Annotated in this window: 58 protein-coding genes (2 of these 58 running past the window's edge); 24 read left to right on the top strand and 34 right to left on the bottom strand. The window is 70.4% G+C overall.

The window, feature by feature from the left end:
* The 4 genes in view from JIG36_RS44320 to JIG36_RS44305 are tightly spaced (at most 7 nt apart) and all read right to left on the bottom strand, a layout consistent with a single transcriptional unit that may run on beyond the window.
* Positions 1-137 carry the 5' portion of a Uma2 family endonuclease gene (locus tag JIG36_RS44320; protein ID WP_203382904.1) on the bottom strand. Its footprint begins 379 nt before the window's first position, so 137 of the gene's 516 nt are visible here — the first part of the coding sequence; its start codon is at positions 135-137; its stop codon lies off the left edge, out of view.
* A gap of 7 nt (positions 138-144) precedes the next feature.
* Positions 145-1,233: an alcohol dehydrogenase catalytic domain-containing protein gene (locus tag JIG36_RS44315; protein WP_203382903.1), complete on the bottom strand. Its 1,089-nt coding sequence runs from the start codon at positions 1,231-1,233 to the stop codon at positions 145-147.
* Entirely contained in the window at positions 1,230-2,621 is a 1,392-nt protein-coding gene (locus tag JIG36_RS44310) for an aldehyde dehydrogenase family protein (protein WP_203382902.1), read from the bottom strand. Before JIG36_RS44310 ends, JIG36_RS44315 begins: the two co-directional genes overlap by 4 nt.
* Entirely contained in the window at positions 2,621-3,247 is a 627-nt protein-coding gene (locus JIG36_RS44305; protein WP_203382901.1) for a TetR/AcrR family transcriptional regulator C-terminal domain-containing protein, read from the bottom strand. The genes JIG36_RS44310 and JIG36_RS44305 overlap by 1 nt, the downstream gene beginning before the upstream one ends.
* 63 nt (positions 3,248-3,310) lie before the next feature.
* On the opposite strand from JIG36_RS44305, the gene JIG36_RS44300 reads away from it, so the two are divergent.
* Both JIG36_RS44300 and JIG36_RS44295 read left to right on the top strand, forming a co-directional pair.
* The gene (locus JIG36_RS44300) at positions 3,311-4,483 is read left to right on the top strand and encodes an acyl-CoA dehydrogenase family protein (protein ID WP_203382900.1); all 1,173 of its coding nucleotides are present in this window, start codon (positions 3,311-3,313) and stop codon (positions 4,481-4,483) included.
* Positions 4,484-4,547: 64 nt separating this feature from the next.
* On the top strand, positions 4,548-6,086 hold the full coding sequence (locus tag JIG36_RS44295; RefSeq protein ID WP_203382899.1) for a long-chain-fatty-acid--CoA ligase: 1,539 nt from the start codon (positions 4,548-4,550) through the stop codon (positions 6,084-6,086).
* Here the strand turns inward: JIG36_RS44295 and JIG36_RS44290 are convergent.
* Positions 6,066-6,488, bottom strand: a complete 423-nt coding sequence (locus tag JIG36_RS44290; RefSeq protein ID WP_203382898.1) for a (deoxy)nucleoside triphosphate pyrophosphohydrolase — start codon at positions 6,486-6,488, stop codon at positions 6,066-6,068. The two genes, JIG36_RS44295 and JIG36_RS44290, sit on opposite strands and share 21 nt — an antisense overlap.
* A 183-nt stretch (positions 6,489-6,671) precedes the next feature.
* Here JIG36_RS44290 and JIG36_RS44285 point away from each other — a divergent pair, with 183 nt between their 5' ends.
* Both JIG36_RS44285 and JIG36_RS44280 read left to right on the top strand, forming a co-directional pair.
* A complete protein-coding gene (locus tag JIG36_RS44285; RefSeq protein ID WP_203382897.1) occupies positions 6,672-6,989 on the top strand; it encodes a 4a-hydroxytetrahydrobiopterin dehydratase in 318 nt (105 codons plus the stop codon).
* A gap of 16 nt (positions 6,990-7,005) precedes the next feature.
* Positions 7,006-7,368, top strand: a complete 363-nt coding sequence (locus tag JIG36_RS44280) for a PH domain-containing protein (protein ID WP_203382896.1) — start codon at positions 7,006-7,008, stop codon at positions 7,366-7,368.
* On the opposite strand, the gene JIG36_RS44275 is transcribed toward JIG36_RS44280, so the two are convergent.
* The 5 genes from JIG36_RS44275 to JIG36_RS44255 all read right to left on the bottom strand — a co-directional run bounded on the left by JIG36_RS44275 (position 7,356) and on the right by JIG36_RS44255 (position 11,350).
* A complete protein-coding gene (locus JIG36_RS44275; RefSeq protein WP_203382895.1) occupies positions 7,356-8,096 on the bottom strand; it encodes a Type 1 glutamine amidotransferase-like domain-containing protein in 741 nt (246 codons plus the stop codon). The genes JIG36_RS44280 and JIG36_RS44275 overlap by 13 nt on opposite strands.
* On the bottom strand, positions 8,093-8,884 hold the full coding sequence (locus tag JIG36_RS44270) for a nucleotidyltransferase domain-containing protein (protein WP_307873157.1): 792 nt from the start codon (positions 8,882-8,884) through the stop codon (positions 8,093-8,095). Before JIG36_RS44270 ends, JIG36_RS44275 begins: the two co-directional genes overlap by 4 nt.
* Before the next feature lie 133 nt (positions 8,885-9,017).
* Positions 9,018-9,746 carry a class I SAM-dependent methyltransferase gene (locus tag JIG36_RS44265; RefSeq protein ID WP_203382894.1) on the bottom strand — a complete coding sequence of 243 codons (729 nt, stop codon included), beginning with the start codon at positions 9,744-9,746 and terminating at the stop codon, positions 9,018-9,020.
* On the bottom strand, positions 9,743-10,651 hold the full coding sequence (locus JIG36_RS44260) for a G5 domain-containing protein (RefSeq protein ID WP_203382893.1): 909 nt from the start codon (positions 10,649-10,651) through the stop codon (positions 9,743-9,745). Before JIG36_RS44260 ends, JIG36_RS44265 begins: the two co-directional genes overlap by 4 nt.
* 135 nt (positions 10,652-10,786) lie before the next feature.
* On the bottom strand, positions 10,787-11,350 hold the full coding sequence (locus tag JIG36_RS44255) for an NADPH-dependent FMN reductase (protein WP_203382892.1): 564 nt from the start codon (positions 11,348-11,350) through the stop codon (positions 10,787-10,789).
* A 100-nt stretch (positions 11,351-11,450) separates the two neighbouring features.
* Here JIG36_RS44255 and JIG36_RS44250 point away from each other — a divergent pair, with 100 nt between their 5' ends.
* Positions 11,451-11,939 (top strand): MarR family winged helix-turn-helix transcriptional regulator, encoded by a 489-nt coding sequence (locus tag JIG36_RS44250; RefSeq protein ID WP_203382891.1) that lies wholly within the window; start codon positions 11,451-11,453, stop codon positions 11,937-11,939.
* Here the strand turns inward: JIG36_RS44250 and JIG36_RS44245 are convergent.
* The gene (locus JIG36_RS44245) at positions 11,932-12,519 is read right to left on the bottom strand and encodes a TetR/AcrR family transcriptional regulator (RefSeq protein WP_203382890.1); all 588 of its coding nucleotides are present in this window, start codon (positions 12,517-12,519) and stop codon (positions 11,932-11,934) included. The two genes, JIG36_RS44250 and JIG36_RS44245, sit on opposite strands and share 8 nt — an antisense overlap.
* A gap of 72 nt (positions 12,520-12,591) precedes the next feature.
* Here JIG36_RS44245 and JIG36_RS44240 point away from each other — a divergent pair, with 72 nt between their 5' ends.
* The 3 genes from JIG36_RS44240 (at position 12,592) to JIG36_RS44230 (ending at position 14,353) form a co-directional block, all read left to right on the top strand.
* The gene (locus tag JIG36_RS44240; protein ID WP_203382889.1) at positions 12,592-13,044 is read left to right on the top strand and encodes a GNAT family N-acetyltransferase; all 453 of its coding nucleotides are present in this window, start codon (positions 12,592-12,594) and stop codon (positions 13,042-13,044) included.
* A 267-nt stretch (positions 13,045-13,311) separates the two neighbouring features.
* Positions 13,312-13,743 (top strand): GNAT family N-acetyltransferase, encoded by a 432-nt coding sequence (locus JIG36_RS44235; protein ID WP_203382888.1) that lies wholly within the window; start codon positions 13,312-13,314, stop codon positions 13,741-13,743.
* A gap of 73 nt (positions 13,744-13,816) precedes the next feature.
* Complete coding sequence (locus JIG36_RS44230; RefSeq protein WP_203382887.1) at positions 13,817-14,353, top strand: DUF6886 family protein; 537 nt, start codon at positions 13,817-13,819, stop codon at positions 14,351-14,353.
* Positions 14,354-14,453: 100 nt separating this feature from the next.
* On the opposite strand, the gene JIG36_RS44225 is transcribed toward JIG36_RS44230, so the two are convergent.
* From JIG36_RS44225 to JIG36_RS44160, 14 genes are all read right to left on the bottom strand, one after another.
* On the bottom strand, positions 14,454-15,053 hold the full coding sequence (locus tag JIG36_RS44225) for a TetR/AcrR family transcriptional regulator (protein WP_203382886.1): 600 nt from the start codon (positions 15,051-15,053) through the stop codon (positions 14,454-14,456).
* Complete coding sequence (locus JIG36_RS44220; protein ID WP_203382885.1) at positions 15,050-16,252, bottom strand: acyl-CoA dehydrogenase family protein; 1,203 nt, start codon at positions 16,250-16,252, stop codon at positions 15,050-15,052. Before JIG36_RS44220 ends, JIG36_RS44225 begins: the two co-directional genes overlap by 4 nt.
* Complete coding sequence (locus JIG36_RS44215; RefSeq protein WP_203382884.1) at positions 16,252-17,244, bottom strand: phosphotransferase family protein; 993 nt, start codon at positions 17,242-17,244, stop codon at positions 16,252-16,254. Before JIG36_RS44215 ends, JIG36_RS44220 begins: the two co-directional genes overlap by 1 nt.
* On the bottom strand, positions 17,241-18,017 hold the full coding sequence (locus JIG36_RS44210) for an SDR family oxidoreductase (protein WP_203382883.1): 777 nt from the start codon (positions 18,015-18,017) through the stop codon (positions 17,241-17,243). The genes JIG36_RS44215 and JIG36_RS44210 overlap by 4 nt, the downstream gene beginning before the upstream one ends.
* Complete coding sequence (locus JIG36_RS44205) at positions 18,014-18,757, bottom strand: SDR family oxidoreductase (RefSeq protein ID WP_203382882.1); 744 nt, start codon at positions 18,755-18,757, stop codon at positions 18,014-18,016. The genes JIG36_RS44210 and JIG36_RS44205 overlap by 4 nt, the downstream gene beginning before the upstream one ends.
* Positions 18,758-18,806: 49 nt before the next feature.
* Positions 18,807-20,069, bottom strand: a complete 1,263-nt coding sequence (locus JIG36_RS44200; protein WP_203382881.1) for an ABC transporter substrate-binding protein — start codon at positions 20,067-20,069, stop codon at positions 18,807-18,809.
* Positions 20,069-20,959 (bottom strand): branched-chain amino acid ABC transporter permease, encoded by an 891-nt coding sequence (locus tag JIG36_RS44195; protein ID WP_438870801.1) that lies wholly within the window; start codon positions 20,957-20,959, stop codon positions 20,069-20,071. Before JIG36_RS44195 ends, JIG36_RS44200 begins: the two co-directional genes overlap by 1 nt.
* 110 nt (positions 20,960-21,069) lie before the next feature.
* Positions 21,070-21,948: a branched-chain amino acid ABC transporter permease gene (locus JIG36_RS44190; protein ID WP_203382879.1), complete on the bottom strand. Its 879-nt coding sequence runs from the start codon at positions 21,946-21,948 to the stop codon at positions 21,070-21,072.
* 1 nt (position 21,949) lies between these two features.
* Entirely contained in the window at positions 21,950-22,654 is a 705-nt protein-coding gene (locus JIG36_RS44185) for an ABC transporter ATP-binding protein (RefSeq protein ID WP_203382878.1), read from the bottom strand.
* Positions 22,651-23,346, bottom strand: coding sequence for an ABC transporter ATP-binding protein (locus JIG36_RS44180; RefSeq protein ID WP_203382877.1), 696 nt, complete (start codon positions 23,344-23,346; stop codon positions 22,651-22,653). The genes JIG36_RS44185 and JIG36_RS44180 overlap by 4 nt, the downstream gene beginning before the upstream one ends.
* Positions 23,347-23,565: 219 nt before the next feature.
* Entirely contained in the window at positions 23,566-24,348 is a 783-nt protein-coding gene (locus JIG36_RS44175; protein ID WP_203382876.1) for a hypothetical protein, read from the bottom strand.
* A gap of 199 nt (positions 24,349-24,547) precedes the next feature.
* Complete coding sequence (locus tag JIG36_RS44170) at positions 24,548-25,186, bottom strand: alpha-ketoglutarate-dependent dioxygenase AlkB (protein WP_203382875.1); 639 nt, start codon at positions 25,184-25,186, stop codon at positions 24,548-24,550.
* A 32-nt stretch (positions 25,187-25,218) separates the two neighbouring features.
* Entirely contained in the window at positions 25,219-25,599 is a 381-nt protein-coding gene (locus JIG36_RS44165) for a hypothetical protein (RefSeq protein ID WP_203382874.1), read from the bottom strand.
* Between the two features lies 1 nt (position 25,600).
* The gene (locus tag JIG36_RS44160) at positions 25,601-27,133 is read right to left on the bottom strand and encodes an MFS transporter (RefSeq protein ID WP_203382873.1); all 1,533 of its coding nucleotides are present in this window, start codon (positions 27,131-27,133) and stop codon (positions 25,601-25,603) included.
* Between the two features lie 102 nt (positions 27,134-27,235).
* Here JIG36_RS44160 and JIG36_RS44155 point away from each other — a divergent pair, with 102 nt between their 5' ends.
* Positions 27,236-28,030, top strand: coding sequence for a TetR/AcrR family transcriptional regulator C-terminal domain-containing protein (locus tag JIG36_RS44155; RefSeq protein ID WP_203382872.1), 795 nt, complete (start codon positions 27,236-27,238; stop codon positions 28,028-28,030).
* Here JIG36_RS44155 and JIG36_RS44150 read toward each other — a convergent pair.
* The 8 genes from JIG36_RS44150 to JIG36_RS44115 form a co-directional block, all read right to left on the bottom strand.
* The gene (locus tag JIG36_RS44150) at positions 28,006-28,992 is read right to left on the bottom strand and encodes a succinate dehydrogenase/fumarate reductase iron-sulfur subunit (RefSeq protein WP_203382871.1); all 987 of its coding nucleotides are present in this window, start codon (positions 28,990-28,992) and stop codon (positions 28,006-28,008) included. The genes JIG36_RS44155 and JIG36_RS44150 overlap by 25 nt on opposite strands.
* On the bottom strand, positions 28,992-30,908 hold the full coding sequence (locus JIG36_RS44145; protein WP_203382870.1) for a fumarate reductase/succinate dehydrogenase flavoprotein subunit: 1,917 nt from the start codon (positions 30,906-30,908) through the stop codon (positions 28,992-28,994). Before JIG36_RS44145 ends, JIG36_RS44150 begins: the two co-directional genes overlap by 1 nt.
* 14 nt (positions 30,909-30,922) lie before the next feature.
* On the bottom strand, positions 30,923-31,747 hold the full coding sequence (gene sdhC, locus JIG36_RS44140; protein WP_203382869.1) for a succinate dehydrogenase subunit SdhC: 825 nt from the start codon (positions 31,745-31,747) through the stop codon (positions 30,923-30,925).
* A 362-nt stretch (positions 31,748-32,109) separates the two neighbouring features.
* Positions 32,110-33,159: a hypothetical protein gene (locus JIG36_RS44135; protein ID WP_203382868.1), complete on the bottom strand. Its 1,050-nt coding sequence runs from the start codon at positions 33,157-33,159 to the stop codon at positions 32,110-32,112.
* A 69-nt stretch (positions 33,160-33,228) separates the two neighbouring features.
* Positions 33,229-34,692 (bottom strand): TldD/PmbA family protein, encoded by a 1,464-nt coding sequence (locus tag JIG36_RS44130; protein WP_203382867.1) that lies wholly within the window; start codon positions 34,690-34,692, stop codon positions 33,229-33,231.
* Positions 34,689-36,125: a TldD/PmbA family protein gene (locus tag JIG36_RS44125; RefSeq protein ID WP_203382866.1), complete on the bottom strand. Its 1,437-nt coding sequence runs from the start codon at positions 36,123-36,125 to the stop codon at positions 34,689-34,691. The genes JIG36_RS44130 and JIG36_RS44125 overlap by 4 nt, the downstream gene beginning before the upstream one ends.
* Before the next feature lie 45 nt (positions 36,126-36,170).
* The gene (locus JIG36_RS44120) at positions 36,171-36,716 is read right to left on the bottom strand and encodes a Uma2 family endonuclease (protein ID WP_236049521.1); all 546 of its coding nucleotides are present in this window, start codon (positions 36,714-36,716) and stop codon (positions 36,171-36,173) included.
* 45 nt (positions 36,717-36,761) lie between these two features.
* Positions 36,762-38,528: a prolyl oligopeptidase family serine peptidase gene (locus JIG36_RS44115; RefSeq protein ID WP_438870800.1), complete on the bottom strand. Its 1,767-nt coding sequence runs from the start codon at positions 38,526-38,528 to the stop codon at positions 36,762-36,764.
* Between the two features lie 155 nt (positions 38,529-38,683).
* On the opposite strand from JIG36_RS44115, the gene mshB reads away from it, so the two are divergent.
* Genes mshB through JIG36_RS44095 form a run of 4 tightly spaced genes read left to right on the top strand, consistent with a single transcriptional unit; the run spans position 38,684 to position 42,482 of the window.
* Positions 38,684-39,586: an N-acetyl-1-D-myo-inositol-2-amino-2-deoxy-alpha-D-glucopyranoside deacetylase gene (mshB, locus tag JIG36_RS44110; RefSeq protein ID WP_438870798.1), complete on the top strand. Its 903-nt coding sequence runs from the start codon at positions 38,684-38,686 to the stop codon at positions 39,584-39,586.
* Between the two features lie 2 nt (positions 39,587-39,588).
* On the top strand, positions 39,589-40,074 hold the full coding sequence (locus JIG36_RS44105; RefSeq protein WP_438870799.1) for a hypothetical protein: 486 nt from the start codon (positions 39,589-39,591) through the stop codon (positions 40,072-40,074).
* A 23-nt stretch (positions 40,075-40,097) separates the two neighbouring features.
* The gene (locus JIG36_RS54485) at positions 40,098-41,987 is read left to right on the top strand and encodes a VanW family protein (RefSeq protein WP_203382861.1); all 1,890 of its coding nucleotides are present in this window, start codon (positions 40,098-40,100) and stop codon (positions 41,985-41,987) included.
* A 24-nt stretch (positions 41,988-42,011) separates the two neighbouring features.
* Positions 42,012-42,482: a hypothetical protein gene (locus JIG36_RS44095; RefSeq protein WP_203382860.1), complete on the top strand. Its 471-nt coding sequence runs from the start codon at positions 42,012-42,014 to the stop codon at positions 42,480-42,482.
* Between the two features lie 7 nt (positions 42,483-42,489).
* Here the strand turns inward: JIG36_RS44095 and JIG36_RS44090 are convergent, their stop codons facing one another.
* Positions 42,490-43,455 (bottom strand): GNAT family N-acetyltransferase, encoded by a 966-nt coding sequence (locus JIG36_RS44090; protein ID WP_203382859.1) that lies wholly within the window; start codon positions 43,453-43,455, stop codon positions 42,490-42,492.
* A gap of 82 nt (positions 43,456-43,537) precedes the next feature.
* Here JIG36_RS44090 and fdxA point away from each other — a divergent pair, with 82 nt between their 5' ends.
* The 11 genes from fdxA to JIG36_RS44035 form a co-directional block, all read left to right on the top strand.
* Positions 43,538-43,858 carry a ferredoxin gene (fdxA, locus tag JIG36_RS44085; protein ID WP_203382858.1) on the top strand — a complete coding sequence of 107 codons (321 nt, stop codon included), beginning with the start codon at positions 43,538-43,540 and terminating at the stop codon, positions 43,856-43,858.
* A gap of 1 nt (position 43,859) precedes the next feature.
* A complete protein-coding gene (gene dapC / locus JIG36_RS44080) occupies positions 43,860-44,957 on the top strand; it encodes a succinyldiaminopimelate transaminase (RefSeq protein WP_203382939.1) in 1,098 nt (365 codons plus the stop codon).
* Positions 44,958-45,051: 94 nt separating this feature from the next.
* Entirely contained in the window at positions 45,052-45,462 is a 411-nt protein-coding gene (locus JIG36_RS44075; RefSeq protein WP_203382857.1) for a hypothetical protein, read from the top strand.
* Entirely contained in the window at positions 45,459-47,150 is a 1,692-nt protein-coding gene (locus tag JIG36_RS44070; protein ID WP_203382856.1) for a hypothetical protein, read from the top strand. Before JIG36_RS44075 ends, JIG36_RS44070 begins: the two co-directional genes overlap by 4 nt.
* Before the next feature lie 350 nt (positions 47,151-47,500).
* The gene (locus JIG36_RS44065) at positions 47,501-48,559 is read left to right on the top strand and encodes a S8 family peptidase (RefSeq protein WP_307873155.1); all 1,059 of its coding nucleotides are present in this window, start codon (positions 47,501-47,503) and stop codon (positions 48,557-48,559) included.
* Between the two features lie 195 nt (positions 48,560-48,754).
* The gene (locus JIG36_RS44060) at positions 48,755-49,135 is read left to right on the top strand and encodes a hypothetical protein (RefSeq protein WP_203382854.1); all 381 of its coding nucleotides are present in this window, start codon (positions 48,755-48,757) and stop codon (positions 49,133-49,135) included.
* 870 nt (positions 49,136-50,005) lie between these two features.
* The gene (locus JIG36_RS44055; protein ID WP_203382853.1) at positions 50,006-50,659 is read left to right on the top strand and encodes an SIMPL domain-containing protein; all 654 of its coding nucleotides are present in this window, start codon (positions 50,006-50,008) and stop codon (positions 50,657-50,659) included.
* Between the two features lie 50 nt (positions 50,660-50,709).
* On the top strand, positions 50,710-52,065 hold the full coding sequence (locus JIG36_RS44050; RefSeq protein ID WP_203382852.1) for a DUF4407 domain-containing protein: 1,356 nt from the start codon (positions 50,710-50,712) through the stop codon (positions 52,063-52,065).
* Positions 52,066-52,238: 173 nt separating this feature from the next.
* Positions 52,239-52,763 carry a PadR family transcriptional regulator gene (locus tag JIG36_RS44045; protein ID WP_203382851.1) on the top strand — a complete coding sequence of 175 codons (525 nt, stop codon included), beginning with the start codon at positions 52,239-52,241 and terminating at the stop codon, positions 52,761-52,763.
* A 29-nt stretch (positions 52,764-52,792) separates the two neighbouring features.
* Complete coding sequence (locus tag JIG36_RS44040; RefSeq protein WP_203382850.1) at positions 52,793-53,470, top strand: ABC transporter ATP-binding protein; 678 nt, start codon at positions 52,793-52,795, stop codon at positions 53,468-53,470.
* A 142-nt stretch (positions 53,471-53,612) separates the two neighbouring features.
* Positions 53,613-55,721: the 5' portion of an ABC transporter permease gene (locus tag JIG36_RS44035; RefSeq protein ID WP_236049464.1), read on the top strand. 159 nt of this gene lie beyond the right edge of the window; 2,109 of the gene's 2,268 nt are visible here — the first part of the coding sequence; the start codon lies at positions 53,613-53,615; the stop codon falls past the right edge of the window.

The following is a 55,721-nucleotide window of genomic DNA, read 5'->3' as shown; positions in this document are numbered from 1 at the left end:
TGCTGGGGGACGGCCCTGAAGACCAGCATCCCGTCGATCAGCTCGATGTGTGGCGGCGCGTCGGGGAGATGGTCGAGGTCGTCGGCATACCAGCCTTCGGCGCGGGGTGGCCGCATCCAGTCGGGGACCGTGGTCATGGCCGGCTCACAGGGCGACCACGGAGCGGGCGCCCTCGCCTCGGGTCATTCGGTCGAACGCGTCGGGCACCTCGGCCAAGCCGATGCGGTCGGTGATGAGGTGGTCCAGCTTCAGGCGGCCGGCCTGGACTTCTTCGGCCAGGCGGGGGATCTCTACGTCGAAGTCGGCCGAGCCGTAGACCGAGGAACGCAGGGTGCGGGCCGACGAGAAGATGTCGAGGGCCGAGAGCGACACCACGTCGTCGTTCGAGCCCATGCCGACGACCGTGACCTTGCCGCCGCGGCGGGTGGCCCGCCACGCCGCGCGGATGGTGGTGGCTCGGCCCACGCATTCGAAGGCGTGGTCGGCGCCGCGGCCCGACGTGCGGGAGCGGATCTCTTTGGAGAGGGCGTCGGACGAGACCACGAAGTCGGTGGCGCCGGCCGACTCGGCCAGGGCCTTCTTCGACTCGGAGACGTCGACCGCGATCACCGCGGCGGCGCCGGCCGCGCGGGCCGCGGCCACCACCGAGAGGCCGACGCCGCCCAGACCGATCACCACGACCGACTCGCCGGGGCGGACCTGGGCGGTGTTGCGGACGGCGCCCGCGCCGGTGAGGACGCCGCAGCTCAGCAGGGCGGCCAGCTCCAGCGGGAGCGACGACGGCACCCGGATCACGGCGTTTTCGGGGGCTACCACCTGCTCGGCGAAGGCACCCAGACCCAGGGCGACATGCACGGGCCCGCCGTCGAGCGTCACGCCGTTCTCCAAGGAGGCGACGCCGGAGGACGTGGAGCACAGCCACGGCTCGCCCTGGTCGCAGAACCAGCAGCTGCGGCACGCGGGCTGCCAGTTGAGCACCACGTGGTCGCCGACCGCGGCCCGGGTCACGTGGTCGCCGATCTCGACCACCTCGCCCGCCGCCTCGTGGCCCAGCACCAGCGGGTACGACGGTTTGATGGTTCCGTTCACCATGGACAGGTCGGAGTGGCAGACACCGGCCGCGCGCACCCGGACCCGCACCTGGCCGGGCCCGACCTCGGGCATGTGCAGCTCGGCGACGTCGGGCCGGGTGCCGCCGGAGCGCAGCACCAGGCCGTTGAAATATGCGGTCATCGCTGGATCGCCTTCACCTGCTGGAACTCGGCGAGACCGTGCACGCCCAGCTCGCGTCCGACACCTGATTGTTTGTATCCGCCGAAGGGCGCCCGCGGATTGAAGGCGCCGCCGTTGATGTCGACCTGACCCGTCCGCATCCGGGCGGCCACCGCCAGCGCGCGCTCTTCGGAACCCCAGACGCCGCCGGCCAGGCCGTATTTCGAGTTGTTGGCGATGGCCACGGCCTCGTCGTCCGACGAGAACGGGATGATCGACAACACCGGGCCGAAGATCTCTTCCTGGGCCAGTTCGCTGTCGGGGTCGACATCGGCGAAGACGGTCGGCGCGACGAAGTATCCCTTTTGCGGCACGGGAGAATCGCCCGCCACCATACGGGCGGAGGCTCGCGCGACGAAACCGAGTACGCGGTCGCGCTGAGCGGCCGATACCAGCGGACCGAGCCGCGTCGACTCGTCGAAGGGATCGCCCACGGTGTAACCACCGGCGGTCTTGGCGGCCAGCGACACGGCCTCGTCGTAGACGCTCTCGTGCACCAGCATCCGGGTCCACGCCGTGCAGGTCTGACCCGAGTTGAGGTAGGCGTTGCCGACCCCCACCTTCACCGCGCGCGTCACATCGGCGTCGGCGAGGATCACGTTGGCCGACTTGCCGCCCAGCTCGAGCGCGACCTTGGCGATCCGGTCGGCGGCGGCGTGGGTGATCGCGCGGCCGGTCGCGGTCGAGCCGGTGAACGACACCATATCGACGTCGGGGTGCCCGGCGATGGCCGCCCCGACGACCGGGCCGGTGCCGGTCACCACGTTGAGCACGCCCGGTGGCACGCCGGCCTCGGAAGCCGCGTCGACCAGCAGGAACGCCACCAGCGGGGTCAGCTCGCTCGGCTTGAGCACGACCGTGCACCCCGCCGCCAGCGCGGCTGCCACCTTGGCGACGACCTGGTGCAGCGGATAGTTCCACGGGGTGATCGCGCCGACCACACCGATGGGCTCGCGTACGACGGTCGAGTTGCCGATGGTCTCCGGCGGCGGAAGGACCAGGTCGGCGTACGACCGGAGGACCGTGAGCGGAAGGCCGGCCTGGACCGCTTTGGCGATCTTGAGAGGGGTGCCCAGTTCGAGGCCGACCACCCGGGCGATCTCGGCCGCGCGCGAGGCCAGGGCCGTGTGCAGCCGGTCGAGCACCTGGGCCCGGTCGGACGCGACGGACCAGGCGGGGAAGGCGGCCCGGGCGGCGGCGACGGCCCGATCGACATCGGCCGCCGTGCCCGCCGGCACGTGGGCCAGCACCTCTTCGGTCGCCGGGTTCTCGACCGCGATGGTCTCGGAGGAGGCCGGCGGGGTCCACTGCCCGTCGATGTAGAGGTGTGGCCGGTCGAGCGTTGTCATCAGCGGATCCCCATCTCGTAGCGGGCCGTCAGGCCGTTGATCAGCAGGTCCAGTCCGAGTTCGAAGGCGCCCTCGTCCACGGCTTCATGATGCTCCGCCAGACGGGGTGCGTGACCCAGGTGTGGATAACGTTCGTAGAGCTGTGGATCGGCGTCGAAGCCGAGCGCGAACGAGCCGAGCGCCGAGCCGGTGACGAGGTAGCGCATGAGCGCGCCGATGTGGGTGGCCCGCGCGTAGGACCACCCGGCGTCGACCAGGGCGCCGTACACGGCCTCGGCCATGGCCAGACCGCCCGGCCGGCGTCCGGGGCCCTGGGCGAGCACCGGCACGATGTTCGGGTGGGCGACGAGCACCGCGTGGTAGGAGCGGGCCCAGCGCCGCAGCGCCTCGTCCCACTCGTACGCCCCGAAGGCCGACACGTCGACCTGGGCGATCACCGCGTCGGCGACCGCGTCGACGATCGAGGCCTTGGTCGGGAAGTGGTTGTAGAGAGACGGCCCCTGCACGCCCAGCTCGGTGGCGAGGCGCCGGGTGGACAGCGCCTCCAGCCCTTCCGCGTCGACCAGCGCCGAGGCGGCGTCGATGATCCGCGAGGCGGTCAGCAGCGCCTGCCGTGGCCGAGCCATGCGCGAACCCCCGCGAAAAAGTGACACTGGACGTGTAAAAACTTACACCGCTAGTTTAACGGCATGGACTTCGAGCTCACCGACGAGGAACGCGCGATCCGCGACACCGCCCGCCAGTTCATCACCCGCGAGGTCATGCCGCTGGAACAGGAGGCGCTGCTGCGCGAGCGCCGCCATGAGCCCGGCCTGGACCGCAGCGAACTGCGCGAGCTGCAACTGAAGGCCAAGAAGTTCGGCTTCTGGGGTCTGTCCACTCCGGAGCAGTACGGCGGCATGGACCTGCCCGCCGTCCTGCAGTCGCTGATCTGGACCGAGGTCGGCCGCACCTTCGTGCAGTTCAAGTTCGGGGGCGAGGCCGACAACATCCTCTACTACGCCAATGCCGAGCAGAAGGCGGAGTTCCTGGTCCCGACGATCGAGGGCGACCGCGTCTCGTGCTTCGCGATCACCGAGCCCGGCGCCGGTTCGGACGCGGCCAACATCAAGCTCAGCGCCCGTCCGGACGGCGACGACTGGGTGCTCAACGGGGAGAAGACGTTCATCACGAACGGCAACGACGCCGACTTCGTCATCGTGGTCGCGGTGACCGACCGCGAGAAGGGTGTGCGCGGCGGCGGCACCACGGCGTTCCTGGTCGATCGCGAGATGGGCTGGCGTTCCGAGTTCATCCAGACCATGGGCGAGGGCGGGCCGGCGTCGCTCATCTTCGACGACGTACGGGTCCCGGCGCGCAACATCCTGGGCGAGATCGGTCAGGGCTTCGAGCTGGGTATGAAGTGGATCGGCAAGGGCCGCTATCTCATCCCGTCGAACGCGCTGGGCATCGCCGAGCGGGCCCTGGGCATGGCGGTGGACTATGCCAACACGCGCGAGACGTTCGGGCGGACGATCGGCGAGAACCAGGCCATCCAGTGGATGCTGGCCGACTCCGAGGTCGAGATCGAGGCCGCCCGATGGCTGATCCTGCGCGCCGCGTGGACCGTCGACCAGGGCTGGGACCCGCGGCACGCGTCGTCGATGGCCAAGCTCTACGGCGCCAACATGGTCAACAACGTGGTGGACCGGGTCATGCAGATCCACGGCGGGATGGGATACACCCGCGAGCTTCCGATCGAACGGTGGTACCGCCAGGTGCGACTTATGCGTATCTATGAAGGTACCGATGAGATGCAGCGCCTGATCATCTCCCGCGACCTGCTCCGCGGGTACACCAAGATCGGAGGTCACCTGGCATGACTGACTGCACCGGAGTCAGCGAAGCGTCCGTAGGGCCAGGAAGGCAAGCCCAAGGAGGCTCAGCATGACCCAGTTGTCGCTCGCCACCGTCCTGGCGGAGTCGGCCCGAAAATATCCCGACAAAATCGCCGTGATCGACAGCCTGACCACCGAGCGGATCACGTACAAAGATCTATGGCAACAGACCCTCGCATACGCGGGAAGTCTGCGGGAAAAAGGCGTGCAGCCGGGCGACGTCGTCGCCATCCAGATCCCCAACCTGGCCGACTTCCCCCGTGTCTATTACGCGGTGCTGGCGGCCGGCGCCACGATCGTCCCGATGCACCTGCTCCTCACCCCCGAGGAGAACGCGTACGTCCTGAAGGACAGCGGCGCCAAGCTGCTGGTGGCCCATTCGAGCCAGTTGGAGAACGCCGCCGCCGCGGCGGGAACGGCCGGCATCCCGGTGGTCTCGGTCGGTCCGGCGGTTCCGGGTGTGACCCGTCTCGAGGAGACCGGCGCCAAACCGCTGCGGACGTACGAGAGCCGCGAAGCCGAGGACGTGGCGGTCGTCTTCTATACGAGCGGCACCACCGGCAAACCCAAGGGCGCCCTGCTCACCCATCTCAACCTCGTGATGAACACGATGGTCAACGTCTTCGACATCCACGATCTGAACGACGACGACGTCGTCATGGGCTGCCTGCCGCTGTTCCACACCTTCGGCCAGACCGTGGGCATGAACGGCACGTTCCGGATGGGCGGGACGATCGTGCTGATGGCCCGGTTCACGGGCGAGGCCGCGATCCAGCTGATGGTCCGCGAGAACGTGACGATCTTCCACGGCGTCCCGACGATGTACATCGGGCTGCTGGAGGCGGCCGCGAAGGCCGACCGCCTGCCGGAGCTGCGGCTCTGCGTGTCGGGCGGCGCCTCGCTGCCGGTGGCGGTGCTCGAGAAGTTCGCGGAGACGTTCCACGCGACGATCTACGAGGGGTACGGCCTGTCCGAGACCTCGCCGACCGCGACCACCAACCAGCCCGCGTTCGGCGCGAAGCCGGGCACGGTCGGCCACCCGATCTGGGGTGTCGACGTCGAGATCGCCCGAGCCGAGGTCGACGAGCGGATCGAACTCCTCGACGACGGAGAGCTGGGCGAGATCGTGATCCGGGGGCACAACGTGTTCGCGGGCTATCTCAACAACCCCGGGGCGACGGCCGAGGCGGTCGTCGACGGCTGGTTCCGTACGGGAGACCTCGGCGTCAAGGACGAGAACGGCTTCATTTCGATCGTCGACCGCAAGAAGGATTTGGTGATCCGGGGCGGGTTCAACGTCTATCCCCGCGAGGTCGAGGAGGCGCTGGCCCGGCACCCGGCCGTGCAGCAGGTGGCGGTGATCGGCGTGCCCGACCCGGTGCACGGCGAGGAGATCTGCGCGGTGGTCGTGCCCGACCCGGGCGGCATCACGGCCGAGGAACTGATCGAGTGGTCGCGCGAGAAGCTCGGCAAGCACAAATACCCACGGCAGATCCGGTTCGCCGAGACGCTCCCGCTCGGGCCCAGCTTCAAGGTGCTCAAGCGGGAGTTGCGCAAGACGTACGGGTCAGGTCAGCAGGGCGGGTAGCTCGGCGACGATCGGCTTGTCCGCGGGCAGCCAGTGCACGCTGTCCAGCTCGTCCTTGGCGAGCCAGCGCATGGACGTGTGCTCCAGCGCCCGCGGCACGTCGCCCTCCAGCAGGTTCACGGCGAAGACGCGCAGGACGGCCCGGCCGTGCGCGAGCGGAACGTCGGGGCCGACGCGGTCGCCCACCTCGACGCGGACGCCCAGCTCTTCGGCGCACTCGCGGGCCAGCGCCTCTTGATCGGTTTCGCCCGGTTCGACCTTGCCGCCCGGAAACTCCCAGCGGCCCGCGACCTCGGCCGGCGCCGAGCGTTCGCAAGCAAGAACCCGACCATCGGTGATGATCACTGCAGCCACGATGACTCTGCGTGACTTAGCGTCCTTGACGTGCTGTTTCGGCGCCATGAGATCAAAGCTTCCCACAAAAGTTTACCGATCAGGTTGCCCGCGCTGTCCCGATCGTCACGCAAACACGGATATGTGGGCGTGGACATGCTTGCTGCGGAAGGCAAGACTATGGGCACCGACCATGACGACACGGCGACAGTTTGGCCACAAGCCGGCAACGACGCCTAGGGGGGTGCGGCGATGCGGGTCAGAAGACAGCGGGTCAAGACTTCCGACTACCTCAGCGACGCGCTGACGCTGCTGAGCGGCTGGGAGCGCGACGGAGTTCAGCTCAAGCGGGAGCTGGCATGCGACGACAGTCAGCATGCCGCATTGACGGAACGAATCAAGGTGGCGGCGGACACACTGCGCATACGCCCCTCGATCCGGCGAACCGACGGTCACACACAGATCTGTCTGGGTGACCGTGACGGCGACGCCCTCACCGACGGTGAGGTAACCCTCGCGGCGCGGATCGAGGACTTCTACCGGACGGTCACGGCTCCGCATAGCCCTTGATCGCTACCCTCGGGCCATGGGCGAAGTCATCTTTGACAACAAGGGCCAGCTCCAGCAGATCGAGAGCGGCCTGCTCGACGGCGAGCAGATCATTGCCGTGTACGACGCGGTCGGCGTCGGCACCGGGTTCATCGGTCTGACCAACCGGCGCGTGATCATCCAGGACAAGTCGTTCGTCGGCAAGCGTGTCGCGCTCACCAGCATCCCGTACTCGAAGGTGAGCAGCGTCAGCGTCGTCAGCAACAAGAGCTGGGCCGGTCAGTTCTTCTCCACCGGCATCATTGCGATCACCGTCGGCACCCACACGTACGAGGTCGAGTTCCGCGGCTCGGACAAGACCCACCACGTGCACAACGTGATCCTGCACTACGCCAGCTGAAGAACCCGGGTCGGCAGTGGGGTCTCGGTCACCGAGCCGTCCGCCGCGCGCGTCAGCGAGTAACCCAGCGGGCCGGGCCGGTCAGCCACCACCTCGGTCAGGGTGGTGCCGCGGTAGACCAGCCCGGCGCCGTCGTCGGTCGCGTAACCGTCCCCGAGCGTGCCGTCGGCGATCAGCTCGTGCATCTTGGGGCGGCGCTGCTCCTCGGCGTCGTAGTGCACGCCGTTCGAGTACGGCAGCCAGCCCAGCCCGTCGGTGAAGCCCCGCAGGTCGGGCCCGAAGCTGTCGGTGCTGCCGCCCTGATGCCAGCAGATCGACCCGGCCGAGACCCCGCCGAGCACCACACCCGCCTGCCACGCCTCGTGCAGGATCCGGTCGACGCCGTGCACCCGCCACACCGCGCACAGGTTGGCCACGCTGCCGCCGTGCACCCAGATGATGTCCTGGCCGAGCAGGTGGGCCCGGATGTCGTCGACGTTCGGCATCGGGAACAACTGCAGGTGGGAGGCGACGAACTCGGATCCGGCGAACGCCCGGTAGTGCGCGCCGATCGTCTCCTCCGGGTCGCCGCTGGCCTGGGTCAGCACGCAGATCCGCGGACGGTCGGTGGCGTTCGCGAGCTCGGCCGCGAACCGGTGGATCCGGCCGGGTCGCCAGTCGTTGTAACCGTGCCGGCCGATCTCGAAAAACGCGCTGGTGGCCAGGATCGTGGGTTGGTCGGCAGTCACCGGACCATCATCATGCATGCGTCGGCGGTGTCCAGAACGAGGTCGGCCGCGATGTCGATGGCCAGCCGCAACCGCAGCGGATCGCCCTCGAGCGCGGCGAACGCCTGGTCGACCCGCTCGTCGAAACGGGCCGGGGCGCCGGGCAGCTTGGCGGTCGCCGGCACCGCGCCCTTCTCGTTGATCAGCCACTGGCCGGCCGCGCCGTGCAGGGCGTGCGCGCACACGCCGACCAGCCGGAACAGGCAACCGGCGACGTACGCGGTGTCGACCCGGGCGACGCCCTTGCGCGCGTTCGCGACCAGGAAGTCGGCCTCCCACAGTCCGGCCACCAAGGCCTGCGACAGCGCCGGGGGATAGGCGCGCAGGCGTTCCCGCAGCCGGGTCAGCTCACCGGCCGGGTCGCTCAGAACCTTGCAGAGAGCCAGTTCCCCCGCGTACGCATGATCGGCGAACCCGAGCGGGTGGCCCGCCTGCTCGTGAAAGGCGTAACGGCCCTGCTCGACGTCGGCGACCACCCCGCGTACGCGGTCGAGGTCGCGATAGATGAAGTCGACCGCACCCCCGTCGACCTCGAGCCACCCGCCCCCGTCGACCCACGGACCCCACCCGCCCGGACCCGTGACCTGCGCCGACTCACCCGCGAAGGCGCGCGCGACCCGGCCCAGGTGGTCGATGTCGAGCGGCTGGCGGTAGTAGAGGCCCAGATCGGTGTCGGACTCGGTGGTGTGCGTGCCGCGGGCCCGGCTGCCGCCCAGCACGACGGCGACGATGCCGGGCACCCGGGCCACCTCGGAAGCGATCTCGGCCCGGCGAGCGTCGGAGAGCGTTCATCGGACGGCCGCGATCTCGGCCGGGCGGCGGGTGGAGGACAGCGTCATCGGACGGCCGTGATCTCGGCCGGGCGGTGGGTGGAGGACAGCGTCATCGGACGGCCTCGATCAGCACCCGCGTGGCGTGCGAGACGAACATGCCCTTCACGGTGATCTCTTCGTGCACGGCGCGCAACTGGTCCCGGTACTTCCCGATCGTGAAGCCGGGCACCGTCCAGACCACCTTGCGCAGGAAGTGCGCGACCGCGGCGACGTCGTAGAACTCGGCCCGCAGCCGTACGGCCTCCAACCGCCTCACGCGCAGCCCGGCGCCCTCGGCCGCGGCCCGGATCTGCTCCGGATGTTGCCGCTCGGGCGGCGGCAGCGGGCCCATCATCGCCTCGGACAGCTCACGGTTGCTGCCGGCGCCGATCTGCTGGGACAGGAAGGTGCCGCCCTCGGCCAGGACGCGGGCGGTGCCGGCCCAGTCGGTGCCGACCGGATGACGGCTGACCACCAGATCGAAGCTGCCGTCGCGGAACGGCAACCCGTCGGTGGCGACCACGTGCGGCACGGTCGCCTTCGCCGCGGCCGGCATCCAGGCCTCGGTGGCGACGACCATGCCTGTGGGGTGCGCTTTCCTGATCGCGTACGAGAAAACCTCGCCCCCGCCGGTCTGCACGTCGAGAGCTCGTCGCGCGGGGCCGAGCCGTTCCGCTACCAGGTCGGCGTATCCCCACCCGGGCCGTTGCTCGGTGGCCCGGCCCTCGAACCACGCGAAGTCCCAGCCCTCGAGCGGGACCGCCGCGGCCTCGTCGAGCAGGGCGTCGAAGTCGTTCACCCGCGTGAGTCTGCGTCCGGCGGTTCGAGCTCGCAATGCATTTGCGGCAGCTCACCCAGAGCGTCGCCGTTGAGCAGTTCGATGTCGTCGTCGAGCACGGTGACCGAGCCGCCGAGCGCGATGGCGTTCTCCGGCTCGGGGCACTGGGCTTTCCGGCCGAGCGGCACGCACAGTTTCTCGCAGCCGCCGCCACGGTACAGACCGTGCCGCGAGCCGAACGCGATCACGCGGTGCTGCGGCTGCCGGGTGACCGTGATGTCCATCAGCTGGCGGTCGGTCTCCTGGCCGTCGGTCATCGTCACCAGGTAGCGCAGGGTCTCCTCGCCGGGCACGCCCGCGGCCTGCACCTTCTTGGCGCCGCGGGGCAGGGACGGATCCCGTACGAACCGGGTCTGGAACGGCACCTCGCGCTTCTCGTACTCGGTGCGGGTGCTCACCTGTGGCTGCGCCGGGGTGTCCGCGGCCGATGCGGCGGCGGGTGGCGCGGCCGGTCCGGCCGGTGCGGCGGCCTTGGGTCCCTGAGGCCTTTGAGCTGCCGGGGGCCTCTGAACTCCCGGGGGGACCGGAGGGGCCTGCGCGGCCGGCAGCTGTTGGTGTCGAGGCGCGCGGGGGCCGGTGCGGTCAGCCTTGTCGGAGATGCGCGGCAGGGTACCGGCGCGTTCCGCGGCCACCTGGGGCGACTCGATCTCGTGGGCGGAAGGTGCGGCCGGGGCTGTGGCCTGAGTCCCGGCGCCGGTCTCGGCGGCCTGTCCGACCGCCGTCACGATCCGCGGCGCGTCGGATCCGCCCCTGGTCAGCGCGGCGATGCCGGCCACCCCGCCGCCGATCGCGATGAGCAGGGCGCTGGTGCCGGCCGTCATCCGTACGCCGAACGGCAGCCGGGCCCACCAAGACTTTCGTGGCATTTCGAGCAATTGCTGAAGAGAGTCACTAGTTGTCTGGTTTTGCACCACAGCATTGTGCGCCGCGGCCCCCGGGATGCAAGCATCACCGAGGGCCGTTTGTGCATTACGCCCTTTTCGAGCGGTCTTGCGTTACCTTCAGGCGGTCTTACGGACGGTCTCGAGGGCCTTGCTCCACGTGACGGTCTGGTCCAGAACCGCGTGCAGAGCCTGCTCCTGACGCTCGCTCGGCAGGAACGTGCTGTAGTTCTCGAAGTCGGTCGCGAGCGACAGCAGGACCTGGGCGCGCACGTCGGCCAGCATGAGCTCGCCGGCGATCAGGCGCAGGTGCTCGACGGCGCGGGCGCCACCGACCGAGCCGTAGCCGACGAAGCCGGCGGCCTTGTTGTTCCACTCCTTGAAGAGGAAGTCGATCGCGTTCTTCAGGGCGCCCGAGGTGGAGTGGTTGTACTCCGGGGTGACGAAGACGAAGCCGTCGAACGAGTCGATCTTCTTGGCCCACTCGATGGTGTGCGGCTGGCTGTACTGCCCCATCGACGGCGGGATCGCCTCGTCGAGGTGGGGGAGGTTGTAGTCGAGGAGGTCGACCAGCTCGAACTCGGCGTCGGTGCGCTTGGCGGCCACGTCGTAGACCCACTTGGCCACGGCCTCGCCGTTGCGGCCCGGGCGGGTGCTGCCGAGGATGATTCCGATCTTGGTCATCTGTATGTCCCTTGCGTGAGTTGCGGCGCTGGTGTGTCCTCGCGCTCTAACTTGCTTCGTCAAGCAACTATTCCTGCATGGTCGGCCTACGATCAACGTCATGTCCGCCACATCACCCGATCCGGCCCTCCCGCCGGGTCTCACCGCGCTCTCCTCCAGCGAAGAGGCGGTCATGCGGGCGTTCGGCCGGATCCTGCTCGTTCTGCCCCGGGCGATGAACGCCGACCTCGAGACCGAGCAACGCATGTCGCTGAGCGAATACAGCGTGCTGCGCCATCTGTCGGAGTCGCCGCACCGCCGGATGCGGATGAGCGAACTGGCCCAGGCCTGCGACATGTCGCTGAGCGGCATGACCCGACTGGCCGCGAAGCTGGAGTCGTCCGGCTATGTGCAGCGGGTCAAGTGTCACGAGGACGCCCGCGGCTGGAACGCCGTGCTGACCGACCAGGGCCTGGCCCGCCTGCGCGAGGCATGGCCGGCCCACCTGGTCAGCGTGCGCCGGCACATCTTCGATCACCTCGGCGGGCTCGACCTCGATGAACTGGCCGCGGTCCTCAACAAGATCGCTGGAGACGCGGACTTCAGATGAGCCCGTACGCCTCCAGGGCCGTGTCGAGCATGCGTTCCTGATCCGCGGCCGGATAGCCGGCGGGGTCGGCGGCGGCGAAGGCGGCCGCCCCCTCGGCCATCGTGATCAGGGCCAGCGCCACCGACCTGGTCCGGGCCTGGGGCCACCCCGGCGCGGCGCTCGCGACCAGCCGCTCGACCCGCTCCCGCCACGAGCGGTTGTTGCGCCGGTGCATCGCGATGAGCTCGTCGTCGGAGACCGCGGCGGCCAGGAAGCCCATCCAGACCACGCTCTCGGTGGCGGTCTCGGCGTCGGTCGCGAGGCCTTGGCGCAGAACCGCCCGCAGCGCCTCCTTCGGCGTCGCGGCCGTGGCCTCGAGCCGTTCGACGCGCTGCCGGGTCTTCTCGTGCAGCAGTTCGCGGGCGTGCAGCAGCAGCGCGCGCCGGTTGGGGAAACGGTGCATGACCAGGCCCGTCGTGCATCCGGCGGCCGCGGCCACCGCGCGTACGGTCAATTTCTCGAGCCCCTGATGCGCCAGCACCTCCCACACGGCTCGCGACAGCGCCTCTCCCTGAGCCGGCCGATCCGCCGTCCGTGACATGGCTCGCACCCCCTTTCGGCCACCGTAACAGGTGTTACCGTAACGCTCGTTACGAGACTGGGAGGTCGCCGCATGATCACCGTTGAGGAGCGCCCGTGGGACGACCCCGCCGGCACCGCCCTGCGCCGGGCCCAGCGGGCCGAACTCGACGTCCGCTACGGCTCCGATGACCACGAGCCGGGCCCGCTGCCGTCGGCCGCCGACATCGACCTCTTCCTGGTCGCGATCGCCCCCGGCGGCGAGCCCCTGGGGTGCGGAGCGTTGCGCCGCCTGGACGCCACCAGCGCCGAGATCAAGCGCATGTACGTCATCCCGGCCGCCCGCGGCAACGGCACCGCCACCACGATCCTGCGCGCCCTGGAGGCGGCCGCCCTCACGCGAGGCTGGACCACCATGCGCCTCGAGACCGGCACCGCCCAGCCCGACGCGATCCGTTTCTACGAGCGGGAGGGCTACCAGCCGATCCCCCTGTACGGCGTGTACGTCGGTTCCGAGATCTCGCTCTGTTACGAACGCACCCTCTGACCGCCGCCGGGCCAGGCCGCAGCCCCTCGTGATCGGCCGGACCGACCCCTGATGTCGGGCAATGGGGTGAGGCGGACCGGGAGTGCGACCGCGCGGCCGGATCGGCGAATCAGGATGTGGGCGGATCCTGAGGAGGCCGACGTGGTCGGATGGTTGCTGGTCGCGGGCATCATCGCCGCGTTCGGCGGCGTCTTCTGGATCGGCGAACGGCTGATCGGCCCCGACGGACGCGAGGACATCGAGCAGATGTGATGCTTCACTTCAGGGATGTACCGGCTCGTGGAGGCCACGGCGGCGGACGTCGAGTTTCTGACCGGGGTCGTGATCGAGGCGACCCGGGCGCAGGGGCGGCTGCCGGCCGGCTTCGACGAGACGGACTTCCGGGCCGGGTTCGCCGAGTGGACGGTGGGGCTGATCGGCTCCGGGACGCTGCATGTCATCGAGGTGGACGGGCGGCGGGCCGGGCGGCTGCGGGTGGTCCGGACGCCCGAGCAGGTGGAGCTCGCGGGCATTCAGCTGCTGCCCCACGAGCAGTCGCGCGGGCTCGGAACCCAGATCATCACGGACCTGATGCGGGACGCCGGGCGGCCGGTGGTTCTCTCCGTGGAGAAGGACAACCCACGGGCGCAGGCGCTCTATCGGCGGCTCGGCTTCGTGGTCACCGGCGAGACCGAGGACGAGCTCCGCATGCGGGCGTGAAGCGGGCGTACACGCGGCCGGCGAAGCGGAAACGGTGGTGCGGACCCGGTCCGGATGACGGTAGAACCGGGGGATGCGTCCCGAGGCTGGCGAAGTTCTGCACTTCAGTGAAGACCCGACCATCGACCGGTTCGTTCCGCACGTAGCGCCCACGTCGACCGAGAAGGAGGCGTACGTCTGGGCCGTCGGTCACGACCGGGCGCCGGACTACTGGTTTCCCCGGCAGTGCCCGCGGGCCATGGCCTGGGTGGCCGACGGCACGTCCGATGAGGACCGTGACCGCATCGTCGGGGCCGGCTGCGGGGTGCGCGTCCATGCCGTCGAGTACGGCTGGCTCGAGTCGATCCGGACGACCACGCTCTACGCCTACCGGCTGCCGGCCGACCGTTTCCGGCCGATCGGCGCCGGTTCGCACGCGATGGTCGCCACCGAGGTCGTCGAGCCGCTGGGGCCGGCCGTGCCGGTGGGTGACCTGCTCGCCCACCACGCCGCGGCCGGCATTCAGCTGCGTGTGCTCGACAACCTGTGGCCGTTCTGGGACGAGGTCGTGGAGAGCACGCTCGGCTTCAGCGGTATCCGTCTGCGGAACGCACGCCCGCGCCCTCGCTGATTTGTCTGCGAAATCACGGGCGACGACCTGTGGATATTCCGGTTTGTCCCCTCGGTGCGGCGTATTTTTTGGCCAGCCCCCTGGGTGCGGCGGGGTAGGACTAGTTGGTGCTGTCGGGCTGGGTCAGCAGGGCGGTAATTGTTCGGTTCAGGGTGGCTCGGGCGGCGTTGACCGACAAGTCCATGTTCTCCCGCCACGTCGACCACGTCGGCCACATGCTCACCGCGGTCAAGGCGTCCAACAGCTCGTCGTTGCCCTTCACCTCGGCGGCGAACAGCTCCGACAACTCGTCGCGCACCCGCTTGACGTGCATGCGCCGATAGCGCCGCAACGTCTCCGAGAACGGCTCCTTGATCGCTGCCGCCTTGGCCGTCGGGCCGATCTGTTCCAGCAGGCGCGCCCGTTGCCGGCAGAAGGCGTCGATGCGTTCGGTGAGCGGCAGGTCGGGGCGGATCGGCCGGTGGGCGGCGTCGCGCACCTCCAGCACCCGTTTGCCGCTCGCGGTGAACAGCGCCTCCATGTCGGCGAAGTGGCTCCACAACGCCCGCAGGGACACTCCGGCCGTCTTGGCGATGCGGTCGGCGGTCGGGCGCAGGTCACCCTCGCCGATCAGCTGCAGGTGGGCGTCGACGATCGCGTTGCGGGTGCGCTCGGACCGGGCCGTACGCCCGTCGACGCGCGGCTGGCCAGATGAGGTCACGAGGCTGCGCTCCGGTAGCGGTTCAACTCCCGCCGGGCCAGCGAGCGCTTGTGCACCTCGTCCGGGCCGTCGGCGAGACGCAGCGTACGCGCTCCGGCCCACAGCGCCGCGAGCGGTGTGTCCTGGCCCACTCCGGCGGCGCCGTGCGTCTGGATCGCCTTGTCGACGATCCACTCGACGGTCTGCGGAACGATGATCTTGATGGCCTGGATCTCGGTGTGAGCGCCCTTGTTGCCGACCGTGTCCATCAGCCAGGCCGCCTTGAGCACGAGCAGACGGGCCTGTTCGATGCGGACCCGCGACTCGGCGATCCACTCCTGCACCACGCCCTGCTCGGCCAGCGGCTTGCCGAACGGGGTGCGGCTCAGCGCCCGCGTGCACATGAGTTCGAGGGCCCGTTCCGCCATGCCGATCAGCCGCATGCAGTGGTGGATGCGTCCGGGTCCCAGTCGCGCCTGCGAGATGGCGAACCCGCCGCCCTCCGCCCCGATCAAGTTCGACCGCGGCACCCGTACGGCGTCGAACAGCACTTCCGCGTGCCCGCCGTGATCGCCGTCGGTGTAGCCGAACACCGTCATGCCGCGCTTGACCGTCACCCCGGGGGTGTCGCGGGGGACGAGCACCATGCTCTGCTGCACGTGCCGGGCGGCGTCGGGGTCGGTCTTGCCCATCACGATGAAGATTTTGCAGTTCGGGTTCATGGCGCCGGTGATGTAGAACTTGCGGCCGGTGATGACGTAGTCGTCGCCGTCGCGTTCGATGCGGGTGCCGATGTTCGTGGCGTCCGACGACGCGACCTGCGGCTCTGTCATCGCGAAGGCCGAGCGGATCGTGCCGTCGAGCAGCGGCTGCAGCCACTCGCGCTTCTGCTCGTCGCTGCCGAACTCGGCCAGCACCTCCATGTTTCCGGTGTCGGGCGCGGCGCAGTTGAGCGCGGCCGGGGCGATGGCGGGGCTGCGGCCGGTGATCTCGGCCAGCGGGGCGTACTGCAGGTTGGTCAGGCCGGCGCCGTGCTCGCCGGGCAGGAACAGGTTCCACAGACCGGCGCCGCGGGCCGCCGCCTTGAGTTCCTCCAGGATCGGCGGGGGCGACCAGTCGGGGCTGTGGAAGCCGGCCTCGGCCGGATAGACGTGCTCGTCCATGAAGGCGAGCAGCCGCTTGCGGTAGTCCTCGGTCGCGGCATCGAAACCGAAGTCCATCAGTGTCCCTCCAGCGCCTCGTGGCCACGCATGACCAGCGGGCCGACCATCGAGCCGATCGTCTCGAAGCCCTCGCCCACGGTCTGCCCCTGAACGTATCGGTAGTGCACACCCTCGAGAATCACGGCGAGCTTGAACGCGGCGAACGCGACGTACCAGTGCAGGTCGCTGACGTCCCGCCGGCTGCGCTCGGCGTAACGCCCGCCCAGTTCGGCCAGGCTCGGATGTCCGGGCACCCGCAGCGGCGTGGCCGGGCCGCCGCCGGCGCCCGCGTTGAGCGGCAGGTCGGCGTAGACGAACATCAGCGCGACGTCGCTCAGCGGGTCGCCCAGGGTCGACATCTCCCAGTCGAGCACGGCGTTGACCTGCAGCTCGTCGCCGATCAGCACGTTGTCGAGCCGGAAGTCGCCGTGCACCACCGTGCCGGGCCCGCCGGCCGGGATGTCGACCGCGAGGCGGGCGTGCAGCTCCTCGATGCCGGCCACCTCGCGGCTGCGGGACGCGTCGAGCTGCTTCTTCCACCGGCTGACCTGCCGCTGGTTGAAGCCTTCGGGGCGGCCGAAGTCGGCCAGGCCGATCGCCGCCGGGTCGAGCGAGTGCAGGTCGGCCAGCGTGTCCACGAGGGACAGCACGAGCCGTCGCATCGCCTCGGGGCCGAGCCCGCGCAGGTCGGCGATGTCGCGGTAGATCTTCCCGTCGACGTGCTCCATCAGATAGAACGGCGCCCCGATCACGTCGGTGTCGGTGCACAGCAGCACCGGGCGCGGCGCCGGGAACCCGGCCTTCGCGAGAGCTTCCAGGACGCGGTGCTCCCGTGCCATGTCGTGGGCGGTGGGCAGCACGTGCCCGAGCGGCGGACGGCGCAGCACCCAGCGCTGTTCACCGTCGGTCACCGCGTACGTCAAATTGGATCGTCCGCCGGCGAACATCCGGCCGGTCAGCTCGCCCGTCTTCAGGAACGACTGCAGGCGGGAGAGGTCGAGTCCCTTCATCGGACGCCGTCCTCGAAGGCCCGCTGCATCTTGTTCATGCCACCCAGCCAGCGGTCGGTTTCGGCCGCGCGCAGCTTGTAGAACTCGGCCACCTCGGGGTGCGGCAGGATCAGGAAACTGTCGCCCTCCAGAGCCTCGCCGACCTTGGCCGCGACCACGTCCGGCTCGAGCGCGCTCTCGGCCAGCAGGGCCGCGCTCGCACTGCCCCGGGCGCTGCCCCGGGTCAGCATGTCGGTGCGCACGCCCTGGGGGCACAACGCCTGCACGATCACGCCGCGGTGGTGATAGGTGGCGCGCAGCCATTCCGCGTACGACAGGGCGGCGTGCTTGGTGACCGCGTAGGGCGCGCTGCCGAGCAGGGTGAGCAGGCCGGCCGCGCTGACGGTCATGATCAGACGCTTCGGTTCGGTGCTGTCCAGCCACCGGGGGAGCAGCGCCCGGGTGACGTAGACGTGCGACATCACGTTGACGTTCCAGTCGCGGGTCCACACCTCGTCGGGGGTGCTCTCGTCACCGGCGGTGAGGGTCCCCGCGTTGGCGCAGAACAGGTCGATGCCGCCCAGTTCGGCCCAGGCGGTGTCGATCAGGCGGCGGGTGTCCTCCTCGTTCGCGGCGTCGCCGGGCACCGGCAGCCCGCCGATCTCGCTGGCCACCGCCTCGGCCGCGGCCGGGTCGACGTCGTTGACGATCACCTCGGCGCCCTCGGAGGCGAACCGGCGCGCGAGGGCGGCCCCGATCCCGCCGCCGGCGCCGGTGACCACGACCCGCTTCACTGCATCTTCCCGGTCAGCGTGACGCCACCGTCGATGACGAGGGTCTGCCCGGTGATCCAGGCGGCGTCGGGCGAGCTGAGGAACGCGACCGCGCCCGCGACGTCTTCCGGGACGCCCAGGCGGGCCAGTGGGTAGCCGGCCGAGACCTTCTCCTCGCGCCCCTCGAACAGGGCCGACGCGAACTTGGTCTTGACCACGGCCGGGGCGACCGCGTTGACCCGCACCTTGGGCGCCAGCTCGACGGCCAGTTCCTCGGTGAGATGGATCAGCGCGGCCTTGGTGACCCCGTAGAAGCCGATGCCGGGCGCGGGGCGGACACCCGAGACCGACGAGATGTTGACGATCGAGCCGCCCTCGGTCAGCCCGCCCCGCAGCGCCTCCTGCACCCAGCCCAGGGTGCCGACGACGTTGACCTCGAAGATCTTGCGGGCCGCACCCAGGTCGATCCCGGCCAGCGGGCCGTAGACCGGGTTGATGCCGATGTTGTTGACCAGCGCGGTGACCGGGCCGAACTGGCCGAGCACGGTGTCGACCACCGCGGCCCGGTGATCGGGGTCGTCGCCCTTGCCGGCCACCCCGATCGCGACCTCGGCGCCGCCCAGGTCCTTGGCGGCGGAGTCGAGCGCCGCCGCGTCCCGGCCGGTGATGCACACCTTGTATCCGTCGGCCACGAAGCGTTGCGCGATGGCGAATCCGATCCCCCTGCTGGCCCCGGTCACGATCGCCACTTGGTCCGCCATCGACGCTCCCTCGCTCGTTACTGATCAGTTCAGGTTCCCGCAGCCCACCTTATGCAGCGGGGATGCCGTTCGCTGGCGGGGCCACCGCCGCGGCCTCGACCGGCTCCACGGCGCCGTCGCCGTCGTCGGTGCGGTAGGCCTTTCCGAAGTACTTGGCCTGGCCCTTCTCGATGGTCGTCAGCTGCTCGCCGGAGTATCCGGAATGGTCGTCGGCCGAATAGCGCACCGGCACCAGACCGGGACCGGTGAAGCCGCCCTTCTCGACCGCCTCGACAATGCCGTCGCGGGTCAGGTCCTTGCCCGCCGACTGCAGGGCCTGGACGAAGAGATATGCGACGGACATGCCGTAGACGACGTTGTTGTCCAGCTCGGCGCCGGCGTTGTACTGCGTGTTGACCTTGGTGTAGAGCTGGATCCACGGGTTCGCGGTGTCGTTGGCCAGCGGCAGGTAGTTGGCCGCGACGACGCCCTCCAGCAGCGGCGCCGCGTCGCCCAGCGTCTTGGCCAGGGTGGTCGGGTCGGAGCCGACGTTGCTCACCACGAACTGCGGCTTGAACCCGAGCTTGGCGGCGGTGCCGATCGACAGCGCGGTGAATCCGGGCACGGTGGCCAGCATGACGACCTGGCAGGCGGCAGCCTTGAGCGCGCCGATCTGCGGCCCGACGTTCGGGTTGCTGGTCACGTACGACTGCTTGGCCGCGACCGGTCCGAGCACCTTCTCGATGCCGGCCAGGCTGTCCCGCCCGAAGTCGTCGTCCTGCCCGAGGAAGCAGACCTTCTTGCCCGCGTACGTCTCCTTGACGTGCGTGGCCAGGATCTTGCCCTCGACCGTGTAGTCGGGGTTGAAGCCGAACGTGCCCGGATATTTGTCGGGCTGGTTCCAGCTGCGGCTGCCGCTGGCCACGAACAGGTCGGGCACCCGGTTGGTCTTGAGGAAGTCGAGCACGCCGCTGTGGGTCGGGGTGCCGAGCCCGTTGAGGATCGCGAACACCTTGTCCTGCAGCACCAGCTGGCGCACGACCTGCTGGGTGTTGGCCGGGTTGTAGCCGTCGTCCATGATCTTGTAAGTGATCTTGCGGCCGTGCACGCCGCCGTTCGCGTTCACATAGTCGAAGTAGGCCTTGGTGGCCGGGGCGATCTTGGAATAGCCGGCGGCCGCGGGGCCGGTGAGCGGCATGTGGGTGCCGACGACGATCTCGGTGTCGGTCACGCCCGGGGTGTCGGCACTGCCGCTGCTGCCTCCGCCGCCCGAATCGCTGCAGCCGGCCGCGGCCAGCAGCACGGCGGCAAGGACGGTCGCTGTGCGTTTCATCAGTGGCCTTTCTTCTTGAAGGGGATGCGCAGGGACGCGAGCCCACCCGGCGCGGCGAGCATGACGACGACGAGGACGACGCCGAAGAACGTGAGCGCGAGGTTGCCCTCCAGACGCTGCGAGCCGGCCGCCTCACCGATCTCGTGGGCGACCGCGGGCAGCGCCACCAGCAGCACCGCGCCGATCAGGGCGCCCGAGAGCCGGCCCAGCCCGCCGATGACGATCGCCATCAGCAGGAACAGCGACAGGGTGAGCGGGAAGGCCCCGGGGGAGACGCTCTGGGCGATCACGGCGAACAGGGCGCCGGCCAGCCCCGCGCACGCGGCGGAGACCACAAAAGCCAGCACCTGCGTACGGGCGACACTGACGCCGGCGAGACGGGCTGCTGTCTCGTCGTCGCGGACCGCCCGCATGTCCCGCCCGAAGCGGCCGCGCGTGAGCAGGGCCAGCGCCAGCACCGTGAGCAACGCGCCACCCCAGCACACCCAGGCCTGCCACTGCTCGACCGTCATCGAATCGGGCGGCGGGTTCAGGATGACCGACAGGCCCTGGTCGCTGTTGAACGTCTCGTCGAACGTGCTGGTGATGCTCGGGACGACCACCGCCACGGCCAGGGTCAGGCCGGCCAGGTAAGGCCCCCGCAGACGCGCGGCGGCCAGACCGATGACGGCGCCGACGGCCGTGGTCACCACGATCGCGACCAGGATGCCGGGGAGCAGCAGGTTGAACTTGTTCTGCCAGAGCGCCAGCGTGTAGGCACCGGTCGCCATCAGGGCGCCGTGGCCGAGGGAGAGCTGCCCGTTGAGTCCGGTGAGGACGGTCAGGCCGGCGGTCACGCAGAGGTACGCCCCGACGGTCGCCAGCTGGTAGGTGCGGAACGGCGGGAGCATGTACGTCAGGGCGACCACGACCACGGCACCCGCGGCGATCACGAGGTACGGGTTGAGGCGTGCCTGCGCCTTGTGAGCGGCCCGGGTGCGCGTCCGATCCTGGAGGGCGGTCATGCGGTCCTCGCTTTCGATCGGGCGAACAGGCCGTCGGGGCGGCTCAGCAGGACGACCACGAGCAGGGCGAGGACGGCCATCGGGGCGACCGTGGCGCCGAGATAACCGCTGATGTAGGAGAGCAGCAGGCCGACGATCAGGCCGCCCAGGACGGCGCCGATCGGGCTGTCGAGACCGCCGAGCACGGCCGCGGTGAACGCCGAGATGAAGACGATGTCCATGGCCGTCGGGTGCAGGCCCAGTTCGGTGGGGATCACGAGCATCCCGGCCAGCGAGCCGACCGCCGCGGCCAGGGCCCAGCCCAGCGTGAGCATGCCGCCGACGGGGACGCCGAGCAGCCGCGACACGTCGGGCGCGAACGCCGCCGCCCGCATGCGCAGCCCGGTCGGCGTACGGGTGAAAAGAAGCGTGAGCAGGACGACCACCGCGCCCACGGCGCCGAACACGAACAGGTCGTAGCGGGACAGCAGGGCGACCCCGCCGATCTCGAACGCGTCGCGGCTGAACGGGGCGGCGGCCGGCCGGAACTCGTTGCCGTAGATCATCCCGAGCACGCCCTGGATGATCAGCACGAGCCCGAGCGCGACGACCACGCCGTTGAGCGGGGACGAATGGTCGACGAACCGCATCACCACCCGCTCGACGCCCGCGCCCAGCAGCAACCCGGCCACGACCGCGACCAGGAACCCGATCCAGTAGGAGCCGGTCGCGTCGGCCACCGAGTAGGCCACGTACGCGGTCGCGACCGCCATCGCCCCCTGCGCGAAGTTGACGATGCGGGCGGCCCGCCAGATCAGCACCAGGGCCAGCGCGAACGCGGCGTAGACGGCGCCCCGGCTCAGCCCGTCGAACGTGAGGAACAGGAATCGGTCCATGTCAGAACCCCAGGTAGGCGTGCCGGAGCTCGGCGTCGTCGACGAGCGTGGCGGCGTCGTGGCGGGTGACGATGCGGCCCAGCGACAGCACGATCCCCTGGTCGGCGACGGAGAGGGCGCTGCGCACGTTCTGCTCGACCAGGAGCACGGCCAGGCCCGTACGGTCGCGCAGGTCACGCAGCAACGCCATGATCTGGGCGGTGACCTTGGGCGCGAGGCCGAGCGACGGCTCGTCGAGCAGCAGCAGCCGGGGCTGGGCGGCCAGCGCGCGGCCGATCGCGAGCATCTGGCGTTCTCCGCCGGAGAGCTGGTGGCCCTCGTTCGTGCGGCGTTCGGCCAGGCGGGGGAACAGTTCGTAGATCGGTTCGAGCGACGGTTGCGGTTTGCGCCAGAGCCCGCCGAGCCGCAGGTTCTCCTCGACGGTCAGTTCCGTGACGACGCCGCGCCCCTCCGGGACGTGGGCGATGCCATGCCGTACGAGATGCTCGACCTTGATCTTTGTCAGGTCTCGGTCTTCGAGGCTGATCCGCCCCTTCTGGATGGGGAGCAGACCGGACAACGCCCGCAGCAGGGTCGACTTGCCGGCGCCGTTCGCTCCCAGCACGGCGACGATCTCTCCGGGCTGGACGGTGAGGCTCACGTCGTGCAGCACGGGTGCGGCGCCGTAGCCCGCGGTCAGCCCCTCGACCTCGAGGAGCGCGCTCATGCGGCGGTCCCCAGGTAGGCCTCGGCGACCTTCTCGTCGGTGCGGATCTCTCCCGGCGTGCCGAGGGCGATCGGCTTGCCGAAGTCGAGCACCAGGATCTCGTCGCAGACCGACATGACCAGTTCCATGTGGTGCTCGACCAGCAGGACGGTGCTCTCGGTGTCGCGGATCAGGTCGGCCAGCCAACGGATCTCGTCGGTGTCGAGGCCGCCGGCGGGTTCGTCGAGCATGAGGATGCGCGGCCGGGAAGCGAGGGCGCGCGCCAGTTCGACCCGCTTGCGTTTCGCGTACGGGAGTTCGCCCGGCCGTTTCCCCGCGTGCTCGGCCACCTCGCAGCGTTCGAGGGCCGCCCAGGCGGTCTTCTCGTTGCCGCCCACCTGCACGTTCTCGAGGACGGTCATGCCGTTGAACTGCCCGACCCCCTGCAGCGTGCGGGCGATGCCGTGCCGGGCGAGCTGATGGGGCCGCGCCCGGAACGGCCGGCCGTCGAGCGTCATGGCTCCCGACTGCGGCGTCACGAACCCGCAGATGACGTTGAAGAGGGTGGTCTTGCCGGCGCCGTTGGGGCCGATGACCCCGACCACGCGTCCCGGCCCGGCTCGCAGCGAGACGTCGTCGAGGGCGAGAAGCCCGCCGAAACGAACGGTGATGTGGTGGAGAACCAGACCTGGATCAGCTTTTTCCGTCGACATGGTCACCTCGGCTCGGGGGCGGCGGGATGGCCGGACACGGTCAAGAAGCGCGTGGAGGTCGCGCGTTCGTCCTGTATGGAGCTTGAAGGTCAACTATTTACACTGGCAGTGTAACTTTCTCCCCGTGCACGTCAACCGCCTGTTTCCAAGTTGTTTCCATGCACGTTCAGCACATGCTGAGGAGGCCGCTGCCCCTTGTTCCCTTGCGTTGAGCGGGGCTCAGTGCTCCCACTCGGTGGATGCGGGTGCGTCGGATGAGGGCTGCACCATGAAGCCGATGGAGATGCAACGGCAGCTGCGCTTGGACGATCCGTACGTGGCGTCATCGATGACGTTGACGGCCCAGCCCGCATCGTCGTAGCCGTCACCGAGCGCGTCATACGCGTCCCCGGGCGACCAGCGGATCGTGAAGACGGCCACGCCCTTGCTGTCAGCGGTCGCCACGCCGCCGCCGAACTGGTCGTTGCAGAGCGAGCTGAAGTCCATGGTGCAGGCGGGCCGGGAGCCGTCGATCAGCGAGCCGTACTGCCACGGCAACTTCCCGTTAGGCGTCGCCTGGGACACGGTCACCTTCAACGTCTTGACCCGCCCGTCGTGCACGAGTGTCCATGGGCTGATCGATCCGTCGAGGTCACCGCTCAGATCCACGCTCTTGGGCGCGGTCGTCGTAGAGCGCGGCCGCGTTGTGCGCGCCGTCGGCTTCCTGGTGGCCCTGGACGTCTTCCCGGGAGCCGGCGTGGATCGGCTAGGTGTCGCGACCGCCGGGTTGGATCTGGCCGTCGTGGGCTTCGCTGTGGTTGAGTCGCCGCTCTTGGGCCACGGCGCTTTCCCGTCGGCCACTAGCGCCACGCCCGCGGTGGCCAGCACGAGCACGATCAGCACGGCGACGACGTGGCCGCCGCTCATTCCGTCGGGCTTCTTCAGCCACCCGCCGACGACGTTGCCGAGGACGCCGAGCGTTGCCGTGGCCAGCGCGATGACCACGATCCAGAGCGGCGACACTGACTCATCGTTCCTTCCGCCGAGGGCGCGGAGGGTAAGGCTACCGGAGCAGACGGTTCACTCAGGGCCGCTCGCTTACCGATGACCGATTGTCGCGGTAGGACTGGCTAAACCGGCGGCCCCGGCTGGCCCGCACGTTCTCGACGGCGGGCGTGTGCCGGCCAACTCCCGCGCAATGCGCCAGGCGTCGGGCGGGTGGTCAGGCGACGTTGATCGGGCGGAACTGGACGCTTATGCGAGGGCCGACGGGCTTGGCCGTCTTGAGGATGGCGTGTTCCCAGGTGCGCTGGCACGAGCCTCCCATGACGATCAGGTCGCCGTGGCCCAGGGGGAAACGCAGGGTCTCGTGGCCTCCGGCCCGGGGACGCAGGGAGAGGTTGCGCGGGGAGCCCAGCGAGACGATGGCGACCATGGTGTCGTGGCGGGCCGAGCGGCCGATCGTGTCGCCGTGCCAGGCGACGCTGTCGCGGCCGTCGCGGTAGAGGCACATGCCCGCGGTGACGAACTCTTCGCCCAGCTCGTCGGCGTAATAGTGGTTGAGCGCGGACCGGGCCTCGGTGAGCGTGGCGTGGGGCAGCCCTTCCTCGCTGCCATACCACCGCAGCAGGCGGGGCACGTCTACGACGCTGTCGTACATCTGGCGCTTGTCGGCTCGCCAGTCGATGCCCAGCAGGGTCTCGAAGACCTCGTCGGAGCCCTGCAGCCAGCCGGGCAGCACGTCGACCCAGGCCCCGGCGGTGAGCTGGTGGCGCTCGACGCGGTCGCGCAGCTCGCCGGCGCCGGGCGCGGGGCCGGAAGCGGAAACGTCGAACATCGACGGCTGGTAGGTGCTGGTCATGCCGCCATATTAGTACGGATGTTCGAGCTTCGTCAGGCCCGCCTCGGCGAGTCGAGCGCGGAGAGGTCGGCGTGTCGCGGGTCGTCGGCGACGCTGTAGAGCACCTGGTCACCCGCGACGGCGACCAGGACCCGCGCCGGCCCGCCGAACCGGTAGACCCGGTCGCACCCCTGATTGCCGGCCCATGAATACGTGCTGGGCAACTCGTCGAGCTGCCGCCGCAGGGCCGGGATGGCCCGCTCGGGCAGCGGGTAGTCGAACTCGGCCGACCCCTCGGCCAGCAACCGGGTGTCCCAGTCGGCGGTGAAGAGATAGTCGGAGAAGCTGTCGGCGTACGGCGATGGCGGCAGCTCGGGCTCCCACGGGACGGCGGGAACGGCGGCCCGGCAGCGAGGAGCCGGCGGGCCGCGCACGTCATACCGGCGGAGCGGGCGACGAAACCGAAGGCGAGGCGACGGCCGGCGAAGAAGGCTCGGCCGGCGAAGGAACGGAAGGCGCCGGCGGCTTGGGCCGCAGCACGGTGATGGCCACAACGGCCGCCGCGATCCCTCCGGCCACCCCGATCAGCGAGGTCGTAGCGATGGCCGAGACGAACGAATCCTGAGCGACCCGGGCCAGTCCGGCATCCCCGGTGCCGACGGCGATCCGCAGCGCGTCGCCGATGGAGTCCCGCGCCGGCGCCACCGTGTCGGCCGGCATGGCGGCCCGATAGGTAGCGGTCAGCACACTCCCCAGCACGGCCACGCTCAGGGCGGTCCCCACCTGCTGCACGGTGTCGTTCACGGCCGAGCCCACGCCGACCCGTTCCGGGGGCAGGGCGGACATCAGCGTCCCGTACGCCGCGGGGCCCGCCGTGCCGCTGCCCATGCCCATGATGACCAGGGCCACCGCTAGCTTGCCGTAGCCGTCGCCGGGCGCGAGCGTGGTGAGGACCCCGAAACCGGTGGCCATCAGGAGCAGGCCGGTGGCCAACGCCGTACGGGTGCCGAACTTCTTGTCGACGACGACGCCGATGCCGTTGAAGACCATGGCGGTGACGATCATCGGGATGAACGCGGTGCCCGCCTTGAGAGGCTCGTAGGCGAGCACGAACTGCAGATACTGCGTGAGCGCGAGCAGCACGCCGCCGGCCGAGAACGACAAAAGCACGATCGAGAAGCTGGCGCCGGCGAAGTTGCGGTCGCGGAAGAGCTTGAGCGGCAGCATCGGCTCGGCGACCTTGCGTTCCCACAGAGCGAATGCGGTCAGCGCGACGGCCGCCACCACAAATCCGGCCGGCGCCCAGCCGTTGTGCGACCACGAGATCACGCCCCAGACCAGCGCGCCCATGCCGATCGTGGAGAGCAGCGCGCCGAGCAGGTCGGGACGGCTGGCCGTGCCGCGCGACTCGGGGATGATCAGTAGCGCGGCCACCACGCCGAGCGCGGCGATCGGCACGTTGAGCAGGAAGATCGAACCCCACCAGAAGTGTTCGAGCAGCAACCCGCCCAGGCTGGGCCCGCCGAGCGCGCCCAGCATCAGCACCGAGCTCCAGATGGCGATCGCCTTCTTGCGCTCGTCCTCGGCGAAGACGGTCGTGAGGATCGACAGCGTGCCCGGCATGAGGAACGCCGCCCCGACACCCATCAGACCCCGTACGGCAATCAGCTGTGCCGGGGTCTGACAGAGCGTCGCCAGAACCGAGGCCCCGCCGAAGACGATCAGGCCGATGACGAGCCCGCGGCGGCGGCCGTGCCGGTCCGACAGGCTGCCCGCGGTGAGCAGCAGACCGGCGAAGACCAGGATGTACGCGTCGATGATCCACTGGATGTCGGCGGTGCTCGCGCCCAGGTCGCGGATCAGGGACGGGATCGCGATGTTGAGCACCATGTTGTCGACGACGACCACCAGCAGGCTCAGGCAGAGCACGCCCAGGATCAGCCAGCGCCGTGGATTGCGCTCGGTCATGACGACCTCTCTCGTACGGTGTGCGATTGACTCGAACACCGTACCAGTCGACTCGAACACTGTGCGAGTCCCGATAGAATGGGCTGGTCGAGAGGAACCTGCATGCCGCAGAACCAGGATTCGTTCATCAGCTCGGTGTGGCTGAAACCCCCACGCACGCAGACCGGTCAGCCGTCGCTGAGCCGCGAGCAGATCGTCCGGGCGGCGATGGAGATCCTCGACGAGGAAGGCACGGCGGGGCTGAGCATGCGCCGCCTCGGCACCAAGCTCGACGCCGGCGCCACCTCGCTCTACTGGCACGTCGCGCACAAGGACGAGTTGCTCGAGCTGGTCGTCGACGAGGTGTTCGGCGAGGTCTACGTGCCCGAACCGGGCGACACGGACTGGCGGATCGGCGCATCGATCGTCGCCAACGGGCTGCGGGCCGCCCTGCTCCGGCACACCTGGGTGATCGCCCTGCTCGGCGCGCACCCCACGCTGGGCCCGAACGCGATGCGGGTCGGCGAGCGGATGATCGCGTTGTTCAGCGCGGCCGGGTTCACCGGGTTCGAGGTGTCACACGCGAGTTCGGTGCTCAACGCGCATGCCATCGGTTCGGCGACCTCACAGGCGGCGTTCATGGCGGCGATGAAGCGCACGGGCAAGACGCCGGCCGAGGTCGCCGACGAGGTTGAGCCTTTCCTCGACCGCGTCGCCCCCGACCACCCGAACTACGACAAGTGGCGACGCGAGACCGACCAGCTGCACCGGGACCCCGAAGAACTGCTCGACGAGACGTACGCCTTCGGTCTGGAACGCATCCTCGACGGTCTCGAACAGTGGCGGGAAGCGAATCGCCCGGACCACCGAAGCGGCCCGGGCGATCAAAAAGGTCAGTCCTGCGGCGACGGTTTGTGATAGCTGATCTGGTCGAGCGGCAGCGGGAACTCCTGGTCGCCGAACGGGGACGGACCGCCCTGGGTGGGCAGCGTGACCTCGGTGACGTCCAGCTTGCCGTCCTCACGGATCGGCGGGGGCTCGGCGAGCCGGGCGCTGGAGAACGGTGTCGCGTCCCCGGCGCCGGTGACGCCGGTCGACACGCTCGGCGCCATCGACTCGGACTCCAGCTGATCCCGTCGGAAGATCTTGCGACCGAGCCAGACCAGCGGGTCGTAACGACGGTCCACGACACGCTCCTTCATCGGAATGATCGCGTTGTCGGTGATCTTGATGTGCTCGGGGCAGACCTCGGTGCAGCACTTGGTGATGTTGCAGTAGCCGAGACCCTGGTTGGCCTGTGCGTACTGCTTCCGGTCGTCGCGGGCGTCGAGCGGGTGCATGTCGAGCTCGGCCGCGCGGATGAAGTAGCGCGGCCCGGAGAACGCCTCCTTGTTCTCCTCGTGGTCGCGCACGACGTGGCAGGTGTTCTGGCAGAGGAAGCACTCGATGCACTTGCGGAACTCCTGGCTCCGCTCGACGTCGACCTGCTGCATCCGGTATTGACCCGGGGCCACCCCGGCGGGCGGCGCGAAGGCCGGGGTCTCGCGCGCCTTCTCATAGTTGAAGGACACGTCGGTGACCAGGTCACGGATCACCGGGAAGGTGCGCAGCGGCGTGATCGTGACCGTCTCGTCCTCTTCGAACGTCGACATCCGGGTCATGCAGCCCAGCCGCGGCTTGCCGTTGATCTCGACCGAGCACGACCCGCACTTGCCGGCCTTGCAGTTCCACCGGCAGGCCAGGTCGGGTGTCTGGGTCGCCTGCAGCCGGTGGATGATGTCGAGCACGACCTCGCCGTCGTTGACCTCGACGTCGTAGTCCTGGATGTCGCCGCCCGACTCGTCGCCCCGCCAGACGCGGAAGTGGCGCTTGGTGCCCATTACTTCGCCTCCGTGTTGCTCTGCGCGTCGAACTGGCTCATTTCGTCCTCGGTCAGGTATTTGCTCAGCTCGGTGCGCTCGAACAGCTGGATCAGCTCGTCGCGCATCTTCGGCAGTGGTTTGCGTTCGAGGTGCACGTCGCCGTCGCTGCCGAGCGAGCAGACCAGGTTGACCAGGCGCCACTGCGGGCTCATCTGCGGGAAGTCCTCCCGGGTGTGGCCGCCGCGCGACTCCTCCCGTTCGAGGGCCGCCTTGGCCGTGCACTCCGAGACGATCATCATGTTGCGCAGGTCGAGCGCCAGATGCCAGCCCGGGTTGTACCGCCGGCCGCCGGTCGCGCCGACGTTCGCCACGCGCAGCTTGAGTTCCTGCAGCCGCTTCAGCGCGTCGGTCAGTTCGCCCGCGCGCCGGATGATGCCGACCAGGTCTCCCATCACGGCTTGAAGATCCTGCTGCAGCCCGTACGGATTCTCGCCGCTCTGCCGCTGCAGAGGTGCCAGCGCCGTCGTGACCGCGGCCTCGACGTCCTTTGTGCTCACCTTGGGCCGCTTCTCGAGCGTTTCCGCGTACGCCGCGGCGTGCTCACCGGCCCGCTTGCCGAACACGAGCAGGTCGGAGAGCGAGTTGCCGCCGAGCCGGTTCGACCCGTGCATGCCGCCGGAGACCTCACCGGCCGCGAACAGACCCCGTACGGTGCCCATGGCCGCCGCCGAATCGGGTTCGACCTCGACCCCGCCCATCACGTAGTGGCAGGTCGGGCCGACCTCCATCGGCTCCTTGGTGATGTCGACATCGGCCAGCTCCTTGAACTGGTGATGCATCGACGGCAGCCGCTTGATGATCGTCTCGGCCGGCATACGCGTCGAGACGTCGAGCAGAACACCGCCCGACTTGGTGCCCCGACCGGCCTTGACCTCGGAGTTGATCGCGCGGGCGACCTCGTCGCGGGGCAGCAGCTCGGGTGGGCGCCGGTTGTTGTCGGGGTCGGTGTACCAGCGGTCGGCCTCCTCCTCGGTCTCCGCGTACTGCTTGCGGAACACGTCGGGGACGTATTCGAACATGAAGCGCTTGCCCTCGCTGTTGCGCAGCACGCCGCCGTCGCCCCGCACCGACTCGGTGACCAGGATGCCCTTGACGCTGGGCGGCCAGACCATGCCGGTCGGGTGGAACTGGAGGAACTCCATGTTGATCAGCGTCGCGCCCGCCCGCAGCGCGAGCGCGTGGCCGTCGCCGGTGTATTCCCAGCTGTTCGACGTGACCTTGTAACTGCGGCCGACACCGCCGGTCGCCAGGATCACCGCCGGCGCCTCGAGCAGCAGGAACTCGCCGGACTCGCGGTAGTAGCCGAACGCGCCGGCCACCCGGTCGCCGTCGAGCAGCAGCTCGGTGATCGTGGTCTCGGAGAAGACCCGGATGCCCGACTCGTAGTTGCCGGTCTTCGCGAAGTCCTCCTGCTGCAGCGAGACGATCTTCTGCTGCAGGGTGCGGATCAGTTCCAGGCCCGTACGGTCGCCGACGTGCGCGAGCCGCGGATATTCGTGCCCGCCGAAGTTGCGCTGCGAGATCTTGCCGTCCTTCGTACGGTCGAACAACGCCCCGTACGTCTCCAGCTCCCAGATGCGTTCCGGGGCCTCCTTGGCGTGCAGCTCGGCCATGCGGAAGTTGTTGAGGAACTTGCCGCCCCGCATCGTGTCGCGGAAGTGGACCATCCAGTTGTCCCGCGAGTTCACGTTGCCCATCGCGGCCGCGGCGCCGCCCTCGGCCATCACCGTGTGGGCCTTGCCGAACAGTGACTTCGAAATGATCGCCGTACGCTTGCCGGCCAGCCGGGCCTCGATCGCCGCGCGCAGACCGGCGCCGCCGGCCCCGATCACGACGACGTCGTACAGGTGCCGTTCGATTCTTGCCGTGGTCATTTTCTTCGCGCCCCTCAGCCGACGAACCGCAGATCGGAGAACCAGCCGGCGGACAGCGCCATGACGTAGAAGTCGGTCAGCGCCAGCGTGCCCAGCGTGATCCAGGCCAGCTGCATGTGGCGCACGTTCAGCTTCGACACGAAGGTCCAGACGCGGTAGCGCACCGGGTGCTTCGAGAAGTGCTTGAGGCGGCCGCCGGTGATGTGCCGGCAGGAGTGACAGGACAACGTGTACGCCCAGAGCATGACCACGTTGCCGACCAGGATGACGTTGCCCAGGCCGAAGCCGAACCCGCCGTCACCGCTGCGGAACGCGATGATCGCGTCCCAGGTGTTGATCAGCGAAATGATCATCGCGGCGTAGAACGCGTAACGGTGGGCGTTCTGGAAGATCAGCGGGAAACGCGTCTCACCGGAGTAGTTCTTGTGGCCGTCGGGCACGGCACAGGCCGGCGGCGAGAGCCAGAAGGCGCGGTAGTACGCCTTGCGGTAGTAGTAGCACGTCAGCCGGAAGAGCAGCAGGAACGGCAGCGTGAAGGCGGCCTCGGGGATCAACCAGAAGCTGGGCAGCGGCGTGCCGAACAGCGACGAGCCCTCGACGCACCGGTCGGTGAGGCACGGTGAATAGAACGGCGTGAGGTAGTGGAACTCCTCCACGAAATACCACTTGTGCATGAACACCCGGACGGTCGCGTAGGTGACCCACGCCCCGAGCCCGAGAAAAGTGATCAGTGGGGCCAACCACCATCGGTCCGTGCGCAACGTCTTGGCCGTGATCGCCGCGCGTGATCGTTGTGGACCGGAGGGCCCCACGCCCGGCCTCGTTGCCGTCGTCGTCATTCGATCTCCTGACGTGCCTGTCCATGTGACCCGGCCGGCGAGCGAGGGGGAGCCCGGCAGCCGCCATTGCTTCCGTGATGTGTGGCACACGTTACGCCGGAGGTCTGGCAGTTTCGCGCTCAGGGATAGGGTATGGATCACAAATTTCGACCCCGATCACATCGATAGGCCGACAAGCGCTAATGGATCTTGGCCCCGCTGATCCAAAACGGACGGCCGGGCACCACTGGGACAGAGTTATCCACAGCCCCCGCCAAGCCGTTGCGCCGCCGATAGGCTTTCAAGCCCCGGGTGGGTGGGGGTGTGTGGTGGCTGCTCCAGCGATCTTGCAAACGCGCAAGATCGTCCCGGTGCTGGGCGGCTCAGAGGTCGGGGGCGGCCAGGCGGCGGATCGGGCCGGTGCAAGAGGCCGGCGACCAGTCGACGAGTTCGTCGGTCAGCAGGACGCCGCTGTCGTTCTTCGGGGGCAGGTAGAAGGGCGCCGAAGGAGACTTCGCCAGGCGTTCGAGGATGTCGGCGTAGACGGTCCGGGAGTCCAGGATCCGGCGCCACGCGTCCTGGGAGCGCTCGTCGGTGACCTCGTTCAGATAGATGCGCAGCGCCGAGTCCTCGTTGCGGATCGCGGCCGCGCGGGCGTTCGGGGTGGTGGTCGAGCCGGGCGGGGTCAGGCGGTTGAGGCGGCGTTCGAGATCGAGGCAGCTCTGGTCCCGCAGCGCCCGGGCCTCGCGGGCGTCGTCGGCGCGGTCGCGAACCCCGCTGACGGCGGAGATGACGGCCAGTGAGCCGACGCAGAGGGCGATCACCACGATGGCCGCACCGATCGAGATGCCCGCGACCCACCACCGCCGCCGGCGGCGCTGCCTCTCGTCCGGCTCACCCGAGGGCGCGCCGAGCCCGAACATCGCCCGCCGACCCGCCCGGCCCGATCCACCCACCGGCGATCCCGCGACGCCCACCGAATCGCCCGCCGGTGATCCCGCGCCGCCCGTCGGCGATCCCGGGCCGGCGGACTCGGGGAAGTCCCCGCCCGAGCCGGAGTCCGAGTGGGGGACAGCGCCGGTGTCCAGGTCCGAACCCGAGTCAGGAGCCACGCCGATGTCCAAGTCCGCGCCGGAGTGGGGATTCGCGCCGGGGCCCGAGCTCGCGCCGACATCGCGGCGCGTGCCCGAGCCGGGATTCGCGCTAGGGCCCGAGCTCGCGCTCATATCGCGGCGCGTGCCCGAGCCGGAAGCCCAGCCCCAGCCCGACCCGGATCCCGAACTGGTTCCCGAGGGGTCGGCCGCCGCGGTGCCATGGTCGACGTCGTCGCCCGAATCGTCCGGTGTGGAGCCGTCGGCCGGGCTGGCGGACGATCTCAGCACCCGCCGAGGAGAGTCGTCGTCCTGCTCACGGTCGCGTGGCGTGTCGCTCACGGCCCCAGTGAAACACGCCGGTCAATGCGCCGCCCCACACAAGATCGCCAGGTGGGAAGCCTTCAGTGGTCAGCCGGAGGCGTTGCCGGTCAGGTTCCACGACGCCAGGTGCAGGGCGGGGGCCGCGTAGCGCGTTCCGGACCAACGGTCGGGCAGCAGCACCGACTCGCTGCCGATGCCCATCACCATGCCGGGGCCCAGGGCCTGCGGATATGACTGCGTGAACCGCATGTTGCTCACCGCCGCCGTCACCTCGCCGTCTTCCACCAACCAGACGCCGTTGCGGGTCAGGCCGGTGATGACCAGCGTCTTCTGGTCGAGGACGCGGGTGTACCAGAAGTCGGTGATCAGCAGGCCGCGCCGCATGCGGGCCACCAGCGGGCGCGCCGACTCGGCGGTCGGGCCGGAGTAGTCGGCCGGCGGCAGCGCGGGCTCGGTCGCGGCGGGTGCGGCCTCGAGGCGTACGTGGGTGGGATAGGGACCCCACGTACGCGACGCCGGCGAGGCGTGACCGGTGGACACGGCCCCCACCTCGGCGGCCGACCGGCGGTCGTGGGTCACGGCCTTGGTGACGCCCTCGCGCACCAGCACCAGCGACTCGCGCGGCGTCCCCTCGTCGTCGAACGGCAGGCCCGGCGCGGGCTCGTCCCGGCTGCCCAGGGGCTCGTCGACCAGGGTCACCGACGGGTCGAACTGGTCGGCGTCGATCTCGGCGAACGACTGCTTCTGCCCGTACGCCTTCCCGTTGAACCCGAACACCGAGAAGTTGTCGAGCAGGTCGGCCACGGCCTCGGGCTCGAGCACCACCTCGTACCGTCCCGGGGGCAGTTCGACCGGGCTCTCGGCGGCCCGGGCCTTGGCCGCCGCCCGGGCGCCGAGCACCGAACCGTCGAGGTCACCGAGCCGGCCACTGGCCAGCCGGGCCACCCCGTCGGCGCCGTTGACGCGGGCGATGCCGTCCATCGCGGCCTCGGCCGTGCGCCCCTCGACCGACTGCCCGGCGCTGTTGGCGAAGGCGGCCGAGCTGTACGTCGTACGGCAGTAGCCCGCCGTCTCCAAGCCCTCGGCGGCGCGCACGAAATCACGTACGCGGGAAGCTCTCTCGGCCGGTGTCGCGCGCGCGGTCGCCTCGTCGAAGCCGAAGTCGAGCCCGGACCGTTCGCCCGAGCCGTGGTAGCCGGCCGAGCGGTGCAGCGGCGTCGGCGGCGTCAGGCCCGGCCAGGTCGCGTCGGGCGGGCTCAGCCGCACCGCCGCGAGCGTGCGCTCGACCAGCCCGCGCAGGCCGTCCGCGTCGACGACGGTGGTGGCGCCCGACGCCGTGCGGCCGTCGAGGTGCAGCCTCAGCCGCACGGTCGTTACCGCGTCGGCCACGTTCTGGTGGATCATCGAGTTCGCGAAGCGGGTCAGCGCCTCGGCGTCGTGTTGCACCATGACCTCGGCCTCGGCGGACGGACCGGCCGCCCGTCGCACCAGTTCGACGACCCGGGCCGCGAGTTCGAGCTCGGCCCCCGTCCGGATGATGTCGATGCTCATCCCCGCACCCCCACGCGTACGTTGGTGAACCGGGCCGGCGCGGCCGGATGACCGGTGTGCCCGACCTGGCCGGGCTGGCCCTTGCCGCAGTTCGGCGTGCCCCAGGCGACGGTCTCGGACGACAGCATGTCCATCGATTGCCAGAACTTGGGGCCGATGCCGGTGTACGTCGGGTTGCGCAGCATGCGGCCGAGCTTGCCGTTCTTGATCTCGTAGCCGATTTCGCACCCGAACTGGAAGTTGAGCCGCCGGTCGTCGATCGACCAGGAGCGGTTGATGTCCATGAAGACGCCGTCGTCGGTGTTCGCGATGATTTCGTCGAGCGTGTGCGGGCCGGGTTCGAGGCCCACATTGGTCATCCGGACCATCGGCAGCCGGGCCCAGCCGTCGGAGCGCACGCTGCCCGCATAGTCGAGACCGGCCACGGCGGCCGAGTCGCGCCCGGCCAGCACGCCGACCCAGATGCCATCGCGTACGGCGTCACGTTTGGTCGCCGGGGTGCCCTCGTCGTCGTAGCCGAAGCTGCCCAGCGCGCCCGGGATGCCCGGGTCGATGGTGATGTTCATGAGCTCGGAGCCGTAGCGCAGCGAGCCCAGTTTTTCCAGGTCGAGCCAGCTCGTGCCGGCGAACGCGGCCTCCCAGCCGAGGATGCGGTCGAGCTCGATGGCGTGGCCGACCGACTCGTGGATCTGCAGCGCGAGCTGTTCGCCGCCGAGCACCAGCGTGGTCTCGCCGGTCGGGCAGAGCGGCGCGGTGAGCAGGGCCCGGGCCTCTTCGGCCATGCGCGGGGCGTTGCCGATCAGGTCGAGGCTGTCGACCAGTTCCCAGCCGCTCGTGCCGTATTGCCCGCGGTGCGACGGCCAGGACCGGCGCTGGATCTCGCCGTCGCCGTGGACACTCGCCGTGACGCCGGCGCCGCACTCGCGGATGTGCTGGTCGATGCGGTGGCCGTCGCTCGAGACGAACCACTTGTGGGTGTCCCAGATCTGGTAGATGCCCTCGGCCAGGTCGGCCCCGGCCTCTTTGGCGGCGGCGGTGGCCCCCACCAGCAGGTCGCCCTTGGCCGACAACGAGACGCCGAGCGGGTCGACCTCGCAGGCGCTGGCCCAGCTGGCCTCGCCCGCGCCGGTCGGCACGAGGTCGATCGGCGGCCCCGGCACGGTGGCGCTGGCCTGCGCGATCTGGGCGGCCCGGCGGCCGGCGGCCCGGGCGGCCGAGTCGGACAGATCGGGAACGGCGTAGAAACCCCAGGACGACCCGACCAGAGCCCGCACGCCGAGACCGGCGCTCTCGCCCGAGCCGAGCTCTTCGACCTCACCGTCGAGCGCGGTCATCGATTCGGTGCGGCGCACCATGATGCGGCAGTCGGCGTAGCGCGCGCCGGCGTCCAGAGCGGCCTGCACCGCCGAATACGCCTCATCGAAGTGACTCATGGCCCGACCCTACGGGGCCGGTACGACAAAACGCAGACCGCGTGATCACCTCCCGCGCGGCAGCAGGTCCCTCGGATCGAGCTCGACGGCAACCGGTTCCACAAGTTCCAGGACCTCGCCCGGCTTGGCGGTCAAGTGCTCCTTGTATGCCTTCCCGGCCAGCTCAAAGCAATGGAGCGTGGGGCCGTCAGGGTCGGCCACGAGGTACCAGGGGATGCCGGCCTCGGCGTAGTAGTGCTTCTTCAGGATCGTGTCGACGGCCCTGCTCGCCGGCGACAGGATCTCGCCCACCAGGCAAACCGTTCGGGCCTCGAGGACGGGCCCGTCCAGGAAGGTGTCCGATGTGATCACCAGATCGGCTGTCGGGATCCGGTCGTCGCGAAGCCGCACGCTGACGCGGGTCAGGACGATCAGCCCGGTTCGCTCCGCTTTGTCGTCGAGCGCGCCGGCAACCTGCCCTGTCGCGTGCTGGTGACGGACACCGGGGTTGGGCGACAGATGCAGGTTTCCGTCGAAGAGTTCGATCCGCTCACCCGTCCCGTCGAGAGCCAGAAACTCGTCGCCTGTGAGCGGACGGGCTTGCGGGAACATCTTTTCCACACGCCAAGCCTAGTCTCTCGCCCACTAGTTGGTCGACTAGGATTTTGGTTGGAGGAAGGCTAGCTCCTCGACAAGGGTTGCGGTCGGGCGCGAGGGCAGGCCGGGCACCTCGGCGCCGATCAGGAGCAGGGTGTCGGTGGGGTCGGGGTCGTGCAGGCTGTGATGGGCGTAGACGTCCGCCGAGTCGCGGTGGTCGCCCAGGTAACGCTCGGCGAACGGCACCGGCTCGTCGTGCCAGTCGACGATCGGGTCACGGGCCACCCCGCGGTGGAACACCTCGGGCCGCCTCAGCACGGCCATCGCCGCCAGCCAGCCCCCGAGACCATTTCCCCTGACGGCCACCGTGCCCAGATCCAGGTCGGGGTGCTTGCCGAGCAGGGCCTTCAGCGCGTCCGCCTGGTCCGACAACGCCACGTCGACCAGGCGCCGGTGCACCACCTTCTCGTAGCTCGGCGCCACCCCGGGCGTGCCCCGGCCGTCGATGCTCACCACCGCGAACCCGGCGTCGGCCCACCACTGTCGTTCCTGCCAGGCCGCCGGGTCGTGGACGACCTGCTGGCGGCCGGGCCCCTCGCCCATGGTGACCAGCACCGGAAGCTTCGTGCCGCCGACAAAACCGGTGGGGTAGAGCACCGCCGCGGGCAGATGGCGGTCGGTGACCCGTTCGAGGACCGGGGCCGGCTGGTAGGGAAGGGGGGCGGCCAGGTTGCCCAGCGCCGCCACCCGGGCCTCGCCCCGCCACACCACGTCGTCCACGATCAGCACGTCGCCGCCGGTCACCGCGTGGTGCCAGCCGGGCTCCTCGGTCACCTTGCGGGCCTCCGCGCCGCCACCGCCGAGCGACGTGCGTACGCGGAAGACCGCCTGGGTCGCCGGGTCGCCCTCGGTGCCCTCGACGACGAGGTCGGGGGCGGGGCTGCCGGGGCGGGGGATCGTGCCGACCACCCGCCGCACATAGAGGGCGGGTGGGGTGAGCAGGCTGCCGTCGGCGAACAGGCAGCGCGCGTCGAAGCCGTCGTGGGCGAGTTCGCCGCCGACCAGCACGCGTCCGTCGGGCAGGTGCCGCGGGGTGCCGGCCACCGGTTCGACCCAGCGGGCGTCGGCCAGCTCGGCGTGGACCTGTGTCTCCCCCGTACGGGAATCGACCGCGAGCACCAGGCCGTGCTGCTGGGCCCGGCGCAGGACGGTGATCAGCGGGCCCCCGCCGTCGGCCCACCGCACATTCACCACGTGCGGGTACGTCTCGCGGTCCCAGTGCACGTCGACCCAGCCGAAGTCGAGGTCGAGCAGATGCAGGCTGGTCGACGCGGCGGTGCGCGCGGCCAGGATCTGGCTGCCGTCGGGCGCCCACCACCAGCCGCGGTCACGCCCGAACCGCCGCGCGGTCTCGTCGGCCACGCCCCAGCCGATCGTGCCGCCGTGCTCGCGCCAGGCGTTGCCCGACTCGCCGGCCAGCAGGCGGTCGCCCTCGGGCCCGACCACTCGCAGCGAGGGAGAGCCGCCGGCCCGGCTGACATAGGCGATGGTGACGCCCAGCGGGTCGGGCCGGGGATCTTCGACCGGCTCGTCGGTCGGCACCTCGGTCACCGTTCCCCGGGTCAGGTCGGCCCGGAACAGGCGGCCCTCGCGGGCGAACGCGGCCACCCGGGCATCGCGGTCGGTCGCGTACGAGGGAAGAGGTCCCGGCGCGACCAGGGACTCGGCCGCCGTCGCGACGTTGAGCACCCACAGCGACGCGATCGGGTCCTCGGGGCCGGTGGAGCGCAGGAACACCACCCGCCGGCCGTCCGCTCCGACGGTCACCGCGTGCGGCGATCCGTGGCGGAAGTGGCCGGTGCGCTCCGCGAGCCGAGGGAAGTCCACCCGGACAGCATCGCTGATCAAGCCGTGTTCATGCGCCCCAAACCGCGAGCACCACGTCCGGGATGCGCCCGATGATCCCGCGTATTGTTGCGCGCGTGACTGACGCCCTGCCCGCGCGCCGCCTGCTGCTCGTGCACGCTCACCCCGACGACGAGGTCACCGGCACCGGCGCGACCATGGCCCACTACGCCGCGACCGGCGCCCACGTGACGCTCGTGACCTGCACTCTCGGCGAAGAGGGCGAGATCCACGTGCCCGCGCTGGCCCAGCTCGAGGCGGCCCAGGCCGACCAGCTCGGCGGTTACCGCCTGGTCGAGCTGTCCCGCGCCTGCGCCGCGCTCGGCGTGACCGACCACCGGTTCCTCGGCGGCGCCGGCCGCTACCGCGACTCCGGCATGATGGGCCTGCCCACCAACGACCACGCCCGCGCGTTCTGGCAGGCCGACCTCGACGAGGCCGCGGCCCACCTGGTCGAGATCATCCGTGAGGTGCGGCCGCAGGTGCTGATCACGTACGACCCGAACGGGTTCTACGGGCATCCCGACCACATCCAGGCCCACCGGGTGGCGATGCGCGCCGCCGAGCTGGCCGGCGACGACGCCCCGCAGAAGATCTACTGGACGGCGATGCCGCTCAGCGTGCTGCGCGACGGCATGGACGCGTTCCGCGAGCTCTCCGACAACCCGTTCGCCGGGGTCGAGAAGGTCGAGGACCTGCCGTTCGGCCACCCCGACGACGAGATCGCGGCCCGCATCGACGGCACCGACTATTACCAGCAGAAGGTGGCGGCCATGAAGGCCCACGCCACCCAGATCCCCGACAACTCGTGGCTCTACGGCATCGCCGGCGACTTCGGCGGCGAGTTCATGGGCGTGGAATATTTCACGATCGCCAAGGGTGAGCGCGGCCCGGGCGAGGGCCCGAACAACTGGGAGAGCGACCTGTTCGGCGGCCTCGACCTCGAGCAGCCGGCGACGGCCGACGCGGCCGCCGGATGAGCATGTCCGAAGTGAGCACGCCACCGCAGGACGCCCCCGAGGCGCCCGAACCGAAGAAGCCGTGGGACGGCTGGGACCAGGTGATCCGCGTCGCCGGCGTGGTGATCTCGATCCTGGCCGCGCTGGTCAGCGGCTTCTTCGAGATCAACCTGAGCACGCTGCGGTCCGGTGACCTGGCGACGATCTGGCGCGGCGACGCCATCGGGTCCGGCGGCGGCCCGCTGCTCGGCGTCTCGATCGTGCTGGCGCTCGGGCTCAACTGGGCGATCGCCTGGTTCGCGGTCACCACGACCCGCCGCAAGTGGGCGATCGGCCCGCCGTGGGCGCTGTGGACGCTGCTCATGCTGGGCGCGGCCGGGGTGCGTACCGACGAGGGCGACTACCTGCTCGGCGGTGAGAACTGGATCGCACTCGTGATGATCCTGGTCGGGAGCCTGACGTACGCTGTTTTCTCCTATCGCCTGATCTTGAAAAGGCAGCTGCCGTAACCACGCCACGGTGAGGTGAGCACGTGACGTCCGGCCCCGATTGGTTCGTCCCCCACCCGCGCCCGGGTGCGCGGCCGGACGACACCGTCATCCTCAACGAGACACCCGACGGCGGCGTTGCGGTCCCCGATGAGGCGGACGCCACAGTTGCGCTGCCGACCAGCAGCGACACGGTGATCATGCCGGCTCCGCGTGAGGCGCCCGCCATCGAGCGTCTGGAGCCGGAACCGCCGCCGCCGTCCTCCTCCACCCCCAGGAAGCGGGGCAAGTGGCTGGTCACGGCCGGTGTGGTCGGGCTGCTGGCGGTCGGCGTGGGCGGTGCGGCGGCCTACGTGACGGCCGGGGACATTCCGCGCGGCATCGAGGTGCTCGGTCTCGATCTGGGCGCGCTCACCGTCGCCGAGGCCGAGAAGGCCCTGCGTGACCACGTCGCGGCGCGGTCGGCCCAGCCGGCCCGGGTCCGCCTCGACGGCAAGGACGTCACGGTGGCGCCCGATGCGGTCGGTCTCACCATCGACGTGCCCGCGACGGTTCAGGCGGCGTCCGGCGAGGGCGTCCGCTTCTTCGGGACCAAGAGCATTCCCCCTTCCGTACGGGTCGACGAGGCCAAGCTGACCGCGGCGCTCCGCAAGCAGGTCGACACCGAGCGCGTCACCGTGCGCCGGCCCGCGATCGCTTTCCGGGGTGTCGAGCCCGTGACCGCGTACGGGGAACCCGGTCTTGATCTGGATGGCACGATGGCCGCCGAACGGGTGCGCGAGGCGTGGCCGGTCGCCGGGGTGGCCGACGTGCCGCTCACCACCCGCACCCCGGCGATGACCCGTGAGCAGGTCGACGCGCTGGTCACCGACGTCGCGAAGCCTGCCGTGGCCGCGCCGGTGACCGTGACCGTCGGCGGCAGGTCGTTCCAGCTCACTCCGGCCGCGATCGCCAAGGGCCTGGTCTTCCGCGCCGACACGGAGGGCCGGTTGAGTCCCGCGATCGACGGCAAGCGGCTGCGTACGGCCGCGTCCGGTGAGCTCCGCAAGGTCGAGACCGCCGCCAAACCCGCCACCGTACGGCTTCAGGACGGCAAGCCGCAGGTGGTGCCCGGCGCCCCCGGCCGTCTGGTCGACGTCACCGCCCTGGCCCCCACGCTGCTGGAGGCGCTGGCCGGCCCGGCGCCGCGAGCGGTGACCGGCGTGCTCGCGTCGGCCGAGTCCGAGACCAGCGTCGCCGACGTGACCGAGCTCGGCATCAAGGAGAAGGTGTCGACCTTCACCACGTACTTCACCGGCGGCCGCAGCTCCCCGCGCAGCCAGAACATCATCACCGTGGCCAAGGCGGTCGACGGCGCGGTCGTCCGGCCCGGCGCCACGTTCTCGCTCAACGGGCACACCGGCGAGCGCAACTACGCCAAGGGTTACAAGGACGCCCCGGTGATCGTGAACGGCGTGCTCGAACCGGGTGTCGGCGGCGGCGCCTCCCAGTTCACGACCACGCTGTTCAACGCCGCCTACTACGCCGGCCTGGAAGACGTCGAGCACAAGCCGCACTCGTTCTACTTCTCGCGCTACCCGTCGGTGATCGAGTCGACGATCTTCTATCCGACCCTCGACCTCAAATTCAAGAACACGACGCCGTACGGGATTCTGATCGACACCGCCACCACCGGGCGTTCGGTGACCGTGACCATGTGGAGCACGAAGGTCTACGACAGCGTCAAGACGGTCTACGGCCCGCGTCGTAACGTCACGAGCCCGCCGACCGTGCACCGTGATCCCGGCCCGAAGTGCATTTCTTCCAGCGGACTCCCAGGCTTCACCCAGGACGCATGGCGCGTCATCCGCAAGGATGGCCAAGAGGTCGAGCGCGAGAAGTTCTCCTGGCGTTACGATCCCGAGCCACGATTCGTCTGCGGCGGCGCGGAGTAAGCCGCCGGGGTCCCGGGAGGGCACATGAGGCAGCAGCGCTGGTTCCCGATCGCGGCGCTGGCGGTCGGCCTGTTCGCGATCAACGTGGTGGCCCGACTGGTCACCCGGTTCGCCTTCGACGACAACGACGCCGCCGAGACGCGCACCACGATCGTCATGTTCGCGCTGATCGGCGTGGTCCTCGCGGTCTACACGTTCATCGTCTCGCACCACCGCCGCCCCTCGGAGTGGCTCGTCCCCGACTGGGTGCTGGGTGTGGCCGGCGCGATGGTGCTGACCCTGATCGCCGGCCCGTTCGTCAGCGGTGACCAGCCGTTCTCGGGCGGCTCCGACCACTTCTTCGCCCAGATCGCGCTCTACGCGGCCTTCGCCGGCGGCGGCACCCTGGTCGGCTACTGGATCTCGGTCGCCCTGGGCCACGACTACCGCTCGCGTTCGCTGAAGGCCTACTCCCAGACCCGTCAGGCCAAGCCGCGCAAGATCGTCCGCCGCTGACCCGGCGTCAGCCCTCGGGTGCTTCCCGGGTCAGATAGGTGTGATGGGTGGCGAAGCCCACCTGGCCATAAAGCGCGACCGCGCCCGTGTTGCGCTCTTCGACCTGCAGATAGACCCGTGAGGCGCCGTGCTGGGCGCCCCACTGGGCCAGGCCGCGCAGCACGTGCTGGGCGATGCCCTGACGGCGGGCGTGCGGGGCGGTCTGCAGCAGCGACACGCCCAGCCAGCGGTCGGGGCCGGTGACCGCGCCCCGGCCCACCGCAAGCAGGTCGCCGTCGGCGTCGCGGAGCTGGGCGAAGACGACCTCGGGCGGGGCGGTCAGGATGCGGGCAGCGGCGGCCGGAAGGTCACCCTTGTGTTCGGCCACCATGGCCAACCAGTCGTCGCCCGGGGTGTCGGCGAGCTCGACCGGGGACAGGTCGGGCCGGGCGGCTAGGCGGTCGGTCAGCGCCGCCAGCCGGGTGGTCTGCACCAGGGTGAGCGGCCGGGCGCCCCAGCCGCGGGTGTCGAGGGCGGCATTGACCGGGGCGGCCAGCGGCATCGGCGCGTTGATCAGCGGGCGCTGGCCGTGTGCCGAATACCACTCCACCACCGCGTCGATGGCGGCCTCGAGCGGGCGGTCCGGATCGCCGACGGCGAGGGCCGAATTAGCCCTTCCTGTCCAGTTTTCCGCGGCGCGCAGAATCCAATTTCCGAGAGTGGCCTGGACCGGGGCGGGCCAGGCGTCGTTTGCTGCGAACTCAAGCGCGATCACTTCGGCCGCGGGGGGCCGCCGAGCCGGGGGAACGCGTTTGGCGCGATGAACCTCACGCAAAGGCACACGGAGAGTGCCCTTGGCGGTCGCGATCGTAAGATCGGTGTCGGTGAGATCGACCAGCTCACCGAGGGCATCCGTGTAGAGAGTCCGGTCGGGGGTAACGCCTACAATTCGGCGTACCACCACCCGGTGTCCCACATCCTGCCGACGGAGCACGTGTCACCTCCTCCGACGGGGATACTAGGCTCTGCAACTGTCGCCGGCGGTCCCCGCGGCGTGGCTTTGGAGGGAAAGACCCGTGACCTACATCATCGCTGAGCCATGCGTCGATGTGCTCGACAAGGCATGCATCGAGGAATGCCCGGTCGACTGCATCTACGAGGGCAACCGGATGCTCTACATCCACCCCGATGAGTGCGTCGACTGCGGGGCCTGTGAGCCGGTCTGCCCCGTCGAGGCGATCTTCTACGAGGACGACGTCCCCGATCAGTGGAAGGACTACGCCAACGCGAACTACGAGTTCTTCGAAGATCTCGGTTCGCCCGGCGGCGCCGCCAAGGTCGGCAAGATCGACAAGGACACGCCGTTCATCGCCGGCCTGCCGCCGAAGGCGGAGTGACCTGAGCACCGTCTCCGCGGCCCTGCCGGATTTCCCGTGGGATCTGCTGGAACCGGCCAAGGCCCGGGCCGCCGCACACCCCGACGGGATCGTCGACCTCTCGGTCGGCACACCGGTCGACCCGGTCCCGCCGCTGATCCGGCGCGCTCTCGCGGAGGCGTCGGACGCCCCCGGCTACCCGCTCACCGCGGGCACGCCGGCTTTGCGCGCGGCGATCGGCGAGTGGTTCGCCCGGGAGTGCGGCGCCTCGGGCACCGTGGGGGTGCTGCCCACGATCGGCTCCAAGGAACTGGTCGCGTGGCTGCCCACGCTGCTGGGCGTCGGCCCGGGCGACACGGTGGTGATCCCGTCCATCGGCTACCCGACCTACGAGGTCGGGGTGCGGCTGGCCGGCGCCAGGGCGGTCCGGTCCGACTCGCTCACGGCGGTCGGGCCCGATTCCTCCGTACGCATGGTGTGGTTGAACTCGCCGTCCAACCCGACCGGCAAGGTGCTCCCGGTCGAGCACCTGCGCAAGGTCGTCGCCTGGGCGCGCGAGCGGGGTGTCGTGGTCGTCAGCGACGAGTGCTACCTCTCGCTGGGCTGGGAAACCGAGCCGGTCTCGGTGCTCGACGACGCCGTGACCGGTGGTGACTACACCGGTGTCCTCGCCGTGCACTCCCTGTCCAAACGGTCCAACCTGGCCGGTTATCGGGCCGGCTTCGTCGGCGGCGACCCGGCGCTGATCCGTGAGCTGCTCGCCGTGCGCAAACACGCGGGCATGATCGTGCCGGCGCCGGTGCAGGCCGCGATGATCGCCGCCCTGGGCGACGAGGAACACGTGGCCGCGCAGCGGAAGCTCTATTCGGCCCGGCGCGACCAGCTGCGGGCGGCGCTCACCGGGGCGGGTTTCGAGATCAGCCACTCCGAGGCCGGGCTCTATCTGTGGTCGAGCCGTGGTGAGGACAGCTGGAAGACCGTCGACTGGCTCGCTGAGCGGGGCATTCTGGCTGCTCCCGGTGCTTTTTACGGCCCCGCGGCCGAGCAGCATGTGCGGGTCGCGTTGACGGCGACCGATGAGAGGGTTGCGGCTGCGGTCGCTCGTCTGGCCCTCCCTTAGTTTTTGGTGACCCCTCCTTTCGGGCCTCCCTGAGTTCGACACTGGTCGCTACTCTCGGTGCGTTGCGAGACGACGTAGCTACGGGGAGGCGGTCGTGAGTGACGGCATCAACGTCGAGACCGACGGTCTGAACAAGTTCTCCGACCAGGTCCAGGACGACACGTCCCGGACCCTCGAGCCGGGCTATTCCGATGCCCGGGTGTCCTTCGGGACCGGAGTGCGATTCGGCGCGAACAACGCCAGCGGCAGCGTGCACGCGGCCAAGGCGCGATACGCCCTCAGCGTCCAGTCATCGACGGCCAACGTCGAGGAATACATGGCCGCGGCCCGGGTGCTGGCCGACGCGGCCGCCAAGGTGGCCGCCGCCCTCGACGCCACCGACGTGCGTGCGGCCGACCGCACCGACTGGATCAACAGCGCGCTGGCGGCGGCCGCGACCGAGGCGGCCGCGAAACGCGCGGCGGCCGAGAGCCACATTCCACACGGCGGGCGGCAGGCGATATGAGCGATCCGGTGCTGACCAGCAGCTACTGCACGAACTGGAGCGCGTTCAACACGCCCCGTCTGTGGTCGATGGTGATGAACGAGGAGGACGGGCTCGCCCGCGAGCAGGTGCAGGGGTGGCGGCGGCTGGCCGGGTCGATCCGCAGCCAGCACCAGGCCCTGTCCACCGCCAAGGCCGACCTGATCGCCGCCTGGCCGCCCGAGCAGAACAAGTCGGCCGAGGCGTTCGTCAACGAGCTCGACCGGCTGATGGCGCGGCTCGAGACGGCCGCCACCGACGCCGACACCACGGCCGGTGGCCTCGACAAGATCCTGAACGCGCTCGACACGGCCAAGAAGGCGATCGAGCCGATCTGGGAGAAGTACAAGGACAAGAGCGACGACCTGGTCCCGCGCTGGTTCGACGGCGCCGAGGACGAACTCGACGACCAGGCCCGCAACCACATGATCACCATGGAGAACGCGGTCTCCGACGCCGTGGCCGATCTGCGCGTGCCCGACCCGTTCAACTTCACCGTCGGCGAGGGTGGCGACGAGTGGCCGCCACCGGGCGGCGGCGGTCCGGGTGGCGGTGGTCCGGGCTCCGGGGGCTCCGGGCGTCTGGGTTCCGGCGGGGTCAGCACGAGCGTGCCGCACGACCCGCCGCCGCCGTTGCCGGGGCAGGATCCGGTGCTGCCCGACTTCGAGACGCCCGACCCCGATCCTGGCTCGCCTGATTCTTCGAGTTCGCCTGGCTCGCCCGGCGGTCCGGGCGCGGTTACGCGTCCCGGTGGGCCCGACCTCGCCGGTGTGATCAATCCGCCGAACACCCTGCCGGCGCCGATCGGTGGTCCCGGTGGGCCCGTCACCGGCGGTGGGCCGGTTCCCGGGCCGGCACCGGTGGGCGGTGTGCCGCCGGTTGTTCCGGGGATCCTGCCGGGTGGAGGCCCAGTGCCTGGTGGGCGGCCTCCGATCAGCGCTACCGGCCGTGGGCCGGTCACCGGTCGCACGCTGCCGTCCGGTGCTGTCATCGGCCAGCCCGGCTCGATCGGCGGGCCGGGTGCGGCCGGCGGTCGTGGAGTCGCGGGCCCGGGTGCGACCGGTCGTGGAATCGGTGGTCCGGGTGGACGTGCCGGTGGTGCGGGCTCCCGGCCCGGCATCGGCGGCATCGCCGGTGAGCCCGGTCGTGGCGGGGTGGCCGGTCGTGGCGGCGTCGGTCCCGGCCTCAGCGGGGTCGGTGGGCCCGGCGCGGGCGGTGGTCGGGGCATCGGTGGTCTGCGCGGCCCGGGCGGGCGTGGCCGTTCCGGTCGCCGCGACGGTGACGAGGCCGGTGGCATCCGCCCCGGTGCCGGTGACGTGGAGGCCTTCGGTTCCGCTCCGGCCGTCGGAGGCATTGGCGGCCCGATCGGTGGTGCCGGCGGCGTCGGTGCGGTCGGTGGCCGTGCGGGCGGTGTCGGCGCGGGTCGTACCGGTGCTCGTGCGCCGAGGCCGGCCTGGCTGCCCGACGACCCGGTCGGCCCCGATCGCCACAACTTCGCGGGCGGCTCGGGCGGCCGGGGTGCCTCGCGATCGGGGGCGGGGGACGATCAGCCCGGTTTCGACCCCGACAACCCGTGGCAGGTCGCCGAGGGTGTCAACCCGGTGATCAACCCCGGCATCGACAACGACCGGCACGATCCCGGCCCCAACGTGATCGGCCGCCGAGGGTGACCCGGCCGGCTCGGCCCACAGCGCGGGTGGGGCCGGCGCGGTGGATCCGGGCCGTCGGGGTGACCCAGCTGGTTCCGCTCGTACGGCCCGCTGGGCCGGTTCGCCCGCCCGCGGGGCCGGTTTCGCCGCGCGTTCTGTCGGTTCCTCTGCGCGCGCTTTTGGTTCGTCCGACTGCCGGGCCGGTTTCTCCGCGCGCTCTGTCGGTTCCTGCGCGCGTTCTGTCGGTTCCTCTGCGCGCGCTGTCGGTTCATCTACCCGCCGGGCCGGTTCGTTCGTCCGCTGGGTCGGTTCGTCCGTCCGCCGGGTTGGTTCATCCCGTGCGGTCGTGGGCGGGGCGGATGGTGGCGGCGGTGTTCGCCTCGTTGATGGTGGTTCTGTTGACCGGCGTGCCGGCGCGGGCGGACAGCTGGCGGGATCGGCAGTGGTATTTCGGGCCCATGCGGCTGGAGGAGGCGCAGCGGCTCGGCAAAGGTGGCGCGGGAGTGACCGTCGCCGTGGTCGACACCGGTGTGGACACGCGGATCCGGGATCTTCAGGGAGCGACCGTGCCGGGGTGGATCGTCACCCGGGACGAGCCTTCCGACAATGTGGACACCGGCCCGCACGGCACCGGCATGGCGACCCTGATCGCCGGGCGTGGGCACGGTGACGGTGCCGGGCTGCTCGGCGTGGCTCCGCGCAGCAAGGTCATGCCGATCCGGCCGGTCAACGACGACCTGCTCGTCTCGAACGGCATCAAATGGGCCGCCGACCACGGCGCCAAGGTCGTCAACATGTCGTTCAACCTGGCCTCCGACCAGGTGCTCGCCGACGCGATCGCCGAGGCCTACGCCAACGACGTGGTGCTGGTCGGCTCGGCCGGCAACGGCGGCGGCAAGGTCACCAAGCCGGGCGCGTTCCCGCACGTGATCGCCGTCGGCTCGGTCGGCCGCGACAACCGGATCGCCTCGTTCTCCAACCGTGGCCCCGAGGTCGACCTGGTCACGTACGGGGTTGGGATCCCGGTCGCCCGGCCCGGCAACCGCTACGACGTCACGAACGGCACCAGCGTCTCGTCGGCCCTGGTGGCCGGGGCCGTCGCCCTGATCCGGGCGCGCTACCCCGACATGCGAGCCGACGAGGTCGTCGACCGGTTGATGTCCACCGCGGTCGACCGGGGCCCCGAGGGCCGCGACAACAGTTACGGCGTCGGCCAGATGGACCTGATGGCCGCCCTGACTGCCCCGCGCGCCGCACCGACAGAGAAGGCGACCGTGCCGCCGACCGAGACCGGCGCGCGAGCCCCCGCCGCGGGGTCCTCCACAGAGGATCACGGCCTGCCCCCGTGGCTGATCGTGGCCGTCGGCGCGCTCGTGCTGGTGGTCGGCGTCTCCGTCCTCATGCTCCTTCGGGCACGCCGAAGTTCCTGATCAGGCACAGTTCCGCGGCCCCCGGCGGTCCCCGTGGCTGCGCTACGCTCGGTAGTACCGGAGATCGGGGGAGCGCCGGTGACCACACATTCGCAGAATTTCCGCGGTCTCGACCGCACAGGCACGGCTTATGCGGTCGTCGACCCGGTGGGTCGTTGCGTAGACATAGGGCTACGACCCGGTTGGTGGCCGTCATTGGGCCCCGCGCGTGTCGCCGCGGCCCTGCTCGAGGCCTTGGAGGCCGCCCGCATGCAGGCCGCGCTGGCCCCGCTGGTGCAGCGCGGGGAGGGCCAGGCCACGGCCCGTTCACGCATCGCCGAGGCATACCGCTTGATCGACGAGGATCGACAACAGCCGTCCCTACGCGTCATCATCGGCCCGCGCGGCCTGTTCCACTTGCACACACGCGGCGGCCGCATCGCCGGCGCCGACATCGGCCCGGTCACGCCTTCCGACACCGACCACCTGAGCGCCGACGCGCGCGACGTGCTGGCCGAACTTTCCCGCCCGCCGTCCGCAGCCAGTTACGCCCCGGCCGGTGAGCTCCTGCCTTTGAGCGTCCGCGCCTTGGCTTAGCGCTTGGGCGTCAACGTCGTCTTGGCCGAGCAGCCCCCGCGCGTCGTGCGCCCTCAACGTCGTGGTCACGTCGGCCGTTCGGCGCTGTCCACTAGAGACGCCGGTTCGTGCTGAATCGCCCGTGACGCACCTCCGTAGTGGCGCTGCTGGTGTGTCGTCGTGGTTTTCGATTGGCGTGCCCGCAAACGAGGGCTCGTTCGCTGATTGCTGCTGAGGGCGCTGGCTGTGAGAGGCGTTGCTGCGTCGCGGTGTGCATTCGATTGCCGAGCGGGTCCTTCCTCAAAACGAAGGCTCGTTCGCGTGCGCACTTCGTGCCGGCGCTTCTGGTGTGTTCGTCGCGGTCGTGCAGTTGGCGTGTTCAAAAACGAGGGCTCGTTCGCGTTGGTATCGCGGTGGATCTGCTTGGGCGTCGCGGGGTGTATTCGATTGCCGAGCGGGTCCTTCCTCAAAACGAGGGCTCGTTCGCGTGCGCACTTCGTGCCGGCGCTTCTGGTGTGTTCGTCGCGGTCGTTCCTGGCGGCGAGGCGTGGGTGTCGGAGATGCGGCGGGGGGCGCGAGGCGGGCGTGGGTAGAAGGTGCGGCGCCGGGCGTGGCGGCGAATGTGTGGCGTCGGGGTGGGGTGTGGATGTGGCGATGGTTTGACGGCGAGTGTGCGGTGTCGGGGTGGGGTGTGGGTGTGGTTTAGCGGCGAGTGTGCGGCGTCGGGGTGTGGCAAGGAGTGGCGATGGTTTGGCGGCGGGCGTGCGGCGTCGGGGTGGCAAGGGCGAAACGGTGGTTCGGCGGCGACGTGGCGTCGGGTTCGGCCGAGGCGAGGCGAGGCAGGGGTGGGCGTCGGGGGCGGGAGTTGGGGTTGGCGGGTAGCGTCGGGGCATGGTGGAGCGACCCATGATCACGGTTCGGGGGGAAGCGGTTCGGGAGGTGGCTCCTGAGCTGGCTCTCGTTACCGTCACGTTGACTGCTCGCGATCGTGACCGTGAAGCTGTGGTCAGCCGGCTGGTGGAGCGCTCCGGTGAGCTGCACGCCCTGGTGGCCGAAGCGGGGGACGCCGTCGAGCGGCGTGAGACCGGGAGTGTGCGCGTTGTCCCGGAGCTCAAGCGGGGCAGTGAGCGCGTGGTGGCGTACACGGGAAGCATCTCCACGACGATCACCGTGATCGACTTCGAGCCTCTGGGGCAGCTGCTGTTGAAGGTGGCGGGGCTCGAGCATGCGAGCGTGTCGGGGCCGTGGTGGCAGATGCGGCCGGGCAGCCGGGCGGGGGCCGAGGTGCGGCGCGAGGCTATCGCCGATGCGCTGAGCCGGGCCCGGGAATACGCGGCGGCGGTGGGGGCCCAGGTCGACAAGCTGGTCGAGATCGCCGACGAAGGGCTGGGCGGTGGGCAGCCGATGATGCGGATGGCCGCGTTCGAGATGGCGGGAGCGGCCGACTCGGCGGCGGGCTTCGAGGTTGATCCGCAGCCGCAGACGGTGCAGGCCTCGGTGACCGTGCGGGTGACGATCACGGAGCCCGATCTCAGCGGGCAGTAAACCCGGCGTTTCGGGCACGCCGTACCGCAAGATCCGTAAGACTCGGCTGCATGCCGAAGGGCCGCAGAGACCGCAGGGACGTGCTGCTGCGGGTGGCGAACGTCAACCCGGCCAGCGTGACCACGCACACCGATCGGGTGCTCTACAGCGCGATCGGCGTCTTCGTCCTGCTCTATTTCGTGTACGCCACGATCGGTGGCGCCGCGTTCATCGACGCCGGGTCGAACTACGCACACCCGTGGTACCGCTGGCTGGTCGGTCCGCTGGTGGCGGCGGGCGTGGTCGCCTATGACCGGGCGGTGGTCGGGCGGGTCGCGATCAGCTACGACGACCTCGAGTCGACCGACCCGAAAACCTTTCTCAAGAAACCCACCATCGGCCTGTACGCCGGACGCCTCGGACTCGCGCTGCTGTTCGCTGTGCTGATCACCGAGCCGTTGATGCTCTCGCGCTACCAGGGGGAGATCGACGCGCGGCTCAACGAGGTGCACAACCAGCAGCTCAGCAAGATCGACCGGACGGGCGTGGTCGGCACCTGGACGACCCGGATCGCCCAGCTCAAGCAGGAGACGGCCGCGGACGATGCCGCCGTACGCAGCCTGACCGACTCGGCCGGGCAGAAGCGCCAGGATGCCCGCAGGCTCTATCAGCAGGCGGTCGACGACTCGGCCGGCAACGGGGTGACCCGGGCGGCCGGATGTCCCTCGGGCGGTTACTGCGATCAGCTCGTACGGCGGTCAAGGTCGCTCGACGACGAGGCCGCGTCGCTCGACGTGCAGGCCGGTCGCCTGCTCGACACCCAGCGTTCGGGACGTTCGGCCCGCGCCGACGAGCAGGCCGAACTGACCCGCCGGATCGCCGAGCAGCGTGAGGCCAACGACGTCGCGGTCAAGGCCGACGCCGGGTTCGGTGCGCGTACGGCGGCCATGTGGCACCTCGTGACCAGCGACTTCTGGGGCGTCGGGGTCTTCTATCTGGGGATCACGCTGCTGCTGGTGGCGCTCGACTGCGCCGCCGTGGGCCTCAAGTTCGCGTCCCGGGGCAACGCCTACGAACGGAACGAGGCCCGCAGCGCCCGCCGCCGCGAGCATGAGGCCACGCTGATCCACGAGCGCGAGATCCAGGACGCCCGCACCTATGGCGAGGCGATGGCCCGGGTGGTGGCCGACGGCATCGAGGCGGCCACCCACGACGTCGAAGTGGCCCGCGACTCGGCGGAAAGAGCCAGTGCGGTTCTGCGTACGTCGGTGGTCGTCCCGGACGAGGTCCGCGAGCTCACCGCACACAACGGCCGCCATCACCGCTCGCTGCGGGCCGAACTGCTGCACGGTTCCGAAAGCGTGGGCCGTCACCGCCGGGCCCTGCACGCGCTGCCGTCCGAGCCGGACCGAGCGCCGACGGAGTGAGGCACCGGCGGGCCCAGGCGTGTCGCCAGCAAAACCGGAGTGACGGCGCCGGCGGGCCCGGGCGTGTCGCCGTCAAAGCCGGAGTGAGGGCGCCGGCGGGCCCGAGCGGGTCGCCGTTCGAGCCGGAATGAGGCCGGGGCGCGGCTATACCTCCATGTGTATAGTGGCCCGCCATGACGATCGCCACGGCGTTCCTGGCGTTGCTCGAAGGGCAGCCCCAGCACGGTTACGACCTCAAGCGCGCCTATGACCAGCACTTCGCCGGCGACCGGCCGCTGCACTACGGGCAGGTCTACACGACGCTGGCCAAGCTGCTGCGCCACGGCCTGGTCACGGTCGACGGGGTCGGGGGCGATTCCGGGCCCGACCGCAAGCGCTACACGATCACCGACGCCGGGGTCACCGACGTGCAGCGCTGGCTCGACGAGCCGGAGAAGCCCGACCAGTACCTGCAGAGCGACCTCTACGCCAAGGTGATCGGCGCCCTGCTCACCGGCCGCTCGGCCGCCGCCGTGCTCGACGTGCAGCGCGAGGAACACCTGGTGGCGATGCGTGAGCTGACCCGGCGCAAACAGGCCGGCGACCTGGCCGACCGGATCATCTGCGACCACGCGCTGTTCCACCTCGACGCCGACCTGCGCTGGCTCGAGCACACCGCCACCCTGCTGGACGACCTGGCCGTGCAGGTGCGTCGATGACCGCGGGCGTGCGCGCCGAAGGCGGGTCGATGAGCACGCTTCTCGACGCCCAGGGGCTGCACAAGGCGTACGGGCCCACGACCGCCCTGGCCGGAGCCGACCTGCGCGTACGGGCGGGCGAGATCGTGTCCGTGATGGGCCCGTCCGGGTCGGGCAAGTCCACCCTGCTGCACTGCGCGGCCGGACTGACCCGCCCCGACGCCGGCCACGTCGGTTACGACGGCCAGGAGCTGTCGATGCTCGACGACGTCCGGCGCAGCGCCCTGCGCCGCCGCGAGTTCGGGTTCGTGTTCCAGTTCGGGCAGCTGGTTCCCGAGCTCACCGCGCTGCAGAACGTCGCCCTGCCGCTGCGTCTGGACGGCGTTTCCCGTCGTACGGCCGAACGCCGCGCCACCGGTCTGATGGACCGGCTCGGCCTGGCCGACAAGGCCCGCTCCCGCCCCGGGGAACTCTCGGGCGGGCAGCAGCAGCGTGTGGCCGTGGCCCGGGCCCTGGTCACCGGCCCGCGCGTGATCTTCGCCGACGAGCCGACCGGCGCCCTCGACTCGGTCGCGGGCGAGCAGGTGATGGAGATGCTGACCACCGCCGCGCGCGAGGCCGGGGCGGCGGTGGTGCTGGTCACCCATGACGCGCGGGTGGCGGCGTACGCGGACCGCGGCATCGTCGTGCGCGACGGCCGCAGTTCCGAGCGGATGGGCGTGCGATGAGGCGGCAGGCCGCGATGACACGGCCGGCGGCAGCGACTCGGCAGGCGGCGGTGACTCGGCAGGCGGCGATGACTCGGCAGGCGGCGATGAGGCGGCCGGCCGCGATGACACGGCAGGGCGTGATGGAACGGCGGAAACTGCGATGAGGCGGATCATGGCCGAGCTGGCCCTCGGCGTCCGGCTGGCGTTTCCGAGCGGCCGCCGCGGCTGGCTCCGGACGGCGATGGCCACGGCCGGGGTCGCCATCGGGGCCGCGGCGCTGCTGCTGGGCGCCTCGGTGCCGGTCATGCTGGACGCCCGGCAGGCCCGCATGGAGGCCCGCGCCGACAGCGTGGCCGGGGTTGAGGTGCCGCCCGGCGAGACGCTGATCGTCGCGGGCGTCGAATCGCAGTGGGGGAGCAACGCCGTACGGGGAAGGCTGATCTGGCCCGAATCGCCCGGTGCGCCGTTGCCGCCCGGGGTACCCGCGTTCCCCGGCGACCAGCAGATGTACGCCTCCCCGGCGTTGCGGGCGGCGCTGGCCGGGCCGGACGGCGAGACGTTGCGCCGACAGATGCCGTACGAGGTGATCGGCACGATCGCGCCGAGCGGGCTGTCGGGGCCGCACGAGTACGCGTACTACGCCGGTTACAAGCGCGCCGAGAGCCTGGTCGGCTCCGGTTCATGGCGGGTCGACCGGTTCGGCTACGTCCTCGAGGGCGAGCGCGGCCCCGGCACGTACGTGGTCGTGGCCGCGATGCTGGCCACCCTGCTGCTGCCTGTAGCGATCTTCATCGGGGCCGCGCTGCGCTTCGGGGCCGACACCCGCGACCGTCGCCTGGCCGCGATCCGCCTGGTCGGTGCGGACAGCCGGGCCGTGCTGCGGATCGCGCTCGGCGAGAGCCTGGTTCCGGCCGGGCTCGGGCTGGCCGCCGGCACACTGCTCTACCTGGTGGTCCGCGGCCGGGCGGCCGACCTGCGGCTCTTCGACGTCAGCGTCTTCCCGGCCGACATCCGTCCCGTGCCCGTCCTGGCTCTGCTGGTCGTCGCGGTCATTGTGGCCCTGTCGGCCGGCATGACCCTGCTCGGCTTCCGTGGTGTCGCCGTCGAGCCGCTGGGTGTGTTCCGCCGCTCGACGGTCTGGAACGGCCGGCTGTGGTGGCGGCTGCTGCCGCTCGCGGCGAGTCTGTGGCTGCTGCAGCCGGTGCTCGCCGGCGCCGCGAACCCCGACGAGGACCGGGCCGGGCTCGGCGTGGTCCTGCTGGTGATCGCCCTGATCCCGCTCGTGCCCTACCTGGTGCCGCTGGTCGCCCGGGTGCTTCCCGGCGGGTCGGCCTCCTGGCAGCTCGCGTCGCAGCAGCTGCGCCAGAACCCGGCCGCGTCGACCCGGGCCGTCACCGGCATCGTCGTCGCGGTCACCGGGGCCATCGCCCTGCACACGTTCTTCGGTGCCGCGAGCGTCCGCCGCGCGACCCCGGACAACCCCGCCGATCCCGCGTACGTCCTGCAGGCCCCCGGACGACAGACACCCGCCGCCATGCGCGAGCGCACCGCCACGTTCGAGCAGGTCGACGGGATCCGGGCCGGCACGGTGGCCAAATACATCCTGTACGGCGGCCGGGACGCCACCGGAACCGGCTACCTCGTCGTCGGCGACTGTGCCACCCTCCGGCAGATCGCGACGTTCGACCGGTGCGCCGACGGCGACGCGTTCGTCCAGGGCGACACCGGCCGGACGGTCACCACCCTCGACACCGGCCATATCGAACCCACACCCGGCACCAAGGTGGCGGTTCCGGCCGGGGCTCGTCCGGCCCGGTTCGTCGGCACCGACGCGCAGGGTGTCAACGTCGGTCTGCTGCTGACCCCGAGCATCGTGCCCGCGTCGCTGGCCCGCGCCGAACCGTGGTTCGTCGAGACGAGGATGTACGAAGGGGACGACGCTCCCGGCACGGCGGCCGGTCAGTTGCGCGGGCTGGCGGCCGAGATCGACCCGCTCGCGCAGTTCACCGCGATCGCCCCCGAGTACGACAAGTTCGCTTCCCTGCGGGTCGCGCTCAACCTGGGCTCGGCGGTGATCCTGCTGATGATGGGTGTGGGCCTGCTGCTCGACGTGGCGTCCCGCCTGCACGACCGGCGCCGGCTGCTCGGTGTGCTGGCCGCGGTCGGCGCGCGACGCTCCACAGTGATCTGGTCGGTGCTGTTGCAGGCCCTCGTTCCCGTGCTGGCCGGGCTGGCCCTGGCCATCGGCGTCGGCGTCGGACTGGGCGCC

Origin of the sequence: Paractinoplanes ovalisporus, assembly GCF_016834655.1 — a bacterium.
Taxonomy (GTDB): domain Bacteria; phylum Actinomycetota; class Actinomycetes; order Mycobacteriales; family Micromonosporaceae; genus Actinoplanes; species Actinoplanes ovalisporus.
Note: the sequence above shows the minus strand (reverse complement) of the source record. Positions and strands in the feature narration are given on the sequence as shown.

Coding starts and splice junctions, on each gene's coding strand:
- JIG36_RS44315 (WP_203382903.1), bottom strand. CDS start 1,233: ATGACCGCATATTTCAACGGCCTGGTGCTGCGCTCCGGCGGCACCCGG.
- JIG36_RS44310 (WP_203382902.1), bottom strand. CDS start 2,621: ATGACAACGCTCGACCGGCCACACCTCTACATCGACGGGCAGTGGACC.
- JIG36_RS44305 (WP_203382901.1), bottom strand. CDS start 3,247: ATGGCTCGGCCACGGCAGGCGCTGCTGACCGCCTCGCGGATCATCGAC.
- JIG36_RS44300 (WP_203382900.1), top strand. CDS start 3,311: ATGGACTTCGAGCTCACCGACGAGGAACGCGCGATCCGCGACACCGCC.
- JIG36_RS44295 (WP_203382899.1), top strand. CDS start 4,548: ATGACCCAGTTGTCGCTCGCCACCGTCCTGGCGGAGTCGGCCCGAAAA.
- JIG36_RS44290 (WP_203382898.1), bottom strand. CDS start 6,488: ATGGCGCCGAAACAGCACGTCAAGGACGCTAAGTCACGCAGAGTCATC.
- JIG36_RS44285 (WP_203382897.1), top strand. CDS start 6,672: ATGCGGGTCAGAAGACAGCGGGTCAAGACTTCCGACTACCTCAGCGAC.
- JIG36_RS44280 (WP_203382896.1), top strand. CDS start 7,006: ATGGGCGAAGTCATCTTTGACAACAAGGGCCAGCTCCAGCAGATCGAG.
- JIG36_RS44260 (WP_203382893.1), bottom strand. CDS start 10,651: ATGCCACGAAAGTCTTGGTGGGCCCGGCTGCCGTTCGGCGTACGGATG.
- JIG36_RS44255 (WP_203382892.1), bottom strand. CDS start 11,350: ATGACCAAGATCGGAATCATCCTCGGCAGCACCCGCCCGGGCCGCAAC.
- JIG36_RS44250 (WP_203382891.1), top strand. CDS start 11,451: ATGTCCGCCACATCACCCGATCCGGCCCTCCCGCCGGGTCTCACCGCG.
- JIG36_RS44245 (WP_203382890.1), bottom strand. CDS start 12,519: ATGTCACGGACGGCGGATCGGCCGGCTCAGGGAGAGGCGCTGTCGCGA.
- JIG36_RS44240 (WP_203382889.1), top strand. CDS start 12,592: ATGATCACCGTTGAGGAGCGCCCGTGGGACGACCCCGCCGGCACCGCC.
- JIG36_RS44235 (WP_203382888.1), top strand. CDS start 13,312: ATGTACCGGCTCGTGGAGGCCACGGCGGCGGACGTCGAGTTTCTGACC.
- JIG36_RS44230 (WP_203382887.1), top strand. CDS start 13,817: ATGCGTCCCGAGGCTGGCGAAGTTCTGCACTTCAGTGAAGACCCGACC.
- JIG36_RS44220 (WP_203382885.1), bottom strand. CDS start 16,252: ATGGACTTCGGTTTCGATGCCGCGACCGAGGACTACCGCAAGCGGCTG.
- JIG36_RS44215 (WP_203382884.1), bottom strand. CDS start 17,244: ATGAAGGGACTCGACCTCTCCCGCCTGCAGTCGTTCCTGAAGACGGGC.
- JIG36_RS44205 (WP_203382882.1), bottom strand. CDS start 18,757: ATGGCGGACCAAGTGGCGATCGTGACCGGGGCCAGCAGGGGGATCGGA.
- JIG36_RS44200 (WP_203382881.1), bottom strand. CDS start 20,069: ATGAAACGCACAGCGACCGTCCTTGCCGCCGTGCTGCTGGCCGCGGCC.
- JIG36_RS44195 (WP_438870801.1), bottom strand. CDS start 20,959: ATGCTCCCGCCGTTCCGCACCTACCAGCTGGCGACCGTCGGGGCGTAC.
- JIG36_RS44190 (WP_203382879.1), bottom strand. CDS start 21,948: ATGGACCGATTCCTGTTCCTCACGTTCGACGGGCTGAGCCGGGGCGCC.
- JIG36_RS44185 (WP_203382878.1), bottom strand. CDS start 22,654: ATGAGCGCGCTCCTCGAGGTCGAGGGGCTGACCGCGGGCTACGGCGCC.
- JIG36_RS44180 (WP_203382877.1), bottom strand. CDS start 23,346: ATGTCGACGGAAAAAGCTGATCCAGGTCTGGTTCTCCACCACATCACC.
- JIG36_RS44170 (WP_203382875.1), bottom strand. CDS start 25,186: ATGACCAGCACCTACCAGCCGTCGATGTTCGACGTTTCCGCTTCCGGC.
- JIG36_RS44160 (WP_203382873.1), bottom strand. CDS start 27,133: ATGACCGAGCGCAATCCACGGCGCTGGCTGATCCTGGGCGTGCTCTGC.
- JIG36_RS44155 (WP_203382872.1), top strand. CDS start 27,236: ATGCCGCAGAACCAGGATTCGTTCATCAGCTCGGTGTGGCTGAAACCC.
- JIG36_RS44150 (WP_203382871.1), bottom strand. CDS start 28,992: ATGGGCACCAAGCGCCACTTCCGCGTCTGGCGGGGCGACGAGTCGGGC.
- JIG36_RS44145 (WP_203382870.1), bottom strand. CDS start 30,908: ATGACCACGGCAAGAATCGAACGGCACCTGTACGACGTCGTCGTGATC.
- sdhC (WP_203382869.1), bottom strand. CDS start 31,747: ATGACGACGACGGCAACGAGGCCGGGCGTGGGGCCCTCCGGTCCACAA.
- JIG36_RS44130 (WP_203382867.1), bottom strand. CDS start 34,692: ATGAGCATCGACATCATCCGGACGGGGGCCGAGCTCGAACTCGCGGCC.
- JIG36_RS44125 (WP_203382866.1), bottom strand. CDS start 36,125: ATGAGTCACTTCGATGAGGCGTATTCGGCGGTGCAGGCCGCTCTGGAC.
- JIG36_RS44120 (WP_236049521.1), bottom strand. CDS start 36,716: ATGTTCCCGCAAGCCCGTCCGCTCACAGGCGACGAGTTTCTGGCTCTC.
- JIG36_RS44105 (WP_438870799.1), top strand. CDS start 39,589: ATGTCCGAAGTGAGCACGCCACCGCAGGACGCCCCCGAGGCGCCCGAA.
- JIG36_RS44095 (WP_203382860.1), top strand. CDS start 42,012: ATGAGGCAGCAGCGCTGGTTCCCGATCGCGGCGCTGGCGGTCGGCCTG.
- JIG36_RS44070 (WP_203382856.1), top strand. CDS start 45,459: ATGAGCGATCCGGTGCTGACCAGCAGCTACTGCACGAACTGGAGCGCG.
- JIG36_RS44055 (WP_203382853.1), top strand. CDS start 50,006: ATGGTGGAGCGACCCATGATCACGGTTCGGGGGGAAGCGGTTCGGGAG.
- JIG36_RS44050 (WP_203382852.1), top strand. CDS start 50,710: ATGCCGAAGGGCCGCAGAGACCGCAGGGACGTGCTGCTGCGGGTGGCG.
- JIG36_RS44045 (WP_203382851.1), top strand. CDS start 52,239: ATGACGATCGCCACGGCGTTCCTGGCGTTGCTCGAAGGGCAGCCCCAG.
- JIG36_RS44040 (WP_203382850.1), top strand. CDS start 52,793: ATGAGCACGCTTCTCGACGCCCAGGGGCTGCACAAGGCGTACGGGCCC.